At 72.4% G+C, this 56,415-nt stretch carries 55 protein-coding genes (2 of these 55 cut by a window edge); 15 read left to right on the top strand and 40 right to left on the bottom strand.

Annotated elements, in window-relative coordinates; translation table 11 throughout:
* The 3 genes from ACZ6ZT_RS27995 to ACZ6ZT_RS28005 all read right to left on the bottom strand — a co-directional run.
* Positions 1–2,623: the 5' portion of a protein kinase family protein gene (locus tag ACZ6ZT_RS27995; RefSeq protein ID WP_469722794.1), read on the bottom strand. The gene continues 437 nt to the left of window position 1, outside the view; only the first 2,623 of its 3,060 coding nucleotides appear in the window; its start codon is at positions 2,621–2,623; its stop codon lies off the left edge, out of view.
* Positions 2,624–2,712: 89 nt separating this feature from the next.
* Positions 2,713–5,217 (bottom strand): serine/threonine-protein kinase, encoded by a 2,505-nt coding sequence (locus ACZ6ZT_RS28000; protein WP_469722796.1) that lies wholly within the window; start codon positions 5,215–5,217, stop codon positions 2,713–2,715.
* A 150-nt stretch (positions 5,218–5,367) separates the two neighbouring features.
* Positions 5,368–7,074 carry a glycerol-3-phosphate dehydrogenase/oxidase gene (locus tag ACZ6ZT_RS28005; protein WP_469722797.1) on the bottom strand — a complete coding sequence of 569 codons (1,707 nt, stop codon included), beginning with the start codon at positions 7,072–7,074 and terminating at the stop codon, positions 5,368–5,370.
* 277 nt (positions 7,075–7,351) lie between these two features.
* Here ACZ6ZT_RS28005 and ACZ6ZT_RS28010 point away from each other — a divergent pair, with 277 nt between their 5' ends.
* Together ACZ6ZT_RS28010 and ACZ6ZT_RS28015 are read left to right on the top strand one after the other, a co-directional pair.
* Positions 7,352–8,581, top strand: a complete 1,230-nt coding sequence (locus ACZ6ZT_RS28010) for a nucleotide sugar dehydrogenase (protein ID WP_469722799.1) — start codon at positions 7,352–7,354, stop codon at positions 8,579–8,581.
* 238 nt (positions 8,582–8,819) lie between these two features.
* Positions 8,820–9,173, top strand: coding sequence for a hypothetical protein (locus tag ACZ6ZT_RS28015; RefSeq protein WP_469722800.1), 354 nt, complete (start codon positions 8,820–8,822; stop codon positions 9,171–9,173).
* A 148-nt stretch (positions 9,174–9,321) separates the two neighbouring features.
* Here the strand turns inward: ACZ6ZT_RS28015 and ACZ6ZT_RS28020 are convergent, their stop codons facing one another.
* The 4 genes from ACZ6ZT_RS28020 to ACZ6ZT_RS28035 form a co-directional block, all read right to left on the bottom strand.
* On the bottom strand, positions 9,322–10,446 hold the full coding sequence (locus tag ACZ6ZT_RS28020; protein ID WP_469722801.1) for a GuaB3 family IMP dehydrogenase-related protein: 1,125 nt from the start codon (positions 10,444–10,446) through the stop codon (positions 9,322–9,324).
* 177 nt (positions 10,447–10,623) lie between these two features.
* Entirely contained in the window at positions 10,624–12,123 is a 1,500-nt protein-coding gene (gene guaB / locus ACZ6ZT_RS28025) for an IMP dehydrogenase (protein WP_469722803.1), read from the bottom strand.
* Between the two features lie 156 nt (positions 12,124–12,279).
* Positions 12,280–12,909, bottom strand: coding sequence for a sigma-70 family RNA polymerase sigma factor (locus ACZ6ZT_RS28030; protein WP_469722805.1), 630 nt, complete (start codon positions 12,907–12,909; stop codon positions 12,280–12,282).
* 412 nt (positions 12,910–13,321) lie between these two features.
* Entirely contained in the window at positions 13,322–13,933 is a 612-nt protein-coding gene (locus ACZ6ZT_RS28035; protein ID WP_003948568.1) for a response regulator transcription factor, read from the bottom strand.
* Positions 13,934–14,313: 380 nt separating this feature from the next.
* Between ACZ6ZT_RS28035 and ACZ6ZT_RS28040 the strand changes: the two genes are divergently transcribed.
* The gene (locus ACZ6ZT_RS28040) at positions 14,314–14,640 is read left to right on the top strand and encodes a WhiB family transcriptional regulator (protein WP_469722806.1); all 327 of its coding nucleotides are present in this window, start codon (positions 14,314–14,316) and stop codon (positions 14,638–14,640) included.
* 179 nt (positions 14,641–14,819) lie between these two features.
* Here the strand turns inward: ACZ6ZT_RS28040 and ACZ6ZT_RS28045 are convergent, their stop codons facing one another.
* On the bottom strand, positions 14,820–15,719 hold the full coding sequence (locus ACZ6ZT_RS28045; protein ID WP_469722808.1) for a LysR family transcriptional regulator: 900 nt from the start codon (positions 15,717–15,719) through the stop codon (positions 14,820–14,822).
* A 140-nt stretch (positions 15,720–15,859) separates the two neighbouring features.
* Between ACZ6ZT_RS28045 and ACZ6ZT_RS28050 the strand changes: the two genes are divergently transcribed.
* Positions 15,860–16,633, top strand: a complete 774-nt coding sequence (locus tag ACZ6ZT_RS28050; protein WP_469722810.1) for an SDR family NAD(P)-dependent oxidoreductase — start codon at positions 15,860–15,862, stop codon at positions 16,631–16,633.
* Positions 16,634–16,698: 65 nt separating this feature from the next.
* The gene (locus ACZ6ZT_RS28055) at positions 16,699–17,400 is read left to right on the top strand and encodes an ester cyclase (protein WP_469722811.1); all 702 of its coding nucleotides are present in this window, start codon (positions 16,699–16,701) and stop codon (positions 17,398–17,400) included.
* 143 nt (positions 17,401–17,543) lie between these two features.
* Here the strand turns inward: ACZ6ZT_RS28055 and groL are convergent, their stop codons facing one another.
* The gene (groL, locus tag ACZ6ZT_RS28060; protein WP_469722813.1) at positions 17,544–19,172 is read right to left on the bottom strand and encodes a chaperonin GroEL; all 1,629 of its coding nucleotides are present in this window, start codon (positions 19,170–19,172) and stop codon (positions 17,544–17,546) included.
* Positions 19,173–19,304: 132 nt separating this feature from the next.
* The gene (gene groES / locus ACZ6ZT_RS28065) at positions 19,305–19,613 is read right to left on the bottom strand and encodes a co-chaperone GroES (protein ID WP_030230757.1); all 309 of its coding nucleotides are present in this window, start codon (positions 19,611–19,613) and stop codon (positions 19,305–19,307) included.
* Between the two features lie 276 nt (positions 19,614–19,889).
* On the opposite strand from groES, the gene ACZ6ZT_RS28070 reads away from it, so the two are divergent.
* The 5 genes from ACZ6ZT_RS28070 to ACZ6ZT_RS28090 all read left to right on the top strand — a co-directional run bounded on the left by ACZ6ZT_RS28070 (position 19,890) and on the right by ACZ6ZT_RS28090 (position 25,175).
* Positions 19,890–20,381, top strand: a complete 492-nt coding sequence (locus ACZ6ZT_RS28070) for a DUF6234 family protein (protein WP_469722815.1) — start codon at positions 19,890–19,892, stop codon at positions 20,379–20,381.
* Between the two features lie 78 nt (positions 20,382–20,459).
* Complete coding sequence (locus ACZ6ZT_RS28075) at positions 20,460–21,143, top strand: response regulator transcription factor (protein WP_469722816.1); 684 nt, start codon at positions 20,460–20,462, stop codon at positions 21,141–21,143.
* Positions 21,133–22,494, top strand: coding sequence for a sensor histidine kinase (locus tag ACZ6ZT_RS28080; protein ID WP_469722818.1), 1,362 nt, complete (start codon positions 21,133–21,135; stop codon positions 22,492–22,494). Before ACZ6ZT_RS28075 ends, ACZ6ZT_RS28080 begins: the two co-directional genes overlap by 11 nt.
* Positions 22,495–22,581: 87 nt before the next feature.
* Positions 22,582–23,790, top strand: a complete 1,209-nt coding sequence (locus tag ACZ6ZT_RS28085; protein WP_469722819.1) for an LCP family protein — start codon at positions 22,582–22,584, stop codon at positions 23,788–23,790.
* Positions 23,778–25,175: an FtsW/RodA/SpoVE family cell cycle protein gene (locus ACZ6ZT_RS28090; RefSeq protein ID WP_469722821.1), complete on the top strand. Its 1,398-nt coding sequence runs from the start codon at positions 23,778–23,780 to the stop codon at positions 25,173–25,175. Before ACZ6ZT_RS28085 ends, ACZ6ZT_RS28090 begins: the two co-directional genes overlap by 13 nt.
* 331 nt (positions 25,176–25,506) lie before the next feature.
* Here ACZ6ZT_RS28090 and ACZ6ZT_RS28095 read toward each other — a convergent pair whose 3' ends face one another.
* Entirely contained in the window at positions 25,507–26,175 is a 669-nt protein-coding gene (locus ACZ6ZT_RS28095) for a YdcF family protein (RefSeq protein WP_469722822.1), read from the bottom strand.
* A gap of 15 nt (positions 26,176–26,190) precedes the next feature.
* Positions 26,191–27,282, bottom strand: coding sequence for a helix-turn-helix domain-containing protein (locus tag ACZ6ZT_RS28100; protein WP_469722823.1), 1,092 nt, complete (start codon positions 27,280–27,282; stop codon positions 26,191–26,193).
* A gap of 202 nt (positions 27,283–27,484) precedes the next feature.
* Between ACZ6ZT_RS28100 and ACZ6ZT_RS28105 the strand changes: the two genes are divergently transcribed.
* Positions 27,485–27,742 carry a hypothetical protein gene (locus tag ACZ6ZT_RS28105; RefSeq protein WP_469722824.1) on the top strand — a complete coding sequence of 86 codons (258 nt, stop codon included), beginning with the start codon at positions 27,485–27,487 and terminating at the stop codon, positions 27,740–27,742.
* Positions 27,743–27,762: 20 nt separating this feature from the next.
* Here the strand turns inward: ACZ6ZT_RS28105 and ACZ6ZT_RS28110 are convergent, their stop codons facing one another.
* Both ACZ6ZT_RS28110 and ACZ6ZT_RS28115 read right to left on the bottom strand, forming a co-directional pair.
* Complete coding sequence (locus ACZ6ZT_RS28110; RefSeq protein ID WP_469722825.1) at positions 27,763–28,656, bottom strand: polysaccharide deacetylase family protein; 894 nt, start codon at positions 28,654–28,656, stop codon at positions 27,763–27,765.
* Entirely contained in the window at positions 28,653–29,597 is a 945-nt protein-coding gene (locus tag ACZ6ZT_RS28115; RefSeq protein ID WP_469722827.1) for a polysaccharide deacetylase family protein, read from the bottom strand. Before ACZ6ZT_RS28115 ends, ACZ6ZT_RS28110 begins: the two co-directional genes overlap by 4 nt.
* Positions 29,598–29,708: 111 nt before the next feature.
* Here ACZ6ZT_RS28115 and ACZ6ZT_RS28120 point away from each other — a divergent pair, with 111 nt between their 5' ends.
* Positions 29,709–30,878 carry a THUMP-like domain-containing protein gene (locus ACZ6ZT_RS28120; protein WP_469722828.1) on the top strand — a complete coding sequence of 390 codons (1,170 nt, stop codon included), beginning with the start codon at positions 29,709–29,711 and terminating at the stop codon, positions 30,876–30,878.
* Between the two features lie 131 nt (positions 30,879–31,009).
* Here ACZ6ZT_RS28120 and ACZ6ZT_RS28125 read toward each other — a convergent pair whose 3' ends face one another.
* From ACZ6ZT_RS28125 to tsaB, 5 genes are read right to left on the bottom strand one after another with little or no spacing between them, the layout of a single operon-like run.
* Positions 31,010–31,678: a hypothetical protein gene (locus tag ACZ6ZT_RS28125; RefSeq protein ID WP_469722830.1), complete on the bottom strand. Its 669-nt coding sequence runs from the start codon at positions 31,676–31,678 to the stop codon at positions 31,010–31,012.
* A gap of 58 nt (positions 31,679–31,736) precedes the next feature.
* Positions 31,737–32,009, bottom strand: coding sequence for a hypothetical protein (locus ACZ6ZT_RS28130; RefSeq protein WP_469722831.1), 273 nt, complete (start codon positions 32,007–32,009; stop codon positions 31,737–31,739).
* Positions 32,006–33,133, bottom strand: a complete 1,128-nt coding sequence (tsaD, locus tag ACZ6ZT_RS28135; protein ID WP_469722833.1) for a tRNA (adenosine(37)-N6)-threonylcarbamoyltransferase complex transferase subunit TsaD — start codon at positions 33,131–33,133, stop codon at positions 32,006–32,008. Before tsaD ends, ACZ6ZT_RS28130 begins: the two co-directional genes overlap by 4 nt.
* Complete coding sequence (rimI, locus tag ACZ6ZT_RS28140) at positions 33,126–33,644, bottom strand: ribosomal protein S18-alanine N-acetyltransferase (RefSeq protein WP_469722834.1); 519 nt, start codon at positions 33,642–33,644, stop codon at positions 33,126–33,128. The genes tsaD and rimI overlap by 8 nt, the downstream gene beginning before the upstream one ends.
* Positions 33,641–34,303 (bottom strand): tRNA (adenosine(37)-N6)-threonylcarbamoyltransferase complex dimerization subunit type 1 TsaB, encoded by a 663-nt coding sequence (gene tsaB / locus ACZ6ZT_RS28145; RefSeq protein ID WP_469722835.1) that lies wholly within the window; start codon positions 34,301–34,303, stop codon positions 33,641–33,643. The genes rimI and tsaB overlap by 4 nt, the downstream gene beginning before the upstream one ends.
* A gap of 167 nt (positions 34,304–34,470) precedes the next feature.
* On the opposite strand from tsaB, the gene ACZ6ZT_RS28150 reads away from it, so the two are divergent.
* Positions 34,471–35,028 carry a hypothetical protein gene (locus ACZ6ZT_RS28150; RefSeq protein ID WP_469722837.1) on the top strand — a complete coding sequence of 186 codons (558 nt, stop codon included), beginning with the start codon at positions 34,471–34,473 and terminating at the stop codon, positions 35,026–35,028.
* A 78-nt stretch (positions 35,029–35,106) separates the two neighbouring features.
* Here the strand turns inward: ACZ6ZT_RS28150 and ACZ6ZT_RS28155 are convergent, their stop codons facing one another.
* The 8 genes from ACZ6ZT_RS28155 to ACZ6ZT_RS28190 form a co-directional block, all read right to left on the bottom strand.
* Positions 35,107–35,292 carry a hypothetical protein gene (locus ACZ6ZT_RS28155; protein ID WP_469722838.1) on the bottom strand — a complete coding sequence of 62 codons (186 nt, stop codon included), beginning with the start codon at positions 35,290–35,292 and terminating at the stop codon, positions 35,107–35,109.
* 165 nt (positions 35,293–35,457) lie between these two features.
* On the bottom strand, positions 35,458–36,021 hold the full coding sequence (gene tsaE, locus ACZ6ZT_RS28160; protein WP_469722839.1) for a tRNA (adenosine(37)-N6)-threonylcarbamoyltransferase complex ATPase subunit type 1 TsaE: 564 nt from the start codon (positions 36,019–36,021) through the stop codon (positions 35,458–35,460).
* A complete protein-coding gene (locus ACZ6ZT_RS28165; RefSeq protein WP_469722900.1) occupies positions 35,978–37,180 on the bottom strand; it encodes an alpha/beta fold hydrolase in 1,203 nt (400 codons plus the stop codon). The genes tsaE and ACZ6ZT_RS28165 overlap by 44 nt, the downstream gene beginning before the upstream one ends.
* Entirely contained in the window at positions 37,177–38,313 is a 1,137-nt protein-coding gene (gene alr, locus ACZ6ZT_RS28170) for an alanine racemase (RefSeq protein WP_469722840.1), read from the bottom strand. Before alr ends, ACZ6ZT_RS28165 begins: the two co-directional genes overlap by 4 nt.
* A gap of 651 nt (positions 38,314–38,964) precedes the next feature.
* Positions 38,965–40,365 carry an NAD(P)H-hydrate dehydratase gene (locus ACZ6ZT_RS28175; protein ID WP_469722841.1) on the bottom strand — a complete coding sequence of 467 codons (1,401 nt, stop codon included), beginning with the start codon at positions 40,363–40,365 and terminating at the stop codon, positions 38,965–38,967.
* 51 nt (positions 40,366–40,416) lie between these two features.
* Positions 40,417–40,785, bottom strand: a complete 369-nt coding sequence (locus ACZ6ZT_RS28180; protein ID WP_469722843.1) for a holo-ACP synthase — start codon at positions 40,783–40,785, stop codon at positions 40,417–40,419.
* A gap of 16 nt (positions 40,786–40,801) precedes the next feature.
* Positions 40,802–42,676 (bottom strand): glutamine--fructose-6-phosphate transaminase (isomerizing), encoded by a 1,875-nt coding sequence (glmS, locus tag ACZ6ZT_RS28185; RefSeq protein ID WP_469722844.1) that lies wholly within the window; start codon positions 42,674–42,676, stop codon positions 40,802–40,804.
* A 123-nt stretch (positions 42,677–42,799) separates the two neighbouring features.
* Positions 42,800–43,582 carry a hypothetical protein gene (locus ACZ6ZT_RS28190; protein ID WP_469722846.1) on the bottom strand — a complete coding sequence of 261 codons (783 nt, stop codon included), beginning with the start codon at positions 43,580–43,582 and terminating at the stop codon, positions 42,800–42,802.
* 280 nt (positions 43,583–43,862) lie between these two features.
* Here ACZ6ZT_RS28190 and coaA point away from each other — a divergent pair, with 280 nt between their 5' ends.
* Together coaA and ACZ6ZT_RS28200 are read left to right on the top strand one after the other, a co-directional pair.
* On the top strand, positions 43,863–44,882 hold the full coding sequence (gene coaA / locus ACZ6ZT_RS28195; protein WP_469722847.1) for a type I pantothenate kinase: 1,020 nt from the start codon (positions 43,863–43,865) through the stop codon (positions 44,880–44,882).
* 63 nt (positions 44,883–44,945) lie between these two features.
* Entirely contained in the window at positions 44,946–45,911 is a 966-nt protein-coding gene (locus ACZ6ZT_RS28200) for a DUF389 domain-containing protein (RefSeq protein ID WP_469722848.1), read from the top strand.
* Positions 45,912–45,924: 13 nt separating this feature from the next.
* On the opposite strand, the gene glmM is transcribed toward ACZ6ZT_RS28200, so the two are convergent.
* The 13 genes from glmM to map all read right to left on the bottom strand — a co-directional run.
* Positions 45,925–47,283: a phosphoglucosamine mutase gene (gene glmM, locus ACZ6ZT_RS28205; protein WP_469722850.1), complete on the bottom strand. Its 1,359-nt coding sequence runs from the start codon at positions 47,281–47,283 to the stop codon at positions 45,925–45,927.
* A gap of 136 nt (positions 47,284–47,419) precedes the next feature.
* Positions 47,420–47,935 (bottom strand): 30S ribosomal protein S9, encoded by a 516-nt coding sequence (gene rpsI, locus ACZ6ZT_RS28210; protein WP_469722851.1) that lies wholly within the window; start codon positions 47,933–47,935, stop codon positions 47,420–47,422.
* Positions 47,936–47,977: 42 nt separating this feature from the next.
* Entirely contained in the window at positions 47,978–48,421 is a 444-nt protein-coding gene (gene rplM, locus ACZ6ZT_RS28215) for a 50S ribosomal protein L13 (RefSeq protein ID WP_393746931.1), read from the bottom strand.
* A 236-nt stretch (positions 48,422–48,657) separates the two neighbouring features.
* Positions 48,658–49,911: a glycosyltransferase family 87 protein gene (locus tag ACZ6ZT_RS28220; RefSeq protein WP_469722853.1), complete on the bottom strand. Its 1,254-nt coding sequence runs from the start codon at positions 49,909–49,911 to the stop codon at positions 48,658–48,660.
* 63 nt (positions 49,912–49,974) lie between these two features.
* Positions 49,975–51,594, bottom strand: coding sequence for an ABC-F family ATP-binding cassette domain-containing protein (locus ACZ6ZT_RS28225; RefSeq protein ID WP_469722854.1), 1,620 nt, complete (start codon positions 51,592–51,594; stop codon positions 49,975–49,977).
* A gap of 53 nt (positions 51,595–51,647) precedes the next feature.
* Positions 51,648–52,499 carry a tRNA pseudouridine(38-40) synthase TruA gene (truA, locus tag ACZ6ZT_RS28230; protein WP_469722855.1) on the bottom strand — a complete coding sequence of 284 codons (852 nt, stop codon included), beginning with the start codon at positions 52,497–52,499 and terminating at the stop codon, positions 51,648–51,650.
* A 97-nt stretch (positions 52,500–52,596) separates the two neighbouring features.
* A complete protein-coding gene (rplQ, locus tag ACZ6ZT_RS28235) occupies positions 52,597–53,088 on the bottom strand; it encodes a 50S ribosomal protein L17 (protein ID WP_469722856.1) in 492 nt (163 codons plus the stop codon).
* A 98-nt stretch (positions 53,089–53,186) separates the two neighbouring features.
* A complete protein-coding gene (locus ACZ6ZT_RS28240) occupies positions 53,187–54,209 on the bottom strand; it encodes a DNA-directed RNA polymerase subunit alpha (protein ID WP_008739666.1) in 1,023 nt (340 codons plus the stop codon).
* Positions 54,210–54,451: 242 nt separating this feature from the next.
* Positions 54,452–54,856 carry a 30S ribosomal protein S11 gene (rpsK, locus tag ACZ6ZT_RS28245; protein ID WP_003956432.1) on the bottom strand — a complete coding sequence of 135 codons (405 nt, stop codon included), beginning with the start codon at positions 54,854–54,856 and terminating at the stop codon, positions 54,452–54,454.
* A 54-nt stretch (positions 54,857–54,910) separates the two neighbouring features.
* Positions 54,911–55,291: a 30S ribosomal protein S13 gene (gene rpsM / locus ACZ6ZT_RS28250; RefSeq protein ID WP_469722858.1), complete on the bottom strand. Its 381-nt coding sequence runs from the start codon at positions 55,289–55,291 to the stop codon at positions 54,911–54,913.
* A 200-nt stretch (positions 55,292–55,491) separates the two neighbouring features.
* Complete coding sequence (gene rpmJ, locus ACZ6ZT_RS28255) at positions 55,492–55,605, bottom strand: 50S ribosomal protein L36 (protein ID WP_003956441.1); 114 nt, start codon at positions 55,603–55,605, stop codon at positions 55,492–55,494.
* Between the two features lie 74 nt (positions 55,606–55,679).
* Positions 55,680–55,901, bottom strand: a complete 222-nt coding sequence (infA, locus tag ACZ6ZT_RS28260; protein ID WP_003956442.1) for a translation initiation factor IF-1 — start codon at positions 55,899–55,901, stop codon at positions 55,680–55,682.
* Between the two features lie 138 nt (positions 55,902–56,039).
* Positions 56,040–56,415 carry the final stretch of a type I methionyl aminopeptidase gene (gene map / locus ACZ6ZT_RS28265; protein WP_469722860.1) on the bottom strand. 476 nt of this gene lie beyond the right edge of the window, so only the last 376 of its 852 coding nucleotides appear in the window; its start codon lies off the right edge, out of view; the stop codon is at positions 56,040–56,042.

Genomic DNA, 56,415 nt, shown 5'->3' on the forward strand with positions numbered 1-56,415 from the left:
TGTACCCGTCGGGGGCGGAACCGGGGGGCTGGGGCGGGGCGGGGGGCTGGGAGGGGGCCTGGGACGGGGTGCGGGCGGGCGGTGCGCTCGGCGCGGGGGCCGAACCCGCCGGGCTCTGCGCGGCCGTGGGCTGCTGCGCCTGCCCGCCGCCGCTCTCCGCGGAACGCGGCATGAACAGGATCGCGTACGCCACGGCGGCGGCCAGCAGACCCAGTACGCCGACCAGCAGGGTCCGGCCGAGGGAGCGCGGCTTGCGGGGGGCGGCGGGGTTGCGGTGGCGGCCGTGCAGGTCGCCGCGCCGGCGGACGACGGGCAGCCGGGCCGGGTCCGGCTCCGGCATCGGCAGCGCGGCGAAGTCCCCGTCGGGCTCCGGCGCGGAGCGCACGAGGGAGCGCAGCCAGCCGCGGAGCTCCTCGAAGTCGGGCCGCTCGGTGGGGTCCTGGCGCAGCAGGGACTCCACGACGGGCCGCAGCGGGCCGCACTCCTCGGCGAAGGCGGGGGGCTCGGCGCAGACCATCTCGACCAGTTCGGCGACGCTGTCCTCGGGGTAGGGGGCGTGGCCCTGGACGGCCCGGTACAGCAGGGCGCCGAGCGCCCAGAGGTCGGTGGCGGGGCCGACGGGCGCGGCGAGCTGCCAGTGGCCGAGGACGGGCCCGGCCTGCTCGGGCGCCCACCGCTCGGTGACGGCCCCGACCACGGCCATCCGCGTCTGCCGCGCCCGCTCCGCGTCGAGCCCGCTCCGCGGACCGCCCCAGGCCCCGCCACCACCGTGGCCACCGTTCGGGCCCGGGCCGGGGGCGCCGGGATGGGCTCGGCCGGGGCCGCCGGGGGGCGGCGCGGCGGGCGTCGGGTTACGGGTGCCGGGAACGGCCGGGTCCGCGTACGGAACGGGCGCGGCCGGCGAGGGGGTACGGCTGCCGGGAACCGCCGGGGCGTCCGCGTACGGAACGGGCGCGGCCGGCTCGGCCTCGCGGTACCCCTGCGGCAGCGCCAGCCGCGCGGGCAGCGCGGACCGGTACGCCTCGGCCCCCTCCGGGCGCGCCGCGCGCTCCCCGTCCGCCCCCGGGCCCGCCCCACGCTCCCGCTCCTCTTCGCGGCCCGGCGCGGAGCCGGCCGCGGCCTCCCACCCCGCCTCCTGGCCGGCCCCGGGCGCCCACTCCGGCTCACGGTCGGGCCCGGCCCCGGACTCGGGAGCCCACATCTGCCCTTGGCCGGGCCCGGGGCCGGTCCCGGGCGCCCACTCCAGCTCGTAACCGGGCGCGGGGCCGCGCTCCGGAGCCCACTCCCGCGCCGGCTCCGGGCCGGCCCCGGGCGCCCACGGCCCCTCGGGTTGCACCTCGGGTACGCGTCCCGGCGCGGGGCCGGCTTCGGCGGCCCGCCCGCCTTCCCCACCCTGGCCGGGCGTGCCCGGCTGTTCCCGCTCATCGCCGGGGGCCGGGGCCTGCGGGCGGCGCGGGGCGGCTCCGTGCCAGGGCGTGGGGGCGGTGGTGTCCGGGCCGCCGTACGGGTACGCGTACTCCTGCGGCAGGTTGGCCCCGGTCGGCGGCAGCCGCGGGACCACCACCGGCCCGCGTTCCCCGCGCTCGCGCGCCACCTCGGCGGCGGCGGCCCGGCTTCCGGTCCGGTAGGCGGCGATGATGTCGGCCCGGGCGGTGGCCTGCCGCTCGGCGGCCGGGTCCGCCGGGGGGCGTACCTCCTCCGGCACGATGTGGTCGGAGTAGACGGGCCCCACCCGCTCCTCCGGGCGCGGAGCAGCGGCGGGCTCCGGGCTGATGAGGTCGGAATAACGCGGCCCGGTGTCGTACCCCGGCGCCACGAGCGGCGCGTACACGGGCCCGTCGCCCTGCTGCGCAACCCCGACGCCACCAGTCCCCTCGGGGTCCGGCACGACACGACCCGGCGCATCAGGACCCGCGGCGAAGCCACCCGGAGCAAGCCCGCCCGGGGCATCGGGATCCGGCGGCGGGGCCGGAGCCGGAGGCAGCGGCTTCGGGGGCGGCGGGCCCCACCCCAACGGAGCAGGGGCCGGGTCCGGAGCCGTCGGCGGGTCGGGATCGGTCTCCGGGACGGGGTCGTAGCCGCAGAGGGCCTCCTCGGCGGCGCCCGCCGCGAGCCCGGTCAGGACGACCCGCCCGTCGTCGCATATCAGCACGGTCCGCACCGTGATGTTGCGGTGGGTCCAGCCGTGCGCGTGCAGCACCCGCAGCGCGGTGAGCACGTCCGAGGCGACCTCCGCCGCCCGGTAGGGGCTCAGCGGTTCATCGGCGATCAGTGCGGCGAGTGGCCTGGCGGGGACGAGTTCGCTCACTATCCACAGCGAGTCCCCCTCCGCGAACACGTCGAAGACCTGGTCCAGCCGGGGGTGGTCCGGTACGGACGCGGCGGCCTGCGCGGCGGCGATCGCCCGCCGCACCGCGGGAAGTTCCGCCGACGCGCCGCCCTGCGTACGGGTCCCGTCGAGCAGCTCCGCGTCCACGACCTCGGGTAACGGCACCTGCCGTACGAGCACTTCCTGCCCGCTGCGCGTATCGAAGGCCCGGGTCTCTATCAGCTCGTACTCGTCGGACGGCGGCAGCGGCAGACGGTAGCGCTCGGCCAGGATCCGGCCCGCGTACTCCTCCACATCGCCTCCCCCGAGTGCGGCTGGTCCCCATGGCCCCGCTGACACGATACGTCGCCCAGGGCATGTGCGTCCCGGGCTTGCGCGGGCCGTCAGCCCAACGACTGGAAGGTCTGGAACGCCGTGTCGCGCATCTGCGCGCACTCGGGGGCGTCCCACTGGTCGGCGGCGCAGCTGATCATGATGGCGTAGCCGTGCTTCGCGTCCATCCGGAAGCCGCGGTCGAGGACCCGGACCCGGACGCCCTTCTGCTCCCGCTCGAACTCCCAGTCGGCGACGGTCGGATAGCCCCGGTAGTCCACCGACTCCAGGCGTATGAGGTGGTATCCGCTGCTGCTGGACGCGACGGCCGGGGCCAGCTCCAGCCAGGCGGCGCGGGCGTCGGAGCCCGGACTGGAGGTGTGGTCGATCTGGATCCGGGGGAAGCCGCCGTCGCGGCTGTAGATCGCGCCGGAGTCCTGGCCCGCGGTGTCCGTCTGGTGGAAACCCTGGGGCATCGCCATGGAGAAGTGGAACCGGGGGTCGCTCACCGTGGCGTACCCGGCGGGGAGCGCACCGCCGGGGGCACCGGGGCTGGCGCCCTGCCCCTGGCTGCCCTGTCCCTGCTCCTGGCCCTGTCCCTGTCCCTGGCCGGAGTCGCCGCCCGGGGTGGCTGATCCGGCTCCGCTCGGGGTGGCGCCCTGCGAGGAACCGGCCGATGCGGCCGGGGTGTTGCCGGGAGAGGCCGCGGGGGCCTGGCCGCCCGGGGACTTCGCGCCGGACGCGGCGGGGGTGGGGCCGCCCTTGCCCTCGTTCTTGCGCGCGCCGCCTTCGTCATCACCGCTGACCAGGTACACGATCAGCGAGCCGAGCACCGCCAGCACCACGAGGACGCCGGCTATGGCGAGCGCGATGGTGCGGCGCGACATCACGTCGGTGAGCGGGGCCGGCACCGGTGAGGGCCGGGACGGAGCGGCCTCGGCGGCGGTGGCGGTGGCGGCCACGGCTGCCGCGGCCTTGCGGGCCGACTTCAGCGCGGCGCGGGCCCGCTCCCGCTGCTCGCGCTCACGCCGCTCCCGCTCCTTCTTCACCGCCTTCTCGGCGGCCTTGTCGGCTTCGGCCTCGGCCTTGGTGAGCGATATCGGCCGGGTCTCCTCCACGGCCGGTATGGGCGGCGGCTCGGGCGGGGCCACCGGCTCGGGGGCGTTGAGCACGGCCGTGAGCATGGCCCGGGCGCCGTTGTCGTCGAGCCGCCCGGCGGGGTCCTTGACGAGGAGTCCGTAGATGACCTCGGTGAGCGGACCGGCGTTCTTCGGCGGGTCGACCGGTTCGGTCATCACCGCGGTGAGGGTGGCGAGCGCGGAGCCCTTGTCGTACGGGGGCGTGCCCTCGACGGCCGCGTACAGGAGCCCGCCGAGGGACCACATGTCGGCGGGCGGGCCGGGCTTCTGGCCCCGGGCGCGCTCGGGGGAGATGTACGAGGGGGCGCCGACGAGCATGCCGGTGGAGGTGATCGAGGGGTCGCCCTCGACCTGCGCGATGCCGAAGTCGGTGAGGACGACGCGGCCGTTGGCGGCGATGAGCACGTTGGACGGCTTCACGTCGCGGTGCAGGATCCCCTGGCGGTGCGCGGCGCGGAGCACGTCGAGGACCGCGAGGCCGACCTCGGCGGCGCGGCGCGGGGTCAGGGGGCCGTGCTCCCGGATGAACTCGGCGAGGGACGCGCCCTCGACGAGCTCCATGACGATCCAGGGGCGGCCGTCCTCGTCGACGACGTCGAAGACGGTGACGGCGCCGGTGCTCCGGATGCGGGCGATGGCCTTGGCCTCGCGGAGGGTGCGGGTGATGAGGCGGCGCTTCTCGTCCTCGTCGACGCCGCTACTGAAGCGGAGTTCCTTGACGGCGACGGTCCGGCCGAGCACCTCGTCCTCGGCCCGCCAGACGGTGCCCATGCCGCCCTTGCCGAGCACGGCTCCGAGCCGGTACCGCCCGGCGAGCAACCGCCCCTTGTCCTGGCCGTCCCCGCTCTCGCCCTCCTCCGCGGCGGCGCCCCCCTCCCCGACGGCCTCGCCACCGACGACGGCCCCGGACCCCCCTCCGACGGACCCGGCCTTCCCCCGCCCGGCCTTCACTCCGTCGGCGGCCTTCACATCAGCAGGCTTTACGTCAGCGGGCTTGGCGTCAGCCGGCTTCGCGTCAGCGGGCTTGCCATCGGAAGGCTTCGCATCAGCCGACTCCGCCTCCACCGACCCGTCACCGTCACCGTCACCGGACGCCTCCACCCGCTCGGCGGGCTTCACACCGTCAGCGGCGGCCTTACCGGAAGCGGAACCACCGGAAGCCCCCGAGTCGGCGGCCTCCGCACCGTCCTCGTCGGCATCGGCGCGGGTCTTCGCATCGGCATCGGAGCCGGTCTTCGCGTCCGCGGCAGCGGACCCGGCGTCCACCGCCGGAGCGCCGCGCCCCGCGCCGGACCGCGCCTTCGGGACCCTCGCGGCCCCGGAGGCGGCGTCCTGCCCGGCCGCGGCCGGGCAGGACGCCGCGTCACCGTCCAGCTCCGCCGCAGGCGACCCGGCAGGCGCCCCGGCAGGCGATTCGGTGTGCTCCGGCTTCGACATGCGTCCCCTCTGCGTTCGTGCAGCGTGCCCCGGCTGCCCCGGCAGCCGCCGGGGGGCACGGTAACCCACCCCGGCAGAAACCTCATTGTTGCTCACTCCGCGTCCGACGGAAGCCCCGGGGCCGACGGTTCCCCCGCCCGGGTCGCGGAGTTACAACGGAACGATGTCAGGCGCTCCCAGCCGTGCAGCGTCCGCCGTCTGGTCGTCGGGCTGGCGCTGCGATTCGCGTTCCGCCTGCACCCTCTTCTCGTAGTGCTCGACTTCCTTCTCGATCTGCTGCTTGTCCCACCCCAGCACCGGAGCCATCAATTCCGCGCACTCGCGGGCCGATCGGGTCCCGCGGTCGAACGTCTCGATGGAGATCCGGGTCCGCCGCGTCAGCACGTCGTCCAGGTGCCGCGCGCCCTCGTGCGAGGCGGCGTAGACGACCTCGGCCCGCAGGTAGTCGTCGGCGGCGCTCAGCGGTTCGCCCAGCGACGGGTCGGCCACGATCAGGTCGAGGAGCTCCTCCGTCAGGCTGCCGTAGCGGTTCAGCAGGTGCTCCACCCGCGCCACGTGCAGTCCGGTCCGCGCCGCCGTCCCGGCCCGGCCGTTCCACAGGGCCCGGTACCCCTCGGCCCCCACCAGCGGCACGTCCTCCGTGACGCACGGCGCCACCCGCTGGTCCAGCCCGTGCACCGCCTCGTCGACGGCGTCCTTCGCCATGACCCGGTACGTCGTGTACTTGCCGCCGGCCACCACCACGAGCCCCGGCACCGGGTGGGCCACCGTGTGCTCGCGCGAGAGCTTGCTCGTCGCGTCCGACTCGCCCGCGAGCAGCGGCCGCAGCCCCGCGTAGACCCCCTGGACGTCGTCCCGGGTCAGCGGCACCGCCAGGACGGAGTTCACGTGCTCCAGCAGGTAGTCGATGTCGGCGCTGGACGCCGCCGGGTGCGCCTTGTCCAGGTCCCAGTCGGTGTCCGTCGTGCCGACGATCCAGTGCCGGCCCCACGGGATCACGAACAGCACGGACTTCTCGGTGCGCAGGATCAGCCCGGTGTTCGAGTGGATGCGGTCCTTGGGGACGACCAGGTGGATGCCCTTGGAGGCCCGGACGTGGAACTGCCCGCGCTCCCCGATCAGCGCCTGGGTGTCGTCCGTCCACACCCCGGTCGCGTTGACCACCTGCTTGGCGCGGATCTCGTACTCCCCGCCGCCCTCCACGTCGCGCACCCGCGCGCCGACCACCCGTTCGCCCTCGCGCAGGAAGCCGATCACCCTCGCCCGGTTGGCGCAGTCCGCCCCGTACGCCGCGGCCGTGCGCACCAGCGTGGTGACGTAGCGCGCGTCGTCCATCTGGGCGTCGTAGTACTGCAGGGCGCCCACCAGCGCGTCCTTGCGCAGGGCCGGGGCGATCCGCAGCGCTCTGCGCCGCGAGAGGTGCCGGTGGGTGGGCAGGCCGCGCCCGTGGCCGCTGGAGACGGACATCGCGTCGTAGAGGGCCACGCCCGAGCCCGCGTAGAGCCGCTCCCAGCCCTTGTGCTGGAGCGGATACAGGAACGGGACCGGCTTGACCAGGTGGGGGGCGAGCCGCTCCAGCAGCAGACCGCGCTCCTTCAGGGCCTCGCGTACGAGGGCGAAGTCGAGCATCTCCAGATACCGCAGCCCGCCGTGGATCAGCTTGCTCGACCGGCTCGACGTGCCCGACGCCCAGTCGCGGGCCTCCACCAGCCCCGTCGAGAGGCCTCTGGTCACGGCGTCGAGCGCGGTGCCGGCGCCGACCACCCCCGCGCCGACCACCAGCACGTCCAGCTCGCGCTCGGCCATCCGGGCGAGCGCCTCGGCGCGCTGCTCCGGCCCCAGTGTCGCTGTCCTCACGGCTGCCTCCCGTTGGTGCGGGCCGAAACCCGTTCGATGCGGGTGATCCCGCTCACATCTCCCGTTTCACGATTCTGACCGGCCGCACCGACATCGGCCACCGCCTGTGGACAACACAGCGGTAGCCACCACCCCACAATGCGACATTTCTGTCATATATACGCCTAGTCTGACATTGCGCCAGCTCCCGGGGGCGTGCGGACCCCTCCGGTCCCCCTGCCCCGGGATCGGCCGCGCACCGCCCCCTCATGCCAGGGAAGGGAAGGGACGGCCCCCCATGCCCGCAGATCTCGCCGTCATCGGACTCGGCCACCTCGGCCTCCCCCTCGCCCAGGCGGCCGTCGCCGCCGGAATCGAGACCGTCGGCTACGACAGCGGCCCCACCACGGACAGCACCCTCACGGCCGCCGAGGTCCGCCGCATGTCGGCGGCCGGCTTCCGGGTGACCACCAACCCCGCGGAACTCGGCCGGGTCCGCACCGCCGTCATCTGCGCCCCCACCCGGCTCGGCGCCGACCGCGCGCTCGACCTGAGCGCCGTCGGCGAGGCGGGCCGCGCGCTCGCCGCCCGGCTGCGCCCGCACACCACCGTGATCCTCGAATCCGCCGTCCACCCGGGCGTCACCGAGGACTACCTGCGCCCCGTCCTGGAGAGCGGCTCGGGACTGCGCGCCGGGCGGGACTTCCACCTGGCCTACTCCCCCAGCCGCCACGACCCCGGCAACCGCACCCACGGCATCGCCAACACCCCCAAGGTCATCGGCGGCCTCACCCCGGCCTGCACCGAGTCCGCGCACGCCTTCTACGCCCGCCTCACCGAGAAGGTGGTGCGGGCCCGCGGCCTGCGCGAGGCGGAGACGGTCCAGCTGCTGGAGACCAACTACCGGCACGTGAACATCGCCCTCATGAACGAGATGGCGGTCCTCTGCCACGACCTCGGCGTCGACCTCTGGGACGTCGTCCGCTGCGCCGAGACGAAGCCGTACGGGTTCCAGGCATTCCGCCCCGGCCCGGGCGTGGGCGGCCACGGCGTCCCACTGGACCCCAACTACCTCCCCCACACCACCCGCACCCCCGGCCACCCGCTGCGCATGGTCGGCCTGGCACAGGAGATCAACGACCGGATGCCGCAGTACGTGATCCAGCGCTCGGCCACCCTGCTGAACGAGCACGGCAAATCCGCCCGCGGCGCCCGGGTGCTGCTGCTGGGGGTCACGTACAAGCAGGACCTCGCCGACCAGGAGGGCTCCCCGGCGCGCGAGATCGCCAGCCGGCTGCTCGACCTCGGCGCCCTGATCAGCTACCACGACCCGTACATCACGGGCTGGCGGGTGCGCGACCAGCCCGTGCCGCGCGCCGAGTCGCTCTACGAGGCCGCCGCCAACGCCGACCTGACGATCCTGCTCCAGCACCACCGTACGTACGACCTGCAAGGGCTCGCGGTGAAGGCGCAGCTGCTGCTCGACACCCGGGGCGCCAGCCCGGCCGGCGCGGCCCACCGGCTCTGACGCAGGCGCCACCCCGCCTCCCTCCCAGGTCACGGCCGGGTCCCGGTCCGATCACGGCCTGCACCGCCCCGAGCCCATCCGCCCGAAATCCCCCCTTGGGATGTCCGAACCCCCTGCTAGCCTGCGGCGTCACTTATCTCGCGCTTACGCTCGACCGGCGGACGTGCGTCCTGATCCCTGGGGGGGGATTTCCGATGAGCCAGAACTTCCAGCCGCCCGCGCCTCGTCGTACACCAAGGTGCCCGCGCCGGCTCCCGCCGCGTCCGGCCACCTCGGCCTCGGCATCCTCGCCGCCGTCGTGGCGGCGGTCGTCGCCGCGGGCGTCTACGGCGGGATCATCGGCGGCACGAAGCACGAGATCGGCTGGGCCGCCGTCGGCGTCGGCGCCCTGATCGGCTTCGCCGCGGGCAAGACCGGCGGCCGCAACCCCGCCCTGTCCGCCGTCGCCGCGCTGCTCTCGCTGGCCGCCGTCTTCGCCGGCCAGATGTTCGGCATCGTCCTGATCGCCGCCGACGAGCTCCAGGTCAGCGCCTTCGACATCCTCGACGGCGGCTTCTCGGCGTTCCAGATCTCCCGCAAGACCGCCCACTAGGAACCGAACGGGCCCGCCCGCGAGGAATCCGACGCGCACTGCGCCGGACGGGTGGCCACGGCCAGACCGCCGCCGCCCGGGCCGCTGCACGCCGGAGGGCCGGCACCCCGCTCGGGGTGCCGGCCCTCCGGCGTACGTACGCGGCCGGTCAGCGGCTGTGCTGCGAGTCCGCGACGGTGACCTCGACCCGCTGGAACTCCTTGAGCTCGCTGTAGCCGGTGGTCGCCATCGAGCGGCGCAGCGCGCCGAAGATGTTCATCGAGCCGTCGGGGCTGTGCGACGGGCCGGTGAGGATCTCCTCGGTGGTGCCGACCGTGCCGAGGTCGACCTTCTTGCCGCGCGGCACGTCCTCGTGGACGGCCTCCATGCCCCAGTGGTTGCCCTTGCCGGGCGCGTCGGTGGCGCGGGCCAGCGGGGAGCCCATCATCACGGCGTCGGCACCGCAGGCCACGGCCTTCGGGATGTCGCCGGACCAGCCCACGCCGCCGTCGGCGATGACGTGCACGTAACGGCCGCCGGACTCGTCCATGTAGTCGCGGCGGGCCGCGGCCACGTCCGCGACGGCGGTGGCCATCGGGACCTGGATGCCGAGCACGTTGCGCGTGGTGTGCGCGGCGCCGCCGCCGAAGCCCACCAGCACGCCCGCGGCGCCGGTGCGCATCAGGTGCAGGGCCGCGGTGTAGGTGGCGCAGCCGCCGACGATGACCGGGACGTCGAGCTCGTAGATGAACTGCTTGAGGTTCAGCGGCTCGGCGGCGCCGGAGACGTGCTCCGCCGACACGGTGGTGCCGCGGATCACGAAGATGTCCACGCCCGCCTCGACGACGGCCTTGGAGAACTCGGCCGTGCGCTGCGGGGAGAGCGCGGCGGCGGTCACGACGCCCGAGTCGCGCACCTCCTTGATCCGCTGACGGATCAGGTCCGCCTGGATCGGCGCGGCGTAGATCTCCTGGAGGCGGCGGGTCGCGGACGCCTCGTCCAGCTCCGCGATCTCGTCGAGCAGCGGCTGCGGGTCCTCGTAGCGGGTCCACAGGCCTTCGAGGTTCAGCACGCCGAGGCCGCCGAGCTCGCCGATGCGGATCGCGGTCTGCGGGGAGACCACCGAGTCCATGGGGGCGGCCAGGAAGGGAAGCTCGAAGCGGTACGCGTCGATCTGCCAGGCGATCGAGACCTCCTTCGGGTCCCGCGTACGCCGGCTCGGGACGATGGCGATGTCGTCGAAGGCGTACGCCCGGCGGCCGCGCTTGCCGCGCCCGATCTCGATCTCAGTCACGTGTGGTGGCCTTTCCTGTGGGTCTGCCCGTCCAGTATCCCCGACGGGCGGAGGACTGCGTTTCGGTGACCGCTGTACGGACGGCCGCCGCGCGCGGCCGTCGCACGGACGGCCGCCGCACGGCGAAGGGGCGGACCCGGCGCCTGCGCCCCGGGTCCGCCCCTCACCTCACGCGTTTCAGCCCTTGCGGGAGTAGTTCGGCGCCTCGACCGTCATCTGGATGTCGTGCGGGTGGCTCTCCTTGAGGCCCGCCGAGGTGATCCGGACGAAGCGGCCCCGGTCCTGCAGCTCGGGCACCGTACGGCCGCCGACGTAGAACATCGACTGGCGCAGGCCGCCGACGAGCTGGTGCACCACCGCGGAGAGCGGGCCGCGGTAGGGCACCTGGCCCTCGATGCCCTCGGGGATGAGCTTGTCGTCGCCGCCCACGCCCTCCTGGAAGTAGCGGTCCTTGGAGAAGGACTTGCGGTCGCCGCGGGTCTGCATCGCGCCGAGCGAGCCCATGCCGCGGTACGACTTGAACTGCTTGCCGTTGATGAAGAGCAGCTCGCCCGGGGACTCCTCGCAGCCCGCGAGCAGCGAGCCGAGCATCACCGTGTCGGCGCCCGCGACCAGGGCCTTCGCGATGTCGCCGGAGTACTGCAGGCCGCCGTCGCCGATGACCGGGACGCCCGCGGCCTTGGCGGCGAGCGAGGCCTCGTAGATCGCGGTGACCTGCGGGACGCCGATGCCGGCGACGACGCGGGTGGTGCAGATGGAGCCGGGGCCGACGCCGACCTTGATGCCGTCGCAGCCGGCGTCGATCAGGGCCTGGGCGCCGTCGCGGGTGGCGATGTTGCCGCCGATGACGTCCACGCCGGAGTTCGACTTGATCTTGGCGACCATGTCGCCGACCAGGCGGGAGTGGCCGTGGGCGGTGTCGACCACGATGAAGTCGGCGCCCGCCTCGATCAGCGCCTGGGCGCGCTCGTACGCGTCACCGGCGACGCCGACGGCCGCGCCGACGAGGAGGCGGCCGTCCTTGTCCTTGGCGGCGTTCGGGTACTTCTCGGCCTTGACGAAGTCCTTGACCGTGATGAGGCCCTTGAGGAGGCCCGCGTCGTCGACCAGCGGAAGCTTCTCGATCTTGTGGCGGCGCAGCAGCTCCATGGCGTCCACGCCGGAGATCCCGACCTTGCCCGTGACCAGCGGCATCGGGGTCATGACCTCGCGCACCTGGCGGCTGCGGTCCGACTCGAAGGCCATGTCGCGGTTGGTGACGATGCCGAGCAGCTTGCCGGCCGCGTCGGTCACCGGGACGCCGGAGATGCGGAACTTCGCGCACAGCTCGTCGGCCTCGCGCAGCGTCGCGTCCGGGTGCACCGTGATCGGGTCGGTGACCATGCCGGACTCGGAGCGCTTGACCAGGTCGACCTGGTTGGCCTGGTCGGCGATGGAGAGGTTGCGGTGCAGCACGCCGACGCCGCCCTGGCGGGCCATCGCGATGGCCATGCGGGCCTCGGTGACCTTGTCCATCGCGGCGGACAGCAGGGGAACGTTCACGCGGACGTTGCGCGAGATGAGGGAAGAGGTGTCGATCGCGTCAGGCGACATGTCCGACGCGCCCGGCAGCAGCAGCACGTCGTCATAGGTCAGTCCGAGCGTGGCGAATTTGTCGGGCACTCCGTCGGTGGTCATGACACCTTCCCAAATGGTCTTGCTCAGCGCGGATGTCCATGCTAACGGGATCCCGACGCGTCTCATTCCACGAGCAAGGTCACGTGGAAGTTTCGTCATTTCCTACGAGGACTAGGGGGATTACGAGGATGACGAGCATTTCCCCGCATGGCGGTCCTACTGCTCCGCGAGGGCCCGCAGCCGGCTCAGCGCCCGGTGCTGCGCGACCCGCACCGCCCCCGGAGACATGCCGAGCATCTGCCCGGTCTCCTCCGCCGTCAGCCCGACGGCCACCCGCAGGACGAGCAGCTCGCGCTGGTTCTCCGGCAGGTTGGCCAGCAGTTTCTTGGCCCAGGCGGCGTCACTGCTGAGCAGCGCCCGCTCCTCGGGGCCGAGCGAGTCGTCCGGCCGCTCCGGCATCTCGTCGGACGGCACGGCCGTGCTCCCCGGATGCCGCATGGCGGCCCGCTGGAGATCGGCGACCTTGTGGGCGGCGATGGCGAAGACGAAGGCCTCGAAGGGGCGCCCGGTGTCCCGGTAGCGGGGCAGCGCCATCAGGACGGCGACGCAGACCTCCTGTGCCAGGTCCTCCACGAAGTGACGAGCGTCACCCGGGAGGCGGGACAGCCGGGTCCGGCAGTAGCGGATGGCGAGGGGGTGCACGAAGGCCAGCAGATCGTGCGTGGCCTGCTCGTCGCCGTCCACCGCACGGCGTACGAGCGCGCTGACGGCCCCGGCGTGCCCGCCTTTGGCGGCGCCGGTGGGGCCTGTGGCCGCGGGTGAGCCCAGGGCCTCGTCGTCGCGCATCAATCCATGGTGCCTTGGCGCCGGAGCATTCGCGGCACCGTGGTCCGTGTTGTGCATCGAAGCGTTATGAGCGGGTGCGCCGGAACCCATCATGTGCACCCTCCCCTCCGCTCGGCCCGAATCGTCGCCCCCGGGGACCCGGGGACTCGACCTCTCCAAGAATGCGGCACACCACCAAGGATGCGGCATCGCGCCCGAAGCGACACGTCCCCCGGATTGTGCCCTGCCAACCCCCGGCGGGTCACCGGGTACGACAGGACGTTCGACGAGGCGCACGACAGGCCGTACGACAGGCCGTACGAGGCGTACGGCGGGCGGTACGGGCCGTACGACGGCGGCCGGAGGAAGTACCGCCCCGCCCGCCGACGGCGGACGGGAGCGCTCCGGACGGCCGTCCGACGGCTGCCGCGGATCAGCGGACGAGGCCCCAGCGGAAGCCGAGCGCCACGGCGTGCGCCCGGTCCGAGGCGCCGAGCTTCTTGAAGAGCCTGCGGGCGTGGGTCTTGACCGTGTCCTCGGAGAGGAAGAGCTCGCGCCCGATCTCCGCGTTGGACCGGCCGTGGCTCATGCCCTCCAGCACCTGGATCTCGCGCGCGGTGAGGGTGGGCGCGGCGCCCATCTCGGCCGAGCGGAGCCGGCGCGGGGCCAGTCGCCAGGTGGGGTCGGCGAGCGCCTGGGTGACCGTGGCCCGCAGTTCGGCGCGCGAGGCGTCCTTGTGCAGGTAGCCGCGGGCGCCGGCGGCGACCGCGAGGGCCACCCCGTCCAGGTCCTCGGCGACCGTCAGCATGATGATGCGGGCGCCCGGGTCGGCGGACAGGAGCCGGCGGACCGTCTCGACACCGCCCAGCCCCGGCATCCGTACATCCATCAGAATCAGGTCGGAGCGGTCGGCACCCCAGCGGCGGAGGACTTCCTCGCCGTTGGCAGCCGTCGTCACACGCTCGACGCCGGGCACGGTGGCAACCGCGCGACGGAGCGCCTCTCGGGCAAGCGGGGAGTCGTCGCAGACGAGGACGGATGTCATGACCGCCCTCCGCAGCTGCTGATGCGCGTCACCTTGAGCCTCCAGGCTGGTACGTATCGTCACCTGTGCGATCGATGCCCTCGGACACCTGTCCGGGAACTTCTCGGTTCAACCGCACTCGCTCTCTCAACGACGGTCACTCGAAAGAGTTACGGGTCGGACGGACACCTTCGGCACTCTACGTGAGGACGCGATCACGGCTCGGGAGGCGCAGGCCATCCGTCCTCCATCTGGAGCTATGCCCTATTTGGCGGCTTTTCTTCCGTTTGCCATGTGTCTGAGGCTAGATTCCCAATGAGTCATATTTACATCTACTCAGACAGTAGGTGTGGAGACATGGACCGTATCCGCCTCAGTACCGGCACCAAGAGGGACTACCCATGGCAGATTTCTCCCGCCTCCCCGGACCGAACGCCGACCTCTGGGACTGGCAGCTGCTGGCTGCCTGCCGCGGAGTCGACAGCTCCCTCTTCTTCCACCCGGAAGGCGAGCGGGGCGCGGCCAGGAGTGCGCGCGAGGCCTCGGCTAAAGAGGTCTGCATGAGATGCCCGGTGCGCTCGGAATGCGCCGCGCACGCACTCGCCGTCCGCGAGCCCTACGGGGTGTGGGGCGGCCTGACCGAAGACGAACGCGAGGAGCTGATGGGCCGCGCGCGACACCGCCTGATCCCCGCCTCCACCACGAGCGGACCCATCGCCCCGCACTGAGCGGCCCCGCCGCAACCACCCGAAGGAACGTTTCCTCAACTCCGGTACGCCCCGCCGCGACCCCTCGGTACGCGGGCCGGGCGCAGCGCACCCGCCGGGCCCGCAGGCCGGGCCGCCCCCCCGTTCGGCCGCACCGCCTCCCCCGGATTCCACCCGGACTCCGCCGGGGGGGGACCGGGTCAGCGCGTGGCGGCCCGCGCCAGCTCGCCCAGGGTCGCCGCCACCGCCGGTACGCGGGCCAGGTCGGGCAGCGTCAGCGCCACGACCTCCCGCTCCACGGCGGGCTCCACGGCGAGCGTGCTCACGCCCTTGGCCCGGACGGACTCCACCGCCAGCTCCGGCAGCACCGCGACCCCGAGCCCGGCCCCGACCAGGCCGACCACGGCGGGATAGTCGTCGGTGGCGAAGTCGATGCGCGGGGTGAAGCCCGCGTCCTCGCACACCTCCACCAGATGGCGGCGGCAGCGCGGACAGCCCGCGATCCACGGCTCCCGGGCCAGCTCCGCCATGCCGACCCGCCCGGCCCCGGCCAGCCGGTGCCCCTCGGGGACCAGCCCGACGAGCCGGTCGGTGAGCAGCGGGGTGACCACCAGGTCCTCCCATTCCGCGGCGGCCCCGGCCGCGCCCCCGTAGCGGAAGGCCAGCGCCACGTCGCAGTCGCCCTCGCGCAGCATCTCCACCGACCGCGGCGGCTCCGCCTCGACCAGGGAGATCCGGGTGCCGGGGTGCGCGGCCCGCATGGCGGCGAGGGCGGTGGGCACCAGGGTCGAGCTGCCGCTCGGGAAGGAGACGAGGCGCACCCGCCCGGCGCGCAGCCCGGCGATGGCCGCGACCTCCTCCTCGGCGGCGGTCAGCCCGGCCAGGATCCCGGCGGCGTGCCGCACCAGCGCCTCGCCGGCCTGGGTGAGCCGCATCTCGCGGCCGGTGCGGATCAGCAGCGGGGTGCCGGCCGACTGTTCGAGCGCCTTCATCTGCTGGGAGACGGCGGGCTGGGTGCAGCCGAGCTCGCGGGCGGCGGCGGAGAAGGACCCGGTCCCGGCGACGGCGCGCAGGACCCGGAGATGGCGTGCTTCGATCACCCTTCGAGCATAAGCCAGGCTTTGAGCGCGGCGCCCATCTCCGGCCGCCCCTTTGAGCAGCGCCAGTCAGGCCCGCCCGGGCCATACCCGTGTACCCGGCAGCTACATACGGCCGCCGTGGCGGCGGCTAGGTTGCGCACATGACGACTGCGTTGATTACGGGATCCACGGCGGGCATCGGCGCCGCCTTCGCCCGGCGGCTGGCCGCCCAGGGACACAACCTCGTGCTGGTGGCCCGCGACACCAAGCGGCTGGCCGAGCAGGCCACCGAACTGCACGACCGGCACGGCATCGAGGCGGAGGTGCTGGCCGCGGACCTCTCCACGGAGCAGGGCATCACGGCGGTCGAGAGCCGCCTCGGCGACCGTACGCACCCGGTCGACCTGCTGGTCAACAACGCGGGCTTCGGCAACAAGGGCCGCTACCTCGAAGTGTCCATGGCCGACGAGCTGACCATGATCAAGGTGCACATCGAGGCGGTGCTGCGGCTGACCTCGGCCGCGACCGCGTCGATGCGCTCGCGCGGGCGCGGCGGCGTCGTCAACGTGGCCTCGGTGGCCGCCTTCGTCCCGCGCGGCACCTACGGCGCGAGCAAGGCCTGGGTGGTGCAGTTCACCCAGGGCGCCGCGAAGGACCTCGCGGGTTCGGGCGTGCGGCTGATGGCGCTGTGCCCGGGCTTCGTGCGGACCGAGTTCCACGAGCGGGCGGGCATGGGGACCGACAACATCCCCGGCTGGATGTGGCTGGACGCCGACAAGCTGGTGGCCGCGGCCCTGGCCGACCTGGCGCGCGGCAAGACGGTGTCGATCCCGGACCCGCGGTACAAGGCGCTGATGAGCGTGGTGAAACTGACGCCGCGTGCGCTGCTCGGCGGCGTGTCCTCCCGTACGGGCCGCAAGTACGGGCCCCAGTAACCCCGCCGATCGGGTGAAACCTCCCTAAACTGGATGCGTCCCATCCACCCGCGGGAGGCGACGCGATGACATTCGTACAGGTGATCGATTACGAGACGACGCGGTTCGAGGAGATGAACGCGCTCATCGACCGGTACGCGGAACAGACCAGCGGCCGGCGCACCGTCACGCACACCATGATCGGCCGGGACCGGGACGCGCGCACGCACTTCCTCGACCTCGTCGAATTCCCCTCCTACGAGGAGGCCATGAGGAACTCTCAGCTGCCGGAGACGGACCGGATGTCCCAGGAGATGGTCGCCCTCTGCGAGGGGATGCCCACCTTCATGAACCTGGACGTGGTCCGGGACGAGTACCTCAACAAGCTGGTCGCGAACCGTTTCTTCGAGGACATCGCGGTCAAGGGCGACTTCGACGTCATCGAGGAGTGCGTCGCGTCCGGCTACGTCAGCCACGACATGATGGACACGGAGGGCCGCGGCAACGGCCGGGACGGGCTGCGGCGGACCATCTCGATGTGGCGCGACGCGTTCGACTTCACCTTCTCCACGACCCTCCAGCTCGCCGAAGGGGACTGCGTCACCACGCTGTGGGACTTCCGCGGCACCCACCGGGGCGAGTTCATGGGCCTGGCGCCGACCGGCCGGGAGGTCACCATGTCGGGCTCCACGACCTGCCGGATCGAGAACGGCCAGATCGCGGAGGACTGGTGGTACTACGACGCCCCCGGGCTGATGCGGCAGCTGGGCACGACCACCCCCGGCTGACCCCGGGATACGGTCGCGCCGGATACGCGAGAGGCCCTGGTCACCACCGCTCGGCAGCGGTGACCAGGGCCTTCTCACACGTCAGACGTCGTCGGACGGGTCAGACGGGTCGGACGGGTCAGACAGGTCGGACGGCGTCAGCCTCAGTGGCTGTGGCCGTGACCGTGGCCGTGACCGGCGTCGGCCTCGTCCTCGGCCGGCTTCTCGACGACCAGGGTCTCGGTCGTGAGCAGCAGGGAGGCGATGGACGCGGCGTTCTCCAGCGCGGAGCGGGTGACCTTGACCGGGTCGATGACGCCGGCCTTGACCAGGTCGCCGTACTCGCCGGTGGCGGCGTTGAAGCCCTGGCCCTTGTCGAGCTCGGCGACCTTGGAGGTGATGACGTAACCCTCCAGGCCGGCGTTCTCGGCGATCCAGCGCAGCGGCTCGACGGCGGCGCGGCGGACGACGGAGACGCCGGTGCCCTCGTCGCCGGCCAGGCCGAGGTTGCCCTCCAGGACCTTGACGGCGTGGACGAGCGCGGAGCCACCGCCGGAGACGATGCCCTCCTCGACCGCGGCGCGGGTCGCCGAGATGGCGTCCTCAAGGCGGTGCTTCTTCTCCTTGAGCTCCACCTCGGTGGCGGCGCCGACCTTGATGACGCAGACGCCGCCGGCGAGCTTCGCCAGGCGCTCCTGCAGCTTCTCGCGGTCCCAGTCGGAGTCCGTGGACTCGATCTCGGCCTTGATCTGGTTGACGCGGCCCGCGACGTCAGCGCTGTTGCCGCCGCCGTCGACGATGGTCGTGTCGTCCTTGGAGATGGTCACGCGGCGCGCTGAACCGAGGACGTCCAGACCGGCCTGGTCGAGCTTGAGGCCGACCTCCTCGGCGATGACGGTGGCACCCGTGAGGGTGGCCATGTCCTGGAGCATCGCCTTGCGACGGTCGCCGAAGCCGGGGGCCTTGACGGCGACCGCGTTGAAGGTGCCGCGGATCTTGTTGACGACGAGGGTGGAGAGCGCCTCGCCCTCGACGTCCTCGGCGATGATCAGCAGCGGGCGGGAGCCGCCGGCCTGGATGACCTTCTCCAGCAGGGGCAGCAGGTCCTGGATCGAGGAGATCTTGCCCTGGTTGATCAGGATGTACGGGTCGTCGAGGACGGCCTCCATACGCTCCTGGTCGGTGACCATGTACGGGGAGAGGTAGCCCTTGTCGAAGGCCATGCCCTCGGTGAACTCCAGCTCCAGGCCGAAGGCGTTGGACTCCTCGACGGTGATGACACCGTCCTTGCCGACCTTGTCCATCGCCTCGGCGATGAGCTCGCCGACCTGCGAGTCCTGCGCGGAGAGCGCGGCAACGGCGGCGATGTCGGACTTGTCCTCGATCGGGCGGGCGGTCGCGAGGAGCTCCTCGGACACGGCCTTGACCGCGGCGTCGATGCCCTTCTTCAGGGCGGCCGGGGAGGCACCCGCGGCGACGTTGCGCAGACCCTCGCGGACCAGCGCCTGGGCCAGCACGGTGGCGGTGGTGGTGCCGTCACCCGCGATGTCGTTGGTCTTGGTCGCCACCTCCTTCACCAGCTGGGCGCCCAGGTTCTCGTACGGGTCGTCCAGCTCGACCTCGCGGGCGATGGTGACACCGTCGTTGGTGATGGTGGGAGCGCCGAACTTCTTGTCGATGACGACGTTGCGGCCCTTGGGGCCGATCGTCACCTTGACCGTGTCGGCAAGCTTGTTGACGCCGCGCTCGAGGGCGCGACGGGCGTCCTCGTCGAACTTGAGAATCTTCGGCATGGGAGCGGTTCAGCCCTCTCGTTGCGATCCCCGGCCGCTCACCGCGACCGCCTGGAACGAACTACGCCCCTCGCCGCCCGGCATCAGCAGGGGTGACCAGGGGCGTAGCTCAAACAAAACTGAAGAAGTGTCTTACTTCTCGACGATCGCGAGCACGTCGCGGGCCGAGAGGACGAGGTATTCCTCGCCGCTGTACTTCACTTCGGTGCCGCCGTACTTGCTGTACAGCACGATGTCGCCGACGCTGACGTCCAGCGGGAGACGCTGGCCGTCCTCGAAGCGACCCGGACCGACCGCGAGGACGACGCCCTCCTGGGGCTTCTCCTTCGCGGTGTCCGGGATGACCAGGCCGGAGGCCGTGGTCTGCTCGGCGTCGAGCGGCTGGACCACGATGCGGTCCTCAAGCGGCTTGATGGCAACCTTGGAGCTGGCGGTCGTCACGATCCGACCTCCCCCTTCGGAGATCCGGGGTTAACTGTCTGGGGTGGCGACCAGGTCGATCCGTCGTCGCGGGTGCCGAACCTACCTGTCGCTGCGTTGGCACTCACCAGTGGCGAGTGCCAGGTGCGACACTATTCCGGTGATTAGCACTCGGTCAAGCGGAGTGCCAATTCAGCTCGGCGCGGCGTCGCGTTCCAGCCGCGCGGCGAGGGTGCGGGGCCGGTGTGAGTACCCGTACTCAGGCGGTGGCGGGCGCACCGGGACGACACTGCGGGCATGACGACGACGGGGACATCCGGGGGGACCTCGGGCGAGCCGCCCGGGGGGACGCCCGGCGAGACACCCGGCCGGACACCCGGCGGGCGCGGCGGGAGCGACTGGGCCGCGGACATCGCCGGCGCCCTGCTGCTGACACTGCTGGAGGCGGGCGCCCTCGCCCTCGGCCTCTTCTACGCGGTCTTCGCCGCCTGGGACGCCTCCGGCGACGGGCCCGGCAGCGGGCGCGGAGCCGTGCTCTGGGTCCTGGGCGGGCTCGTACTGGCGGCCCTGATCGCCGCCGTCCTCTCCGGCCGCGCCTTCCGCCGCCGCGCGCCCGTCACCGGATGCGTGCAGGCCCTGGTGTGCGCGGCGATCCTGGCGGGCACCGCGGCCATCGCCGTCCAGTCCCGCGACCAGCCGCGGCCGGAACCCGCGCCGACGTCGACGTACCGGGGGACGTACGGGCAGTGCTTCAGCGGCGGGGACACCCACGAATGCCGGGGCGGGTGATCCGGCGGGCGACCGGCCTACCGCCCGGCGGGCAGTTCGGCCGGATGTGATCGTTGGGCGGTATGTGACAGTTGAGCCGTGCGCATCCTCGTGGTCGAAGACGAAGAGAACCTGGCCGAGTCCCTCCGCCAGGGCCTGTCCGCCGACGGCCACCGCGTCGAGGTCGCCCACGACGGCCACCGCGGCCTGGAACTGGCCCTCACCGGCGGCCCGTACGACGCGGTGCTCCTGGACCTGATGCTCCCCGGCCTCGGCGGCGCCGAGATCTGCGCCCGGATGCGGGCCCACGGCGACCCCACCCCCGTCCTGATCCTGACCGCCAAGGACGGCGAGTACGACGAGGCCGAGGGCCTGGACGCGGGCGCCGACGACTACCTCACCAAACCGTTCTCCTTCGTCGTGCTCGGCGCCCGCCTGCGCGCCCTCGCCCGCCGCGCCGCCGCCCCCGAACCCACCGTGCTGCGCGCCGGCGACCTGGTCCTCGACCCGCAGGACCGCCGCTGCCGGCGCGGCGACCAGGACATCGAGCTCACCGCGCGCGAGCTCGGCGTACTCGCCTGCCTGATGGAGCGCCCCGGCCGGGCGGTCGCCAAACAGGACATCCTCGACGAGGTCTGGGAGGCGCCCCACGGCATCGACCCCAACATCGTCGAGGTCTACGTCTCCTCCCTGCGCAAGAAGATCGACGTCCCCTTCGGCCGCCGTTCCATCCTCACCGTGCACGGCACCGGCTACCGGATGGCACCCGACGGTGGTCGGTAGCGTCCGCGCCCGGGCCGCCCTGGCCGCCGCGCTCGCGATGGGCGCCGTCCTGGCCACCGGCGGGCTCTGGCTGTTCACCCTCATGCGCTCCAACCTCCTCGACAACACCACCGGCCGCACCGAGCTGGCCGCCCGGAAGGCGGCCGCCCAGATCGACACCCGGACCCTCCCGCCCGGCGGCCGACTGCCCGCGCCCGAGAGCGGGGTCGACCTGGTCCTCGTACGGGACGCGGCCGGGCGGACGGTGGCCACCAGCGGCGGCCCGCAGGACGTCCCCGGCCTCACCACGCTGCTCCCCGCGCCCGGCCAGGACTCCCGCACGACCGTGCTGCCGCCCGCGCGCCCCGGCGCGGAACGGCGCGCGGCCGTGGTGGTCACCACCCCGGGTCCGCCCGGCGCGCACGACCCGCGCGCCCCCTACGCCGTGTACGCGATGACCGTGCTCGGCGACGTCGACGACGCCACCCGCGCCACCGCCCTCGGGCTCCTCGGCGGCGCGCCCCCGCTGATCGCCTTCTCGGCGGCCCTGGCCTGGTGGGTGACCGGGCACGCGCTGCGCCCGGTCACCGCGATCCGCACCGAGCTGGCCGCCGTCACCGCGAGCGAACTGGACCGGCGCGTCCCCGACCCGGGCGGCGCCGACGAGATCGCCCGGCTGGCCCGGACCGTCAACGACACCCTCGACCGGCTGGAGCGCTCCGACGCCCGGCAGCGCCAGTTCACCGCCGACGCCTCGCACGAACTGCGCAACCCCCTGGCCGCCGTCCGCGCCCGGCTGGAAGTCGCCCTCGCCCGGGAGCGCCCCGACCGGGAGTCGGTGGCCGCCGCGCTGACCGACACCGAGCGGCTCCAGCGGATCGCCGCCGACCTGCTGCTGCTGGCCCGGCTCGACGGGGGACCCGCGCCGCGCCCCGCCGAACCCGTCGACCTGGCGCTGCTCGCGGCGGAGGACGCGGCCCGGCGGCCCGCGCCCCGGGTGCCGCTACGGGTGGACGCGCGGGTTCCGGTACCGGCGCACGGGGATCCGGCGCGGCTGGAGCGGGCCCTGGCCAACCTGGTCGACAACGCCCTGCGGCACGCCCGTACCGGGGTCGTGGTCCGGGCCGCCGCCGAGGACGGCTGGGCGGTGCTGGAGGTGACCGACGACGGACCGGGCATCCCGGAGGCGGACCGGGACCGGGTCTTCGAGCGGTTCGTACGCCTCGACGCCGACCGGGGCCGCGCCGGCGGCGGCACCGGGCTGGGCCTGGCCATCACCCGGGAGATCGCGCGGGCCCACGGGGGCGACGTACGCGCCCTGGCGGCGGACGGGGAGGGGGGCGCGCGGGTGCGGCTGCGGATCCCGGGGTGAGGGGACGGCGGGGGCCGGGGTGGCGGGGTGCCGGGGTGCCGCCGTGCTCAGGATTCCTTCAGGGGGGTTGCGCCAGCATCGACTGGCATGAGCGCGCATCGCAGGAAGACCAGCCGCCGCAGGCCCTCGCCGCGGCGGACCGGCCGGACGCTGCTGATCACGGGCTGCGCCCTGACGGTGATGGCGGGCGGTGGCGCCTGGTACCTCTACCGGGACCTGGCGTCGAGCATCGGCAGCTCCCGGGCCCTGGACGGCGCCGAGAAGTCGGCGCACGGGGACGTGAACATCCTGCTCATCGGCCTGGACAGCCGCCGCGACCAGAACGGCGACCCGCTGCCGAAGGAGGTCCTCGACCAGCTGCACGCGGGCAGTTCCGACATCGGCGGTTACAACGCGAACACCATGATCCTGCTCCACGTACCGGGTGACGGCGGCCAGGCCAAGGCCTTCTCGATCCCGCGCGACGACTTCGTGGACATACCCGGCCACGGCAAGGACAAGATCAAGAAGGCGTACGGGCTGGCGAAGGCGGCGACGGAGGACCGGCTGTCGGTGCGGGGCGTGACGGACCACCGGCAGCTGGAGCGGGAGGGGCGCGAGGCGGGCCGGAAGGCGCAGATCGACACCGTACGGAGTTTCCTCGGCGTCCCGGTCGACCACTTCGCCGAGCTGAACCTGGCCGGTTTCTATCACCTCGCCGATGCGCTGGGCGGCGTACCGGTGTGTCTGAAGCACCCCGTGAAGGACAAGTACTCGGGCGCCGACTTCCCGGCGGGCCGGCAGGAGCTGAACGGCAGGGAGTCCCTGGCCTTCGTACGGCAGCGGCACGGCCTGGACGGGGGCGACCTCGACCGGACGAAGCGGCAGCAGGCCTTCCTGGCGGGCGCGACGCAGAAGCTGAATTCGGCCGGGACCTTCACGGATCCGGTGAAGCTGCTGAAGCTGATCGACACCGCGAAACAGGACGTCGTGACGGACGCGGGCTGGGACCTGCTGGGGTTCGTGAAGCAGGCGAAGAACCTGTCCGGCGGGAAAGTGCGGTTCACGACACTTCCCGTGGAGGGGTTCGGAAGGAACCATGGGGAGGACATCAACGTCGTAGATGATATGAAGATAAAGCGCCTCATTGCAGAGCAGATCGGGCCCCAGACCGCTGCCACCCCCAGTGCACCGGGCGCCTCGTCTCCCTCACCTGCTTCACCTGCTTCACCTGCTTCACCTGCGGCGTCACCGCCCTCACCCGGGGAACCACGGCCCGGCAGCATCGACGGCGGCGGCATCCCGTGCGTGGACTGAGGCCCCTGACGGTGTCGGGCGCCCGCCGCCGCACCGAAGCCCTGCTGCTCCTCTTCGTCGTCGGCATAGCGGTTTTCGGCCATGTGAGCGCCGGGCTGGCGATGAACGGGGAGCTGCCGCAGCACCTCACCAGCTTCGTCATCAGCATGACGCTGCTGTCGCTGGTGGGGCATCTGGGCATCCGCCGGTTCGCCCCGTACGCGGACCCGCTGATCTTCCCGTTGGCCATGCTGCTGACCGGGCTCGGCCTGGTGCTGATCCACCGCCTCGACCAGGGGTACATCGAGCGGTTCGGATCCGACGCGAACGCGCCCGGCCAGCTGATGTGGACGGTGGTCGGGGTCGCCGCCTGCATCCTGGTGGTGGCGCTGCTGCGCGACCACCGGCTGCTCCAGCGGTTCATCTACATCACCATGGCCGTCGCGCTGGTGCTGCTGATCGCGCCGGCGTTCTTCGGCGCGGACACGTACGGGGCGAAGCGCTGGATCATCCTGTTCGGCTTCTCGGTCCAGCCCGGCGAGTTCGTGAAGATCATGATCGCGATCTTCTTCGCGGGCTACCTGGTCGTCCACCGCGATTCCCTGGCCCTGACCGGCCGGAAGTTCCTGGGCATGCGGCTGCCGCCGATGCGGCAGCTCGGGCCGATCGTCACGGTGTGGATCGTGTCCATGCTGGTGCTGGTCTTCGAGCGCGACCTGGGTACGTCGCTGATCTTCTTCGGCGTCTTCGTGGTGATGCTGTACGTGGCCACCGAGCGCACCAGCTGGATCGTGTGCGGGCTGCTCATGGCGGCGGTGGGCGCCTTCGCCGTCGGGTCGACCGAACCGCACGTGAAGGCCCGCGTGGCGGCCTGGCTGGAGCCGCTCTCGTACTACTGGGAGAACCGTCCGCCGGGGGTCACCTCCGACCAGTCGGCGCAGGCCCTGTTCAGCTTCGGCACCGGCGGCGTCTCGGGCACCGGGCTGGGCATGGGCCACCCGGAACTGATCAAGTTCGCGGGCCGCAGCGACTTCATCCTCACGACGGTCGGCGAGGAACTGGGCCTGGCCGGCGTCATGGCCGTCCTGCTCCTCTACGCCCTCCTCGTGCAGCGGGGCCTGCGGATGGCGCTGGCCGCGCGCGACCCCTTCGGCAAGCTGCTGGCGGTCGGCCTGGCCTCCGCGCTGGCGCTCCAGGTCTTCGTGGTGGCGGGCGGCGTGACGGGCCTGATCCCCCTGACCGGCAAGGCGCTCCCCTTCCTGGCGAAGGGCGGCTCTTCCCTCCTGGCCAACTGGATCATGATCGCCCTCCTCCTCCGCATCAGCGACAGCGCCGAACGCCAACGCGAAGCCGACACCAGAGGCCCAGCGGAAACCACGATCACCCCCTTGGCAACGGCGAGCTGAGGGGTGGCTCCGGGTCGGCAGCGTCCAGCCGACCCGCGTCAGAGACGGTTTGGGGGTTTCCCGTCCGTCTCATCGTCCTTCCGTGGCGGGCCGGTCCCTCAAGGGCGCTCCCTTCGGTCGCGTCGCTTCGCGATGGCCTTCGGCCACCCTTGACCGACCGCCCCGCCACGAAAAGCCGAAGACTCCCGGGAAACCCCCAAAAGAACGGTGACCGGGCAGAGACGGGAGGAGCGGGTATCTCAGTGCCGCGCGAGCGCTCTCCGCCCGGGCTCACCGGGCACCGGCCCATCACCACGTGCCGGGCAGAGCCCAGGTCGCCGCGAGCTTCGGGTCACGGGACGATGAGTCGGCTGGTGAAGCCGTCACGGATGAGGGATTCGTACGCCACGTATACGTCCTCCGGCACGTCCTGCTCGATGGCGAAGCCGAGCCTCGGGTACTCGATCACCCGCTGAAGGTCGCCCACGAGCATGTCTACGACGAGCTTCTCGTCTCCGATGCTCTTGAGGTAGTCGTCGAGCTCCAGCGGCTCCGACGCGCACCGCACCTCGACCTCGGGCCACAGTTTGCGAGCGGTGGCGAAGGAGCGCCGCTCCATGTAGGGCTTCGAGACCAGCAGCACCGTTTGGGGCGTGATGCCTTCGGACGCCAGGAGTGCGCGGGTGAGCGTGATGTTCTGGCCGGTATTGGCGGCACTGGGCTCGACGAGGATCGCACGGTCCGGGACCCCCAGCTCAAGGGCGTGCTCGCGGAAGTGGACGGCCTCTCCGCGTGGGAAGCGGGCCCGGGTGGTGGGGCTGTTGCCACCGGTGAACACGAGCGTCGGGAACAGGCCGGCCCGGTACAGGTCTGCCGCCGCCGTGGCCACTCCGAGGTCGTGACTGCCCAGGCCGATCGCGACATCGGCGGGTCCGAGTGCGTGGCCCATCTGATGGTGGTCCCAGATCAGCTTGGCCTGGCGCCACTGCTCTTCGGTGATCGTCTGCTGCATGTCCCTCATGCGATCTCTCCCTCGTCACCGCCGCCGGCGGCCGGCGTCGCTCATGGCCTTGATGCCTTCGATGCTGGCCAGTTGATGGCTGAGGCCGAACTTCCCGGCTGTCTTGGCCGCCTCATCGAGCACGTTCAGCCCATCATCCCGGGTGGCGGGGTCGGAGAGCAGGATGTGGCCGTGGGCGGTCTCCAGGCGGACCCGTTGCATCGGGCCGTCGGTGCCGGCAGTCTTGCGGGCGATGGAAATGAGGTGCAGCGCCGAGTCCAGGTCGCCTGCGCCGCGGTGTGCCAGGGCGAGTTTCTGGTGAGCCACCGACCAGTCCTCTGGCTCCGCGAGGTCCTCGAATTCCCTGGTGGCGGCAAGCATGACGCGGGAGGCATACCCGTGGTTGCCGTCCTTGCTCAGAGCCGTTCCCACCCACAGTCTGGCCCTGGCACGGTCACGACGGGACAGGCGGTCGTCAACCGTCAGGGATTCGTACTGCCGGGCAGCTATCTCCAGACTCCCTGACATTTCCGCGACGACGGCGAGGGAGAGGTCGAGCTGAGCGACTCGGCGGGGAATGCCGAGCTGGCCGAACAAGGATTTCGCCACGGCATAGGAACGGCAGGCCGACAGCGGACCAACGACAGCGCCCTGGTCTCGCTGGAGGTCTCCGAGAAGCGTGGTCGAACGGGCCAAGAGGTACAAACCCTTGTCATCGAGTCCGTTCGGCTTGAACCGCCCGAGCCAGCGCCGGATCAGGCTGCCGGCGAATACGAAGTCCTGTCGGGACAGGGCCACGGCCGTACGGTCAAGGTCGTCGGTCCACGATTCGTATTCCCAGGCCGGCGGACCGCTGGACATCACCCTGTGCCTGCCGGCGGGAGGGTCGGACCGTTCGGACAGGAACGTCTCGAAGCGAAGGTGGGCAGCCGCATCCGCGCGCGCCAACGCCGTGTCCAAGATGGCCTGGGTGTCCTGACGCGGCTCAGTCGCCGTAAGGAGTTTTTCCCACTTGGAGACCGTCCGCATCGCGACACCAAGGTGCCCGGCGAACGAACGGACGCTCAGCCGCAGCGCAAAACGCAGCGCTCTGGCCTCCAGACCGGTCCAGTGGTGCACGGTCGCCACGCCTCGCCCCCTTCCTGCCGCCATCGAAGCACGGTGTGCGCGGACAGGGGACACAAGTGCAACGGAAGTACAACAGGCGGTCATTTCGCGACTCTTCAGACAGGGGCAGAGTGAGTGGCGGTGAGGTCATCCGCCACCGGCGGCCCCGACCACCTGTCGATGAGGAGTCCGACGATGTCTTCTTCTTTCGAGGAGCCGTTCCATGGCTGAGCAGTACGCGTACGTGCGGCACCGTCTGCTGGGCCGCCGCGTGCGGGACATCGCGTCCGGGACGGAGGGCGAGCTGATGGCCGTGGTCAACGAGAACGTCTCGGACAGCGGGGCCGAGCGATGGGTGCGGCTCGCCTACATCCGTGACGCGACCGGCCTCGAATTCACCACCGCGGTCGGCAACATCGTTCCCGCCGATTACGTCGACGATCTGGAGAGCTGCTTCGACCAGCGGTGGCCACCGCGTTGACTCGCCCGTCCGGATGGCGGTTATACGTAGTCCTCCAGGCGGCCTATGCGGTAGCCCTGTTCCTGGATGTGCTGGAGCATGCGGGTCGTCATCTGGATTTCCGTCGCGCCCTTGAGTTCCGAGGGGCCGCGGAAGTGGGCCAGGATGATGTCGCCCGGTTTGAGGGCGGAGCCCTCGGCGTACTGGAAGTTGTTGATCTGCATCGACGCGCGCCACAGGACGACCGAGGAGATCCCGCACTCGGAGGCGGCCTTCAGGGTGTCGTCGTTGTAGTTGCCGTACGGCGGGCGGAACAGCGTGGGGCGCTTGCCGAAGCGCTTCTCCAGGCGTTCCTGCTGGCCGCATATCTCCTTCTTCTGCGCCGCGAAGGACAGCGTGCGCAGGTTCGGGTGGGTCAGCGTGTGGTTGTTTATCGTGCTGCCCGAGCCGTTGTCGCGGAGCTTCTCGAAGTGCGAGTAGTCCGCCGACGCGATGTTGTCGGTCAGGAACATGCTGATCGGCAGCTTCAGATCGGCCGCCATCTTCAGGAACTCGGGGTCCTTCTCCGCGCCGTCGTCGAAGGTCAGGAAGACGACCTTCTCGGTGGCCGGCACGGGTATTCGGTCCACCACGGCCGGCTTGCCCGGGGCCGCCTTGGGCAGGGCAGGCTTCTGCGCCGGCTTGGGGGCGTACTGGAGGGGGGCGGTCAGGCCCCATTTGCGGTACGCCTCGTCCCCCGGCGTCCCCGCCGGCGCGGACGCCGACGCCGAGGCCGAGGCCCGCGCGGACGGGGAGGCGGACGCCGTCCCCGTCTCCTGCGCGGTCTTGCGGCCGAGCCTTTCGATGGGATCCACGCTGTTCCCGCACCCCGTCAGGGACAGCGCGAGCGCGCCGGCCGTCAGCGTCCCGGCCACCAGCCGGCGCGCGTACCTCACAAGTAGTCCTCCAGGCGGGCCACGGCGTATCCCTTGTCCGTGATGGTCTTCATGACATGACGGATCATGTCAGGCATCGTGCCCTTCCAGTCCTCCCGGCCGCGGAAATGCGTCAGGATGATGTCGCCGGGGTGGAGGTCGCGGTCCCACTCGCGGTAGTCCATCCGGTTCACGAACGCCTCCGCGTTCCACAGCGGTACGGCCTTGATGCCGCAGGACTTCGCCGCGCGCAGCGTGTCCTGGTTGTAGTTGCCGTACGGCGGCCGGAAGAGCGTGGGCCGCTTGCCGAACTGCTTCTGGAGGGTGTCCTGCTGGCCGCAGATCTCCTCGCGCTGCTGCTCGTACGAGAGCCCGGGCATGTAGCGGTGGTTCAGCGTGTGGTTGTTCAGGGTGACGCCGGCGTCCTGCATCCGCTTGAAGTACGGGTAGTTGTCGCGGATGAGGTAGTCGCTGAGGAACGCCGTGTACGGGATCTTCAGCTCCTGCATCATCTTGATGAGCTCGGGGTCCTTCTCCGCGCCGTCGTCGATGGTCAGGAAGACGACCTTGTCCTCCGTCGGGACGGTGGTGAAGACCGGGGGCAGTTCGTCCTGGCCCTCGACCTCGAAGCCCTCGCGGGTGGTGATCTCCGGCTTCGCCTTGGGGGCGGCCGGGGCCAGGAGCGGCGTCTTGAGCAGACCCCACTTCTTCGCGGCGGCGATCCGGGCCTGCTGGGCGGCCTTGGCCCGTTCGGCGGCGTTGGCGACGGCGCCGGCCGCTCCCGGGCCCGCTTCGCCGGCCGCCTTCGTCTTGGCCGGCGACGCCTGGTTCCCGGCCCCGCACCCCGTGCCCAGGGCGGCGACCAGCAGTGCGGCCAGTGCCACCGCGTACCGGCCGCGCGGGCGCGCCGCGAGCCGGTGACCATACTGCGCAGTATTTCCCTTTTGTCGTACTAGCTGCATAGCAGCGGATCCTTACACCGCGCAGCGCCCCGGCGCGGACGACACCACGACCGGAGCCCGCCCTTCCACCGACTGGCCGACAGCCGACGGCGCGCAGCCGACAATGGAACGGTGACCCCCGAAGACTTCGCCGCGCTCCTCACCCCCGAGGGCCGCACCCTCCTCGACTCCCTCCGCGACCACGACCCCGGCCAGGAGCTCGCCCTCGCCACCCGGCTGCGCCGCGACCACCCCGCCCCGCTGGTGTCGGCGGCCCTCGGCCAGGCGCGCCTGCGCCAGCGGGCGGTGGCGAAGTTCGGGGCCGAGGACGCGTTCCGGATGTTCTTCACCCCCGGCGGCGGGGAGATGGCCACCCGCGCGTCGGTGGCCTCGTACCGCGCCGGGCGGCTCGCGGCGCTGGGCGTACGGAGCGTCGCGGACCTGTGCTGCGGCATCGGCGGGGACGCCCTGGCGCTGGCCCGGCTCGGGATCCGGGTGCTGGCGGTGGACGTCGACCCGCTGACGGTGGCGGTCGCGCGGGCCAACGCCGAAGCACTGGGGCTGGCGGAGCTGATCGAGGTCCGCGAAGCCGATGTGACGCGGGTCGACGTGTCCGCGTACGAGGCCGTCTTCATCGACCCGGCGCGCCGTGGCGGGCGCGGCCGGATCTTCGACCCGGAGTCGTACTCGCCGCCGCTGTCCTGGGCGGTGGAGACCGCCCGGGCGGCCCGGCACGCCGCCATCAAGATCGCCCCCGGGATCCCGCACGAGGCGGTCCCGGCGCAGGCCGAGGCCGAGTGGATCTCCGACCACGGGGACGTGAAGGAGGCCGTGCTGTGGTTCGGCACCGCTCCCGGGACGGTCCGCGCCACCCTGCTGCCCGGCCCGCGCGAACTGCTGACCACCGCCCCGCTGCCGGACCCGGAGGCGGGCCCGGTGGGGCGCTACCTGTACGAGCCCGACGGGGCGGTGATCCGCGCCCACCTCGTCGCCGAGGTGGCCGAGCACCTGGACGGCCGGCTGATCGACCCGACCATCGCCTACATCACCGCCGACGAGCTGCGCGCGACGCCGTACGCGACGGCGTACGAGATCACCGACGTGCTGCCGTTCGGGCTGAAGAAGCTGAAGGCGCTGCTGCGCGAGCGCGAGGTCGGGATCCTGACGGTGAAGAAGCGCGGCTCCGCGATCGAGCCGGAGGAGCTGCGCCGCAAGGTCAAGCCGCAGGGCCCGAACGCGGCGACCGTCTTCCTGACCCGGGTCGCGGGCGCCCCCTCGATGCTGATCGGATCTCCGGCGTAGCGGCCGACGCCGCCGGGGCCACCGGCCCGGCAGCCGGGGCCACGCGGGTCACCGGCCCACCGCCCGGGTCACCGGCCCGGCAACCGACGCCGCCCGGGTCACCGGCCCGGCAACCAGCCCACCGCCCCGCCTCAGCGCCCCAGCAGCGGCGCGCCCATCCCGCCCCGGGCCGGCGCCGGCGCGGGCGCCGGTCGTGTGGCGCGGGCCGTCCAGCGGTGGTGGGTGGCCGCCTTGGCCGCGCCCAGCAGCCCGGTGATCCACAGGATCATGCCGAGCCCCACGAAGCCCACCACCTCTCCGTACGCCGTCCCGCCCGGGCCCGCTCCGGCCGCCGCCGCGAAGGCCACCCACAGCCCGCAGGCCCCGAGCGCCAGGGAGGCCGCCAGCCACACCAGGCTGCGTACGGGTGCCTTCAGCGCGGGGTCCTCGACGGGTTCCGGCGCGGCTTCGACCCAGCCGCACAGCAGCTCGTGCTCGCGCCGCTCCCGCCGGACACCCCGCGCGAACCAGGCCCCGGCGGGTACCAGCACACCCGCCCCGAAGGCGGCGTACACCATCCCGAACAGGCCCTCCACGGCGTCACCGGTCCCGAAGGAGGTCACGGCCAGGCCGACGAAGCCCCAGCCGAGCGCGAAGGCGGCGGCCACCGCCCAGAGCTGCGCCAGCCGCACCGGGCCCAGGCCGCGCCGGCCCAGCTCGACGAGGAAGCGCGCGCGGTCGGCCCGTACGGCGGACGCGTCCAGCCACTCGCGCAGGTGCGCGGGCGGCGGCGGGGGCGGGAGTTCACGGCTGGGCGGCATGCGCACGACAGTAGAACCCGGCCCCTAAGCCCCGCCGCAGCCCCGCTCGACGCGCGCTTCAGCCGCCCGTGACCTCGACCGATTCGAACCGCCAGCGGTGCACCGCCCGGGTGATCAGGTCCGCCGCCGGCTCGGGCAGCTCGGGCAGCTCCGCCGAGACCCCCTCGGGAGCCTCCCACCAGGTGATCACGAGGATCCGGTCCTGCGCGGCCCGCAGCACCTCGCGGCGCACCGGATCCCGGGCCAGGATCTGCGCGCGGGCCCACTCCAGCAGCTCCGTGCCCCGGCCGTCGGCGGCCCGGGCCTCCCACATCAGCGCGACGGTGCTCACGAGTACAGGTTGTCCTTGCTCAGCTCGTGCACGTGATCGTGGTCGTGCCCATGGGAATGCCCATGCCCATGGCTGCCACCGCTCCCCGGCACGTGCGGGTCCGTCACCGGCAGCGAGGAGTCCGCGGACAGGTCCCAGTCGGAGGCCGGCCGGTTGCGCCGGACCATCTCCGCCCCCAACGCAGCGACCATCGCCCCGTTGTCCGTGCACAGCTTCGGCCGCGGCACCCGCAGCACGATCCCGGCGTCGTCGCAGCGCTCCTGCGCGAGCGAGCGCAGCCGCGAGTTGGCCGCCACGCCGCCGCCGATCATCAGGTGGTCGACGCCCTCGTCCTTGCACGCGCGGATCGCCTTGCGCGTCAGCACGTCCACCACCGCCTCCTGGAAGGACGCCGCCACATCGCGCACCGGCACCTCCTCGCCCGCCTTCCGCTTGGCCTCGATCCAGCGGGCCACCGACGTCTTCAGCCCGGAGAAGGAGAAGTCGTACGCCGCGTCGCGCGGCCCCGTCAGCCCGCGCGGGAAGTTGATGGCCTTGGGGTCGCCCTCGCGCGCGAGCCGGTCGATGACCGGTCCGCCGGGGAAGCCCAGCTGCAGCACGCGCGCGATCTTGTCGAAGGCCTCGCCCGCCGCGTCGTCGATGGTCGCACCGAGCGGACGGACGTCGCTGGTGATGTCGGGGGCCAGCAGCAGCGAGGAGTGCCCGCCCGACACCAGCAGCGCCATGGTCGGCTCCGGCAGCGGCCCGTGCTCCAGTTGGTCGACGCAGATGTGCGAGGCCAGGTGGTTGACGCCGTAGAGCGGCTTGCCCAGCGCGTACGCGTACGCCTTGGCCGCCGAGACGCCGACGAGCAGCGCGCCCGCGAGACCGGGACCGGCGGTGACCGCGATGCCGTCGAGGTCGCGGGCGCTGACCCCGGCCTCCTTCAGCGCGCGTTCGATGGTCGGGACCATCGCCTCCAGGTGGGCGCGGGAGGCCACCTCGGGGACGACGCCGCCGAAGCGGGCGTGCTCGTCGACGCTCGACGCGATGGCGTCCGCGAGCAGGGTGGTGCCGCGGACGACGCCGACGCCGGTCTCGTCGCAGGAGGTCTCGATACCGAGGACGAGCGGTTCGTCAGCCATGGGTCTCACCTTGTACGGGTACGGGTACGGAGCTTGCAGGATCGGAAAGGCGCATCACGAGCGCGTCGACGTTGCCCGGCTGGTAGTAGCCGCGCCGGAAGCCGATCGGCTCGAAGCCGAAGCGCTCGTACAGCTTCTGGGCGCGCGTGTTGTCCACCCGCACCTCCAGCAGCACCTCGGCGCATTCGAACGCCGTGGCGGCCCGCAGCAGTTCGGTGAGCAGCCGGGCACCGAGCCCGGTGCCCCACTGCTCGCGCGCGACCGCGATGGTCTGTACGTCGCCCAGGTCGCCGGCGGCGGCCAGCCCGGCGTAGCCGACGACGCGGCCGGTGGCCGGGTCCTCGGCGACGAGGTAGCGGCGGGTGGCCCGCGGTCCGCGCGCGTGGGTGAGCTCGGACCAGAACATGCCGGCCGACCAGGCGTCGTCGGGGAACAGCTCGTGCTCCAGCTCCAGCACCGGCTCGATGTCCCACCAGCGCATCTCGCGGAGCACCGCGGTCGCGGCCGTCACTTGGGGGTGACCACCTTGTAGTTCTTCGGTACCTGCGCGTCGGGCCGCCGCAGGTACAGGGGGGTCGGCGGCAGGAAGTCCGCGCCGGCCGCGAGCCGCTCCGCGGCCAGGGCGGCGAGGGCCGCCGCCGACTGGTGGACGGGGCCGCGGGCGTCCGGGAACACCTCGGGGTAGAGCCGGGCGCCCTCGCCGACGGCGGGCAGGCCCGCGACGCGCTCGGCGATGTCGGCGGGCCGGTCCACGGCGGGCTCGCCGGTCCGGGTGCGGGGGTCCTCGTACCGCGCCCAGTAGACCTCCTTGCGCCGCGCGTCGGTGGCGACGGTGAAGGGGCCTTCGATCCCGGCGGCACCGGCGGCGTACGCGAGGCCGTCGAGGGTGCACAGGCCGTGCACGGGGACACCGAGGACGGAGGCGAAGGTGGAGGCGGTGACGAGGCCGACGCGCAGCCCCGTGTACGGGCCGGGCCCGACGCCGACGACGACGCCGGTGAGGGCTTCGAGCTTCACCCCGGCCTCGGCGAGGACCGCGTCGACGGAGGGCAGCAGCAGCTCCCCGTGGCGGCGGGCGTCGACCTGGTTCGACTCGGCGAGGACGGTCTCCCCGTCGTGCAGGGCGACGGTGACGGCGGGCGTGGCGGTATCTACGGCGAGCAAGAGCACGCGAACAGCCTACGACTCCCCGGGCCCGGGGCTTTGCGGCCGGTCGGACGGGGGCCCGGCTGCTACCTTTCGACCCGGGGACACGACCGGGACTCGACCCGGTGTGCGAACCGGCTCGCGCCGGGCGTCCCCGGGTCGGCGACGCAGGCGCGGAGAGGTGGAGCAAGGTGGCACGCAGCAGCTCGGGAATCGTGGCCGGGCTCACCGTGGTGGCGATCGCCGCCATCGGCTTCCTCGGCTGGCAGGCCTCCGCGACGGCGCCCGCGCACCCGGTGAAGACGGCCCCGCAGGCCCCGCAGGCGCACCAGAACCAGGCCCCCGCCAAGCAGGACCCGGCGAAGGCGACGGCCCTGCCGGCCGACTCCGGGACCGGGATGCGGGTCGTGTACTCGGTCTCCCAGAAGCGGGTGTGGCTGGTGCCGGAGGACGGCCGGGACCCGAAGTCCTTCCCGGTGACTCCGAGCACGGTGCATCCGCTGCCCGGCACCTACGTGGTCGGCTCGCGCTCGGGCACGGTCACCGGCACGGACGGGGTGCCGATCGAGCACGTCGTACGGTTCGCCACCACGGACGGCATCACCGTCGGCTTCAGCGCCCGCGTGGACGGCACGATGCCGGCGCCGGACCCGGCGAAGAAGGCCGGCGGCATCCGGATGTCGCGGGCCGACGGCGACGCGATGTGGGCCTTCGCCACGATCAACTCGAAGGTCGTCGTCGTCCTCTGACGCGCCGTACCCCTGAGGCGCCGTTCCTCTGACGCGCCGTCTTCTCACACGCCGCACCCGCTTCACCCGAACGGGTGATCAGGCCGCCTCCGACTCCGGGGCGGCCTGTTCCGCGTCGGGCCCTTCGCGGCCGCTCTCCCCCTCCGGCCGCGGCCGGAGGTCCGCCCGCGCGGGCGGCGTCGAGACGGCCGTGGCCGCCGCACCGGCCGCGAGCAGGGCCCGCATGGACACGACGGGCGCGCGCTCCGCACCTGCTGCCGACATGGCTGCCTCCTGACACCCGGGAGACCGGCTCCGGCCCGAACTTAGGCAGACCTAACCGGCGCTGGATACCATGTCACCACGGGTGCCCGCGCGAGCGCAATGTTTTCCCGACGCCTTGTCGGTACGTTGTCGGTACGTACGAGAGCGGCCGTACGCGCAAAGCCCCTACCGCGCGGCCGCCCGCGCCAGTTCCGCCAGCTCCGCCCCGGCCCAGCGCGCCCCGACCCCGCGCAGCGCGACCTCGCGTACGTCGTCCAGGACCTCCTCGTGGCCGACGGCCCGCCCGATCACCACGTGCAGCCGGTCCTCGGAGAGCTCCTCCACCTTGCCGTCGCCCCACTCCACGACGATCACGGACTCGGGCAGCGAGACGTCGAGGTCGAGGTCCTCCATCTCGTCCAGCCCGCCGCCGAGGCGGTACGCGTCCACGTGCACCAGCGCCGGTCCGCCGCTCAGGGACGGGTGGACCCGGGCGATCACGAAGGTGGGCGAGGTCACGGCCCCGCGCACGCCCAGCCCTTCCCCCAGCCCCCGGGTCAGGGTGGTCTTGCCCGCGCCGAGCTCGCCGGTCAGCAGGACGAGGTCGCCGGGGCGCAGCAGCCCCGCGATCCGGCGCCCGAGGTCCTGCATGGAGGCGGGCGAGTCGACGGTGATCAGGGTTTCGGCGGCGGCCTCGGCGAGGGCCTCAGCCGCCGGGCTGCGCGGTGCTTCCCGCGGTACTTCTTCCATGCGTCCCAACGTTAGCCGCTGCCGGGACGGCCCCGGTGCGCGCCAGCAGGTCCGTCAGCAGCCCGGTCACGATGTCCGGGCGTTCCAGCATCATCAGGTGCCCGGTGTGCTCCAGCACGACCAGCTCGGCGGCCGGCAGCTCCTCCTTGATCGCCACGCTGTGCGCCGCCGGGGTGATCATGTCCCGGTCCCCGGCGACGACCGTCACGGCAATGTCCGCGAACCGCTGGAGCGCGGCGCTCTTGTCGTGGCTCTGGAAGGCCGGATAGAACTCCGCGACCACGTCGATCGGGGTCGCCTCGATCAGCCGCTCCGCGAAGCGGGCGACCCCGGGGTCCACGTCCCGGGACCCGAACGAGTACAGCTTGATCATCCCGGCGAACAGGTCGGCGGTGGCCCGCCGCCCCTTCTCCACCAGCTCCACCTGCGAGCCGAGCGCCTTCAGCACCCCCGGCAGCAGCCGGCGCACCGCGCCCATGCCGACCGAGGGCAGCCCGTACGTGACCTCGTCCAGCCGGCCGCTGGAGGTGCCGACCAGCGCCACCCCGACCACGCGCTCGCGCACCAGCTCCGGGAACTGCTCGGCGAAGGCCATCACGGTCATGCCGCCCATGGAGTGGCCGACGAGGACGAGCGGGCCCTCGGGGGCGGTGGCGTCGATGACGGCCTTCAGGTCGCGGCCGAGCTGGTCGATGCTCACCGGCCCGCCGTCGGCCGGGGCCGGGCCGCGCTCGCTGAGGCCGTGGCTGCGCTGGTCCCAGTACACGGCCCGGACCACGCCGCGCAGGGCGGCGCGCTGGAAGTGCCAGGCGTCCTGGGAGAGGCAGTAGCCGTGGCAGAAGACGATGGTGGCGCTCTCGGCGGGGGACTTGGGGCGCAGCCGCCGCTTCTTGCCCTCGTCGGGCTCGGGCAGTTCGTCGGTCTCGTAGTAGAGGCCGGTGCCGTCCTCGGCGCGGCAGACGCCCTCGGTGCCGCGCAGCGAGCCGTACTCGCCGGCGGCGTCGAGCGCGAGGCGCGCCTTCCTGCGCAGGCCGCGGCCCACGGTGATGCGTTCGACCGCGACACCGGCCGCGGCACCCGCCGCTATGACACCGATGGCGGCGCCGGCCCAGCCGGCCTTGCGCCAGTTCTCGCTCACGATGTCGCCGTCCTCACTCAGCCGCCCAGATACACCCGGGGCACCCGACCTCCGATACGGGTGACGATCTCATACGCGATCGTGTGCGCCGCTTGAGCCCAGTCCTCGGCCGTGGGCTCGCCGCGCTCGCCGTCACCGAGGATGACGGCCTCGTCACCCACGGCGGCGAGGTCCTCGCCGAGGTCGACCACGAACTGGTCCATGGCGATCCGCCCGGCGGCCCGCCGGATCCGGCCGCCGACGAGGACCGGGCCGCGGCCGGAGGCGGCGCGCGGCAGTCCGTCGGCGTAGCCGGCCGGGACGAGGGCCAGGTGGGTGTCCGTTTCGGTGACGTAGTGGTGGCCGTAGCTCACGCCGTGCCCGGCGGGGACGGGCTTGACCAGGGCCAGGGAGGCCTTGAGCCGCATGGCGGGGCGCAGGCCGAGCTGGGCGGGGGTGCCGAGCTCGGGCGCGGGCGAGACGCCGTAGACGGCCAGGCCGGTACGGACGAGGTCGTAGTGGCTCTCGGGGAGGGTGAGGGTCGCCGGGGAGTTGGCGATGTGCCGGACCTCGGGGTCGACGCCCTCCTTCTCCGCGTACGCGAGCATGTCGGCGAACGCGTCGAGCTGGAGCCGGATCGAGGGGTGGCCGGGCTCGTCGGCGCAGGCGAGGTGCGACCAGACGCCGGTGACCTGGACGGTGCCCTCCGCCTGGGCGGCGACGGCCGCGCCGACGAGTTCGGCCCAGTCGGCGGGCTGGCAGCCGTTGCGGCCGAGGCCGGTGTCGGCCTTGAGCTGGATCCTGGCGGTCCGGCCGGCCGCGCGGGCGGCCTCCCGTACCTCGTCCAGGGCCCACAGGCCGCTCACCGACACGTCGATGTCGGCCTCGACGGCCTCCCGCCAGGGCCCGCCGGGGGTCCAGAGCCAGCACAGCAGACGCCCCTCGATCCCGGCGGCCCGCAGCGCGAGCGCCTCCTCGGGGGTGGCGGTACCGAGCCAGGTGGCCCCGGCCTCCTGGGCGGCGCGGGCGCACGGCACGGCCCCGTGCCCGTAGGCGTTCGCCTTGACGACGGCCATCAGCTGGGCCCGGGGCGCCCGTGCGCGCAGCGCGCGTACGTTCTCCCGTACTGCGTCAAGATCGATCTCGGCGTACACGCGCGGCGCTCTCTCGTTCATCGCCCCCAGTCTCTCAGAACCCCCACCCCACCTCCTCTCCACGGCCCCCGCCTCCCGGCGCCGAAGGCACGGGGCCCGAGGGCCGACCCCCGGCAACGTTGCCGGGACCGAACACGGAGGTCGGCACGAGCAGCCCGGCCGCCAAAGACGCGGGTCCGGAGACCCGCCCCCGACAACAGCGCCTCAGCCGAACGCCACTCAGCCACCGCCAGCCCGGCTCCCGGCCGCCCGCCCCCGGCAACGGCGCCGCAGCCGCGTACGTCGCCCAGCCAAATACAGCCCCGCCGGCGTTTGAGGCGCGGGGTGCGGGGCGGAGCCCCGGGACGGCCCGCCGGGCCAGGCCCTCACGCCGCGCCTCGCGCCCGGTACCGCGGCCGCCGCCGACGGCCAGCCGCCCCGCCACACCCAGCCCCGCCGGCGTTTGAGGCGCGGGGTCCGGGGCCCGCCCGGGCAACGGTGCCAGGCCGAACGCGCCACCTAGCCACCTCCCGCCCGGTGCCCGACGCCCGGCCCCACCGGTGTTCCAGACCCGGGCCCGGCACCCCGCCCCCGGCAACGGCGCCGTAGCCGAGGGCGGCGCCCAGCCACATACAGCCCCGCCGGCGTTTGAGGCGCGGGGTGCGGGGCGGAGCCCCGGGGGCCCCGTCCGGGTCAGGCCCGCACGTCGCGCCAGGCGGCCGGTACGGCGGCCGCCACCTCGTGCGCCACCACCGGCGCGCCACCGGCCGCCAGCCGCCCCGCCAGGCCGTGCAGGTACGCGCCCACCGACCCCGCGTCCACCCCCGACAGGCCGCCCGCCAGCAGCGCCCCCGCCAGCCCCGACAGGACGTCCCCGCTCCCGGCGGTGGCCAGCCACGCCGTCCCCGTCGGGTTCACCCGGACCGGCGATCCGGACCCGGCGGCGGCGACCAGCGTCGTGGACCCCTTCAGCAGGGCCGTCGCCCCGTACCGCCCGGCCAGCTCCCGTACGGCGGCCAGCCGCCCGGCCTCCACCGACTCCCTCGGCACCCCCAGCAGCGCCGCCGCCTCCCCCGCGTGCGGGGTCAGCAGGGTCGCGGCCCGCCGCCCCCGCACCACCTCGGGGTCCAGTTCCCGCAGCCCGTCCGCGTCCACCAGCACCGGCACGTCCCGGTCGGCCAGCGCCTCGGCGACCTCCGCGGCCCGCCCGGCCCCGATGCCCGGCCCGACCACCCACGCCTGCACCCGGCCCCGCCCGACCAGCACCTCCGGGTACCGCGCGAGCACGGCGTCCGCCGCCGGGCCCACGTACCGCACCGCCCCCGCACCACCCCGCAGCGCCCCCGACACGGCCAGCACCGCCGCCCCCGGGTACTGCTCCGACCCGGCGATGACCCCGACCACGCCCCGCCGGTACTTGTCGCTCGACGCCCCCGGCACCGGCAGCAACCGCGCCACATCCGCGTGCTGGAGGGCCTCCAGCTCCGGTTCCGGCAGCTCCAGCCCGATCCCGACCAGCCGCACCGCCCCCACCCGCGAAGCCCCGGGGTCGATCAGCAGCCCCGGCTTGTACGCCCCGAAGGTCACCGTCACGTCGGCCGACACCGCCGGGCCCGTCACCTCCCCGGTGTCCGCGTCGACCCCGCTCGGCAGGTCCACGGCGACCACCAGGGCGCCCTCGGGGACCGCCTCCGCCAGCGCGGCCGCCGCCGGCCGCAGCCCGCCCCGGCCGCCGATGCCGACCAGCCCGTCCAGGACGAGGTCCGCCCGCCGCGGCACCGACTCCTCGACCCGGCCCCCGGCGGCCCGCAGCGCGGCCAGCCCGCCCGGATGCAGCCGCTGCGGATCCATCGGCACCGCCGACACCCGGGCCCCGCGCCGCGCCAGCCGCGCCCCCGCGTACAGGGCGTCACCGCCGTTGTCCCCGGGCCCGGCCAGCACCACCACCCGGGCCCCGTACACCCGCCCCAGCAACCCGGCGCACACGGCGGCCAGTCCCGCCGCGGCCCGCGCCATCAGGGCGCCCTCCGGCAGCCGCGCCATCAGCTCGCGCTCGGCGGCCCGTACGGTCTCCACGCTGTAAGCAGTACGCATGCCCCCCAGCCTGCCCGAAGCCCGCTCCCCCAACGGGCTCCGGCACCGCCCTCACCGCTCCGCGATCACCACCGCCGAGGCCACACCGGCGTCATGACTCAGCGAGATGTGCCACGCCGTCACCCCCAGCTCCCGCGCCCGCGCCTCCACCGTCCCCGACACCCGCAGCCGCGGCTGCCCGGACTCCTCCACGTACACCTCGGCGTCCGTCCACAGCAGCCCGCCGGGCGCGCCCAGCGCCTTGGCCAGGGCCTCCTTGGCCGCGAACCGGGCGGCGAGCGAGGCGGTTCCGCGCCGCTCGCCGCTCGGCAGCGTCAACTCGGCGTCGAGGAACAGCCGTCGCGCCAGGTTCGGCGTCCGCTCCAGCGCGGCGCCGAACCGCTCGATCTCGGCCACGTCAATCCCCACACCGACAATCACGACAACAACAACCCCACTACTCCACGGTCACCGACTTGGCGAGGTTACGCGGCTGGTCCACCTCGTTCCCCCGCGCCGTCGCCAGCTCGCACGCGAACACCTGCAACGGCACCGTCGCCACCAGCGGCTGGAGCAGCGTCGGCGTCGCCGGGATGCGGATCAGGTGGTCGGCGTACGGGACCACCGCCTCGTCCCCCTCCTCCGCGATCACGATGGTCCGCGCCCCGCGCGCCCGGATCTCCTGGATGTTCGAGACGATCTTGTCGTGCAGCACCGAGCGCCCGCGCGGCGACGGTACGACGACCACCACCGGCACGTCCTGCTCGATCAGCGCGATCGGCCCGTGCTTGAGTTCGCCCGCCGCGAAGCCCTCGGCGTGCATGTACGCCAGCTCCTTCAGCTTGAGCGCGCCCTCCAGCGCCACCGGGTAGCCCACGTGCCGCCCCAGGAACAGCACGGTGTTCTTGTCGGCCAGCGACCGCGCGAGCCGCCGTACCGGCTCCATCGTCTCCAGCACCCGTTCCACGGCCCCGGCGATCCGCGACAGCTCCCGGATCACCGAGTCGATCTCGTCGCCCCACTTCGTGCCCCGTACCTGCCCCAGGTACAGCGCGACGAGGTAGCAGGCGACGAGCTGCGTCAGGAACGCCTTGGTCGAGGCGACGGCCACCTCCGGACCGGCGTGCGTGTACAGCACGGCGTCCGACTCGCGCGGAATGGTGGACCCGTTGGTGTTGCAGACGGCCAGCACCCTCGCGCCCTGCTCGCGCGCGTGGCGCAGCGCCATCAGGGTGTCCATGGTCTCGCCGGACTGGGAGATCGCGATCACCAGCGTCCGCTGGTCCAGGATCGGGTCGCGGTAGCGGAACTCGCTGGCCAGCTCGGTCTCGCAGGGGATACGGGTCCAGTGCTCGATGGCCAGCTTCGCGATCATGCCCGCGTGGTACGCCGTACCGCACGCCACGATCACGACCTTGTCGACCTCGCGGAGCACCGAGGCGGGGATGCGCACCTCGTCGAGGCTCAGCTGCCCGCCCGCGTCGATCCGGCCGAGGAGGGTGTCGGCGACGGCCTTCGGCTGCTCGGCGATCTCCTTGAGCATGAAGTAGTCGTAGCCGCCCTTCTCGGCCGCCGAGGCGTCCCAGTCCACGTGGTACGCCCGCACCTGCGCGGGCGAACCGTCGAAGCCGGTCACCGTGACCCCGTCGCGGCGCAGTTCGACGACCTGGTCCTGGCCCAGCTCGATCGCCGAGCGGGTATGGGCGATGAACGCGGACACGTCCGAGGCGAGGAAGTTCTCCCCCTCCCCGACACCCACCACCAGCGGGGAGTTGCGGCGCGCCCCGACCACCACGTCCGGCTCGTCGGCGTGCACCGCCACCAGCGTGAAGGCTCCCTCCAGCCGCCGGCACACCTGCCGCATGGCCTCCGCGAGCACCCCGGGCGCGCCCGCCCCGGCGGCCGGGGCGGCGGCGGCGAAGTGCTCGGCGAGCAGGTGCGCCACGACCTCGGTGTCGGTCTCGGACTCCAGCCGGTGCCCGCGCTCGGCGAGTTCGGCGCGCAGCGCGGCGAAGTTCTCGATGATGCCGTTGTGTACGACGGCCACCCGGCCGGAGTTGTCCAGGTGCGGGTGGGCGTTGACGTCGGTGGGCGCCCCGTGGGTGGCCCAGCGGGTGTGTCCGAGCCCGGTGCAGCCGGCCGGCAGCGGCCGCTGGACGAGCTCCTTCTCCAGGTTGACCAGCTTCCCGGCCTTCTTGACGCTGGCGAGCCGCCCGTCGGCGAGCACCGCGATGCCGGCCGAGTCGTAGCCCCGGTACTCCAGCCGCTTCAGTCCGGCGATGACCACATCGAGCGCCGACTGCGCTCCCACATAACCCACAATTCCGCACATAGGCCGCAGCGTACGCCGTAGTCGTCCCCCTACCCGGCACCCCGGCAAGACGAAACCCCGCCCGGCGAAAAGCCGGAGCGGGGTTGACGTCGGGGCCCGATCGGGGCGGCCCGGAGGTTGGGATCAGCCGAGCTTCTTGACCTGCGCGTCGATCAGGGTCTTCGGGGACTCCGCCGTGCCGAGGAGGCTGACCGAGCTGAAGGAGGCCACCGTGGAGCCCTTGCGCACCATCACGAGGAGCACGGTGCTCTTGTCGCCGTCGCCCAGGTCCGCGGTCAGGGTGAGGCTGACGGCCTCGTCACCGCCGGTGACGGCCGGGCCCGCGGCGACGCTCTCGTACTTGGTGGTCTCGCCCTCGGCGGTGGAGGAGAAGCCGCCCGCGCACATCTGCCCGGCGGTCTTGAAGGCCGCCAGGGTCTCCTGGGCGCCCTGGCCGTCGTACGAGGAGAGGCCGGTCATCGTCGCGGTGGTGCCGATCGCGTTCTTGACGGCTTCGAGCTTCTGCTCCTCCGTGGCACCGGCCGCCGGCTCCTTCGGCTTGGCGCCCATCCCGGTCCGGGCGACGCCGGTCGGCGTGCCGACCTTCTGCAGGGCCTGGGTCTGCACCAGGACCTTGCAGGCGGGCTTGTCGGTGGCGAGCTGCGTCCGGTCGGACTGGGCGAGCTTGGCGCCCGCGTCGGCCTTGACCAGGTAGTCCGGGACGTCGGCCTGCGTGACCAGCAGGGAGGTCAGCTCCGCGTCGGTCTTGCCCTTGGCCGCCGGGGCGCCCGACGGCGCGGACGGCCGCGCGTCCGGCTTGGCGTCGTCCTTCGTGTCGGCCTTGTCGGATCCGCAGGCGGTGGCGAGCAGGGCCAGGGACAGCGCGGAGGCGGTCAGGACGGTACGACGGACGAGCGCGGTACGCACGAAGGTTCTCCCCCAGGAAAAATGAACGCCGCCAGGACGCGGATCGGCGTGGCGGTGATCACCAACCTACGGCCTGTGACCCGTCCGGCCCCCCGCCCCCGGTCGGCCCGGGCGAATCGTGATCCGCATGAGACGGGACGGCCTCCCGATCGATACCCACTCCCGTACAACCTTCGCGACCTGCGCCTTCCACCGCGCCCGCCCGCTCCCCCGCCGCACGTGACCGACCACACGACGCGCGCGCGACCCACGCGCGACGCCCAGACCCGACAATGGGCCTGTGATCACATCGCCGACGCGTTGCACGCCGGACCCCGGGCCGGAGCGCTCCGGCCCCCGACGGGTGCCCGACGCCTCCCCCTACGTCGATCTCACGCGGGCCGAGTGGAGCGCCCTGCGCGAGCGGACGCCGCTGCCCCTGACGGCGGAGGAGGTCGAGCGGCTGCGCGGCCTCGGCGACGTCATCGACCTCGACGAGGTACGGGACGTCTACCTGCCGCTCTCCCGCCTGCTCAACCTGTACGTCGGCGCCACCAGCAACCTGCGCGGCACCCTGAACACCTTCCTCGGCGACGCGGGCAACGGGCACGGCGCCCAGCAGGGCACCCCCTTCGTCATAGGGGTCGCCGGCTCGGTCGCGGTCGGCAAGTCCACGGTGGCCCGTCTGCTCCAGGCCCTGCTGGCCCGCTGGCCGGAGCACCCGCGGGTGGAGCTGGTCACCACGGACGGGTTCCTGTACCCGATGAAGGAGCTCCAGCGGCGCGGCCTGACCTCCCGCAAGGGCTTCCCGGAGTCCTACGACCGCCGTGCGCTGACCCGTTTCGTCGCGGACATCAAGGCCGGCAAGGACGAGGTCTCGGCCCCGGTGTACTCGCACCTGATCTACGACATCGTCCCGGACGAGCGGCTCGTGGTCCGCCGCCCGGACATCCTGATCGTCGAGGGGCTGAACGTCCTCCAGCCGGCCCTGCCCGGCAAGGACGGCCGCACCCGCGTCGGCCTCGCCGACTACTTCGACTTCAGCGTGTACGTGGACGCCCGGCCCGAGGACATCGAGCGCTGGTACCTCAACCGGTTCCGCAAGCTCCGCGAGACCGCGTTCCAGAATCCTTTCTCCTACTTCCGCAAGTACACCCAGGTCTCCGAGGAGGAGGCGCTGGAGTACGCCCAGACGATGTGGCGGACCATCAACAAGCCCAACCTGCTGGAGAACGTGGCCCCCACCCGCGGCCGCGCCACGCTGGTCGTGCGCAAGGGCCCCGACCACAAGGTGCAGAAGCTGAGCCTGCGCAAGCTCTGACCACCGCGACTCCCACCGCCCCCACCGCCCCCGCGCCCCCCGCGACGCGGCTAGGGTGCGGCCATGCTGCACCTACGGATGATCATCCCGCCCGGGCGGACGGAGGAGGTGGTCGCCGTCGTCGAGCGGACGGTCGGCACCACGCACCTCGTCGTCCTGCCCGGAGCGGCCCGCGTCCCGGCGGGCGACCTCGTCCTGTGCGACGTCGCCCGCGAGGCCGGTGACGAGCTGCTGGGCGAGCTCCAGGGCCTGGGCATCGACAAGGACGGCTCGATCGCCGTCGAGAACATCGACCTGTCCCTGTCCGAGCGGGCCGATCAGGCGGAGGACGAGGCCCCGGGCGAGGCGGCCGACGCGGTGCTGTGGAAACAGCTCACCGAGGCCACCCACGAGGAGTCGACGCTCAGCATCACCTACTGCGCGTTCATGGTCCTCGCCACCATGATCGCCGCCTGCGGTGTGGTGCTCGACAACGCGGTCCTCATCGTGGGCGCGATGGCGGTCGGCCCGGAGTTCGGCCCGCTCGCCGGCGTGTGCGTCGGGGTCGTGCAGCGCGCGCCGCGCCTGGCCCTGCGCTCCCTGACCGCCCTGCTGGTCGGTTTCGCCGCCGCGATGGCCGGCACCACGCTCTTCACCCTCTGCATGGACGCGATCGGCCAGTTCCACGCGGGCATGCTGGAGCGGCCCCGCCCGAACACCGGCTTCATCTGGCAGCCGGACTCGTTCTCCTTCGCGGTCTCCGTCCTGGCCGGCATGGCCGGGGTGCTCTCCCTGACCTCCGCGAAGTCGGGGGCACTGGTCGGCGTGGCCATCTCGGTGACCACCGTCCCGGCCGCCGCGAACGCCGCCGTGGCGCTCGGCTACGGGGAGGTCGCCCAGATGTGGGGATCGGCGGAACAGTTGCTGCTGAACCTGGGCGGCATCATGCTGGCCGGCATCCTGACCCTGTACGCCCAGAAAGCACTGTGGCGGACCCAGCGAGGACGCTGGATCCGCCGGGCCGGGGGCCGCGGAGCCCCCGGCCGTTGAGCGGGCGGGGCGGTCAGCCCAGCGCCGACTTCACCACGTCCGCGAGCCGCCCCGCGACCGCGCGGGCCTGCTCGATGTCGGCGGCCTCCACCATCACCCGTACGAGCGGCTCCGTACCGGACGGACGCAGCAGCACCCGGCCGGTGGCGCCCAGCTCCCGCTCGGCGTCGACGACGGCCGCGGCCAGCTCGCCGGAGGTCGTGACCCGGGACTTGTCCACGTCCGGGACGTTGATCAGGATCTGCGGCAGCCGCGTCATGACCCCGGCCAGGTCGGCCAGGGAGCGCCCGGTCGCCGCGACCCGCGCCGCCAGCATCAGGCCGGTCAGCGTGCCGTCGCCGGTGGTCGCGTGGTCCAGGATGATCACGTGGCCGGACTGCTCGCCGCCGAGCGCGTACCCGTGCTCCTTCATCGACTCCAGCACGTAGCGGTCGCCGACCCCGGTCTGGACGACCTGGATGCCCTCGGCCTCCATGGCCAGCTTGAAGCCCAGGTTCGACATCACGGTGCCGACCACGGTGTTCTCGCGCAGCTGGCCGGCCTCGCGCAGGGCGAGCGCCAGCACCGCGAGGATCTGGTCGCCGTCGACCTCGGCGCCCGCGCCGTCCACGGCCAGGCAGCGGTCGGCGTCACCGTCGTGCGCGATGCCGAGGTCGGCGCCGTGCTCGACCACGGCCCGCTTGAGCAGGTCCAGGTGGGTGGAGCCGCAGCCGTCGTTGATGTTCAGGCCGTCGGGCTCGGCGCCGATCGTGACGATCTCCGCGCCCGCCCGGGTGAACGCCTCGGGCGAGACGTAGGCGGCCGCGCCGTGGGCCTCGTCGAGGACGACCTTGAGGCCGTCGAGACGGTTCGGGAGGACCGCGACGAGGTGGGCGACGTACTTGTCGAAGCCCTCGGTGTAGTCCGAGACGCGGCCGACGCCCGAGCCGGTGGGGCGGTCCCAGGGGGCGCCGGTGCGGTGCTCCTCGTAGACCGACTCGATGCGGTCCTCCAGGTCGTCGGCCAGCTTGTGGCCGCCGCGCGCGAAGAACTTGATGCCGTTGTCGGGCATGGCGTTGTGGCTCGCGGAGAGCATCACGCCGAGGTCGGCGCCCAGCGCACCGGTGAGATACGCCACCGCCGGGGTGGGCAGCACACCGACGCGCAGGACGTCCACGCCGGCGCTGGCGAGGCCCGCGACGACCGCGGCCTCCAGGAATTCGCCCGACGCGCGGGGGTCGCGGCCGACGACCGCGGTGGCCCGGTGGCCCGCGAAGGTGCCCGCCTCGGCCAGTACGTGTGCGGCCGCCACGGAGAGGCCGAGCGCGAGCTCGGCCGTCAGATCCGCGTTGGCGACGCCTCGTACACCGTCCGTCCCGAAGAGTCGTCCCACTGTTGTCCTCCCGAGTTCACGCTTCGCTTTGTGACCGCATGTGACAGGTATGTGCCGCTTGTGGCGGTAAACGAACCGCCCCGACAGCACAGAGAGTGCTGCCGGGGCGGTTTCGTTGCAGAACAGCAGGCGCAGATTAACGCTTGCTGTACTGCGGAGCCTTACGGGCCTTCTTGAGACCGGCCTTCTTGCGCTCGACCGCACGGTCGTCGCGGGAGAGGAAGCCGGCCTTCTTCAGCGCCGCGCGGTTGTTGTCCACGTCCGCCTCGTTCAGCGCACGGGCCACACCGAGGCGCAGGGCGCCGGCCTGACCGGAGACGCCGCCACCCGAGATGCGGGCGATGACGTCGTAGCGGTTGTCCAGCTCAAGGAGCTTGAACGGCTCGTTGACTTCCTGCTGGTGCACCTTGTTGGGGAAGTAGTCCTCAAGGGTGCGACCGTTGATCTTCCACTTGCCGGTGCCCGGAACGATCCGGACGCGGGCGATGGCGTTCTTGCGACGGCCCAGGCCGGCGGCCGGCTGGGGGTCGCCGAAGCGACCGGCAAGGGACTCAGAGGTGTAGTCGCCCTCGACGGGAACCTCAGACTCGGTGGTGTACTCCTCGACGCCCTCGAACTCTTCGACGGGGGTCTCGGCGGTGGTCTCGGCCACGATGCTCCTCAGAATTTTCTACGTCTTAGGGGGTGGCCGGAACTACTGCGCGACCTGGGTGATCTCGAACGGCACCGGCTGCTGGGCAGCGTGGGGGTGCTGGTCGCCCGAGTAGACCTTCAGCTTCGAGAGCATCTGACGGCCCAGGGTGTTCTTGGGGAGCATGCCCTTGACGGCCTTCTCGACGGCCTTCTCCGGGTTGTTCGCCAGGAGGTCGTCGTAGCGCACCGAGCGGAGACCGCCCGGGTAGCCGGAGTGGCGGTAGGCCATCTTCTGCGACGCCTTGTTGCCGGACAGGTGGACCTTGTCGGCGTTGACGATGATGACGAAGTCGCCCATGTCCATGTGGGGGGCGTAAGTCGGCTTGTGCTTGCCGCGCAGGAGGGCAGCGGCCTGGGTCGCCAGACGGCCGAGGACAACGTCCTGGGCGTCGATGACGAGCCACTGGCGCGAGATGTCGCCGGGCTTGGGGCTGAACGTACGCACGCGTATGCCTTCGCTTCTTCAGTGGTGGGTCATCCCATAGGGCACGAGCCCCGCGGGAAGGGTCCTGACAGGGTCACCACGGACGATCACGACAGCCGCTTGTCCACATCGGGGACGCAACCCGTGTGAACCGCTGGTCATCGGTCCGGTGGACCGGCGTAAGGCCCTTTCACGTGAGAATGAGAAAGCCAATACGCATAACAAACCAGCAGAGTACCCAAGAAGACCCGTACGGGTCAAAACGCGGTCCGCGATGCCGATGCTGCTGGCGTCGCGGCGCACTCCGGTTCGGTCCTGGGTGGGGACCCCGCAGTTGTTACTGGTCCCAGGGTAACCCGTTCGGAGCCCAGTGCTCGACGCGCCAGCAGAACCGCGAGCCCGCACAGGGTCGCCATGTCCCGGAACGCCCGCCTCTTGTGGGCCAGCTCCGAGGGCCACGGGATCAGGCCCGTCTGGGGCGCCAGGGCCAGCCAGAACCAGGGCGAACGCGGCATGGAGCCCTCCCGCGCCCCCGACGCCAGCAGCAGCGGCAGCACCACCAGCAGGTAGTGGTCGAAGGAGGGACGGGAGACCAGGAATGCGGCGAGCATCACCATGCAGGCCGTCTCCGCCAGCCGCAGCTCGCCCGCGTCCCCCTCGTCCGGGCGCCGCCAGCGCGACCGTACGCCCCACAGCCCGGCCGCCGCCCCGGCGAGCGCCACCGCCACCGCCACCGGCTCCGGCACCCCCAGCCGCGGCAGCACCGCGATCGGCGAGGCGTCCCAGGGCAGCGCGTACGCGTCCTGCCCATGGAAGAGGAACGGCAGCGTCTTGGTGAAGAACAGCGTCGGGCTCGGCATCAGCAGCGCCCCCACCAGCGACAACGCCACCGGCACCGCCACGGCCACCGCCAGCCCCCGCCACTGCCGGGCCAGCACGAAGACCAGCCCGGCCGGGACCAGCATCGGCTTGCAGGCGATCGCCAGGCCCACCACCAGCCCCGCCGCGGCCCACGACCGCCGGTGCGCCAGCAGCAGGGCCACCGGCAGGGCGGCCGCCGAGATCGCCGTCCAGTTGCCGATCAGCACGAGGTTCGCGTACGGCTTGTAGGCCAGGGCCAGCAGCCCGAGCCCGCCCACCGCGAAGCGCGAGCACAGCGGCACCGCGAACAGCCGCAGCGAGGCCCACCAGCCGACCCCCACGAGCCCCGACATCCCGGCCGGCAGCAGCCAGCGCAGCACCTCGCGCGGCAGCAGCGCCTCCGGCACCGCCATGAGCACGGCACTCGGCAGGTACAGGAAGCGCTTGTCCTCGTACGGGGAGGCACCGGCCAGCAGCGCGTCCGCCGCCTTGACCACGAAGGCGTTGTCGGAGCCCCAGTTCGCCCGCAGGCTCGACGAGACCGCCACGGTCAGCAGGACCACCAGCGAGAGCGCCCGCCAGGCCCGGGGGGCCGGCTCCATCAGCCAGGCCCCCCACCGGCCGACGGCGGGCGGGCGATACCGCTTCATGAGCCAGATGCTAGGCCGCAGCCCCACCACGCCTCCCCCTCGACCCGCAGGGGTGGACAGCCCCTAGCGCTTCCGATCGACCCTACGTTCGTCCCACACGGGTTCCTGAGTCTCTCGCACAACACCGTCCGAACCGAAGACCAGGTAACGGTCAAATGTGCGCGCGAACCAGCGGTCGTGGGTCACGCACAGGACCGTGCCGTCGTACGACTCCAGCCCGTCCTGCAGGGCCTCCGCCGACTCCAGGTCGAGGTTGTCCGTCGGCTCGTCCAGCAGCAGCGCCGTGGTGCCGGCCAGCTCCAGCAGCAGGATCTGGAAGCGGGCCTGCTGGCCGCCCGAGAGCTTCTCGAAGGCCTGGTCGCCCTGCCGCTCCAGCTCGTAGCGGCGCAGCGCGCCCATCGCCGCGCCCAGCGGCTTGGCCGCCTCCGTCCACAGGATGTCCACGAGGGTGCGGCCGAAGAGCTCCGGGTGCGCGTGCGTCTGCGCGAAGTGCCCGGGCAGCACCCGCGCGCCCAGCTTCCACGTACCCGTGTGCGCGACGTCCTCGCCCGCCAGCAGCCGCAGGAAGTGCGACTTGCCGGACCCGTTCGAGCCGAGCACCGCGACCCGCTCGCCGTAGAAGACCTCCAGCGAGAAGGGCTTCATCAGCCCGGTCAGCTCCAGGTTCTCCACGGTCAGCGCGCGCACCCCCGTACGCCCGCCCTTGAGCCGCATCCGGATGTCCTGCTCGCGCGGCGGCTCCGGCGGCGGGCCGGCCTCCTCGAACTTCTGGAACCGGGTCTGCATCGCCCGGTAGCGCGACGCCATGTCCGGGCTGCTCGCCGCCTGGTTGCGCAGCCGCAGCACCAGCGCCTTCAGCCGGGCGTGCTCCTCGTCCCAGCGCCGCTTGAGCTCCTCGAAGCGCGCGAAGCGCTCCTTGCGGGCCTCGTGGTAGGTGGCGAAACCCGCACCGTGCACCCACACGTCCGAGCCCGTCGGGCTCGCCTCCAGGCTGATGATCTTCTCGGCGGCCTGGGTGAGCAGCTCCCGGTCGTGGGAGACGAACAGCACCGTCTTGCGGGTGGCGGCGAGCTGCTCCTCCAGCCAGCGCTTGCCCGGGACGTCCAGGTAGTTGTCCGGCTCGTCGAGCAGCAGCACCTCGTCCGGCCCGCGCAGCAGCGCCTCCAGCACGAGCCGCTTCTGCTCACCGCCCGACAGCGTGCGCACCTCGCGGTACTGCGCGCTGTCGTACGGGATCGCCAGCGCGGCCGTGGTGCAGACGTCCCACAGCGTCTCCGCCTCGTACCCCTGGACGTCGGCCCAGTCGCTGAGCGCCTGCGCGTACGCCATCTGCGCGGCCTCGTCGTCCACCGTCAGGATCAGGTGCTCGGCCCGGTCCACGGCCTTCGCCGCCTCCCGGATCCGCGGCTGGGCCACCGACACCAGCAGGTCCCGTACGGTCGTCTCGTCCCGGACCGAGCCCACGAACTGCGACATCACGCCGAGCCCGCCGCTGATCGTTACCCCGCCGCCGTGCGGCTGGAGCTCGCCGGAGATCAGTTTGAGCAGGGTGGTCTTGCCGGCGCCGTTCGCCCCCACCAGGGCCACCACCGACCCCTCCCCCACGCGGAAGGAGACGTCGGGGAGCAGGACCCGCCCGTCGGGAAGGTAGTACTCCAGGTGGCTGGCTTCGAGATGTCCCATGCGGGGCATTCTCCCGGTCCCGCCGCGATCCACCCAACCGGATTACCCGGTGCTCAGCAGCAGCCCGCACCCGGAAGGGTGCGCAGGTTGCGGGCCTCCTTGCTGCGGGCGGCGAGCAGCTCGTCCGCCGGGTAGCCGACCTCCTCCAGGGTGAGCCCGTGCGGCTTCACCACGTGCACCGAGGAGTCCCGTACGGCGGCGGCCAGCACCTGCCCGGGCCACTCGACGGGCCGGTGCCCGTCGCCGACGTGCAGCAGGGCGCCGACGAGCGAGCGCACCATGTTGTGGCAGAAGGCGTCGGCCCGCACGGTCGCGGTGACGACGCCGTCCTCGCCGCGCTCCCAGCTGAGCTGCTGAAGCGTACGGATGGTCGTGGCGCCCTCGCGCTTCTTGCAGTACGCGGCGAAGTCGTGCTCGCCCAGCAGCGCGGCGGCGGCCTCGTTCATGGCGTCCACGTCGAGCGGCCACTGGTGCCACAGCACGTGCCCGCGGCGCAGCGGGTCCACGCCGGCCTGGTGGTCGCCGACGCGGTACGCGTAGCGGCGCCAGATGGCCGAGAAGCGCGCGTTGAAGCCCTCGGGGGCCTCGGCGGCCTTCCACACCCGTACGTCGTGCGGCAGCCGGCCGGCGAGGCGGCGCAGCAGCTTGTCGTGGTGCTCGGCCCACACCTCCTCGGCGAGGTCGAACTGCGCGACCTGCCCGCGCGCGTGCACCCCGGCGTCGGTCCGCCCGGCCACGGTCAGCTCGACCGGCTCCTTCAGCCGCATCACGGTCCGCAGGGCGCTCTCCAGCTCCCCCTGCACGGTCCGCAGCGTGCGCTGCTTCGCCCAGCCGGAGAAGTCCCTGCCGTCGTACGACAGGTCCAGCCGCACCCGGACGTGCCCGGGCTCCACCTCGTCACCCACGTGACAGATCCTCTCTCAGAGATGCAGAACGGGCCCGCCCCGGGAAGGGGGCGGGCCCGTTCAGAGCCGATCAAGCGAGCTCGATCCCGGAGCGGGATCAGGCCTCCTTGGTCTCCTCGGCGGCGGGCGCCTCGGCGGACTCGGTCTCGGTGGCCTCGGCCTTGGCCTCCGCCTCCTTGACCGCGCGCTTGGTGGCGGCCTCGGCCTCACCAGTGGCCTGCTGGGCGACCGTCAGGGCCTCGACCAGCTCGATGACCGCCATCGGGGCGTTGTCGCCACGACGGTTGCCGATCTTGGTGATGCGCGTGTAACCACCGGGGCGGTTCTCGTAGCGCGGGGCGATCTCGGTGAACAGCGTGTGCACGATGCTCTTGTCCGTGATCGTCTGCAGCACCAGGCGACGGTTGTGGATGTCGCCCTTCTTGGCCTTGGTGACCAGACGCTCGGCGTAGGGACGCAGGCGACGGGCCTTGGCCTCGGTGGTGGTGATGCGGCCGTGCTCGAAGAGCGCCTTCGCGAGGTTCGCGAGGAGGTGCTTCTCGTGCGCGGCGCTGCCGCCCAGGCGGGCACCCTTTGCGGGACGCGGCATGGTGTTACTCCTTCATATCTGCACCGGCCGTGTCAGGTACCGGTGTCAGTTCCCCCGAGGCGGACGCCACGGGAAAGTCCTGTCGTGCGAGCCGAGGCTCAGTACTGCTCGGTCTCGACGAAACCGGCGTCCGCGTCGTCGTCGGCGCCGAAGGCGTCGGCGGCGGCGGTCGGGTCGAATCCGGGCGGGCTGTCCTTGAGGGCCAGGCCCATGCCGGCGAGCTTCGCCTTGACCTCGTCGATCGACTTCGCACCGAAGTTGCGGATGTCGAGCAGGTCGGCCTCGGAACGCGCCACGAGCTCACCCACGGAGTGGATGCCCTCGCGCTTGAGGCAGTTGTACGAGCGGACCGTGAGCTCCAGCTCCTCGATCGGCAGCGCCAGGTCGGCGGCCAGGGCCGCGTCCGTCGGCGAGGGGCCCATGTCGATGCCCTCGGCGTCGATGTTGAGCTCGCGGGCCAGACCGAACAGCTCGACCAGGGTCTTGCCGGCGGACGCCATGGCGTCGCGCGGGCGCATGGCCTGCTTGGTCTCGACGTCGACGATCAGCTTGTCGAAGTCGGTGCGCTGCTCGACTCGGGTCGCCTCGACCTTGTAGGTGACCTTGAGGACCGGGCTGTAGATCGAGTCGATCGGGATGCGGCCGATCTCCTGGCCCAGCTGCTTGTTCTGGACGGCGGAGACGTAGCCGCGACCGCGCTCGACGGTCAGCTCCATCTCCAGCTTGCCCTTGCCGTTGAGCGTGGCGAGGACCAGGTCCGGGTTGTGCACCTCGACACCGGCCGGGGGCGCGATGTCGGCAGCGGTGACCAGGCCGGGACCCTGCTTGCGCAGGTACATCACGACCGGCTCGTCGTGCTCCGAGGAGACGACCAGCTGCTTGATGTTCAGGATGATGTCGGTGACGTCTTCCTTGACGCCCGGCACGGTGGTGAACTCGTGCAGGACGCCGTCCACGCGGATGCTGGTGACAGCGGCACCCGGGATGGAGGACAGGAGGGTACGACGCAGCGAGTTGCCGAGGGTGTAGCCGAAGCCCGGCTCCAGCGGCTCGATCACGAACCGCGAGCGGTACTCGTCGACGACCTCTTCGGTCAGCGAAGGACGCTGAGCGATAAGCATGTGTGTTCCTTCAGTCGTGGACGCCCACTATTTGACGCCCGACGGAAAAGCCAGGTACTGCAAGGGTACGGGCGGCACGTCCCCCCGAAGGGGTTCGTACCGCCCGGACACTCAAAGACGCACAGAGGCGTCCGCTGCGTCAGACGCGGCGGCGCTTCGGCGGGCGGCAACCGTACTGCGAATTCCCGGGGGATAACCCCCGGACCCCCAGCAGACCACCGGCCCACCGCCGACGCCACGCGTCAGACGCGGCGGCGCTTCGGCGGGCGGCAACCGTTGTGCGGGGTGGGGGTGACGTCCTGGATCGAACCGACCTCAAGGCCGGTGGCCTGGAGGGAGCGGATCGCAGTCTCACGGCCGGAGCCGGGACCCTTGACGAAGACGTCGACCTTGCGCATGCCGTGCTCCTGCGCGCGGCGGGCGGCCGACTCGGCGGCCATCTGCGCGGCGAAGGGGGTGGACTTGCGCGAGCCCTTGAAGCCGACGTGGCCGGCGGAGGCCCAGGAGATCACGTTGCCCGAGGGGTCCGTGATCGAGACGATGGTGTTGTTGAACGTGCTCTTGATGTGGGCGTGCCCGTGAGCGACGTTCTTCTTTTCCTTGCGGCGCACCTTCTTGGCAGCGCCCTGACGACCCTTGGGGGGCATCTAAATCTCCTACGGGAGGTGGTCGGTCCTACAGCGCAAGACCGCTGAACAGGACTACTTCTTGCCCGGCTTCTTCTTACCGGCGATCGCGCGACGCGGGCCCTTGCGGGTACGCGCGTTGGTGCTGGTGCGCTGACCGTGCACCGGCAGGCCACGACGGTGGCGGATGCCCTGGTAGCACTGGATCTCGATCTTGCGGCGGATGTCGCCCTGGATCTCGCGGCGGAGGTCACCCTCGGTACGGAGGTTGGCGTCCACGTACTCGCGGATCTTGACCAGGTCCTCTTCGGCCAGGTCGCGAACGCGGGTGTCCGGGTTCACGCCGGTGGCGGCGAGGATCTCCTTGGACCGGGTGCGCCCGATACCGAAGACGTAGGTGAGTGCGATCTCCACACGCTTTTCGCGCGGGATGTCAACACCGGAAACGCGTGCCATTCAATGGCTCCTGTGTGTTCGGGGGTCTTCCGCAGAACCGACCCCGACCGCCGACCACCCGAAAGTGGGTGATGGTACGCCCGGGTCCCCGGCCCCCGCCGGAGGTACCGCCGGCCCCGTACAGGGCTGGGCGGGTTCTGCGTATGTACGTTTTCTTACGTCGCGCGAAGAACTGCGGAAGGCAGGTCGGTCGGCGTGCGTCAGCCCTGGCGCTGCTTGTGGCGCAGGTTGTCGCAGATGACCATGACCCGACCGTGACGGCGGATCACCTTGCACTTGTCGCAGATCTTCTTGACGCTCGGCTTGACCTTCATGTTGGTGAGGTTCTCCGGGTCAGTGCCACCACCCGCGCCGGGACGAGACGTCCAGGCCGGCGTGAGGACAAGATCTACTTGTATCGGTAGACGATCCGGCCACGCGTCAGGTCGTACGGAGACAGCTCCACGACGACCCGGTCATCCGGGAGGATGCGGATGTAGTGCATGCGCATCTTGCCGCTGATGTGCGCGAGGACCTTGTGACCGTTCTGCAGTTCCACCTTGAACATCGCGTTCGGGAGGGACTCGATCACGGTGCCCTCGATTTCGATGGCACCTTGCTTCTTGGCCACGCTTCGCCCTTCGAATCGGCTACCTTGATCGGCCTCGTGCGCCATGCAGGCATGGAAGTGCACGAGAGCCGACGAGTCAGTCTACGTCAGGGCACCCAGAAAGACGAATCCGGAAAGTGTGCCCCAGAGTGTAGATCATTACGCCAGCGGGTCCGGAGCCGTGGTGACTCCGTACTCCGCCAGCTTCGCCTTGCCGCAGTCCGGGCTGGTCAGCACGATCGGACCGGCCTCCGTCAGGGCGATGGAGTGCTCCCAGTGCGAGGACCAGGTGCCGTCCGTGGTGATGACCGTCCAGTCGTCCGCCAGGACCTCCGTCTGGGCGGTGCCCAGGGACACCATGGGCTCGATCGCCAGGCAGACGCCCGGGACGAGCTTGATGCCCTTGCCGCGCTTCCGCGAGACGTAGTTCAGCAAGTGCGGGTCCATGTGCATCTCGGAGCCGATGCCGTGGCCGCCGTAGTCCTCGATGATCCCGAACTTGCCGAGGCTGTGCTCACCGGTGGACGGACGCGGC

The organism is Streptomyces sp. NPDC102258 (assembly GCF_055584685.1).

Coding starts and splice junctions, on each gene's coding strand:
- rplQ (WP_469722856.1), bottom strand. CDS start 53,088: ATGCCGCGTCCCGCAAAGGGTGCCCGCCTGGGCGGCAGCGCCGCGCAC.
- guaB (WP_469722803.1), bottom strand. CDS start 12,123: ATGACCACCGACGGAGTGCCCGACAAATTCGCCACGCTCGGACTGACC.
- ACZ6ZT_RS28070 (WP_469722815.1), top strand. CDS start 19,890: ATGACGACGACGGGGACATCCGGGGGGACCTCGGGCGAGCCGCCCGGG.
- ACZ6ZT_RS28155 (WP_469722838.1), bottom strand. CDS start 35,292: ATGTCGGCAGCAGGTGCGGAGCGCGCGCCCGTCGTGTCCATGCGGGCC.
- ACZ6ZT_RS28085 (WP_469722819.1), top strand. CDS start 22,582: ATGAGCGCGCATCGCAGGAAGACCAGCCGCCGCAGGCCCTCGCCGCGG.
- tsaD (WP_469722833.1), bottom strand. CDS start 33,133: ATGGCTGACGAACCGCTCGTCCTCGGTATCGAGACCTCCTGCGACGAG.
- groL (WP_469722813.1), bottom strand. CDS start 19,172: ATGCCGAAGATTCTCAAGTTCGACGAGGACGCCCGTCGCGCCCTCGAG.
- ACZ6ZT_RS28040 (WP_469722806.1), top strand. CDS start 14,314: ATGGCAGATTTCTCCCGCCTCCCCGGACCGAACGCCGACCTCTGGGAC.
- ACZ6ZT_RS28105 (WP_469722824.1), top strand. CDS start 27,485: ATGGCTGAGCAGTACGCGTACGTGCGGCACCGTCTGCTGGGCCGCCGC.
- ACZ6ZT_RS28035 (WP_003948568.1), bottom strand. CDS start 13,933: ATGACATCCGTCCTCGTCTGCGACGACTCCCCGCTTGCCCGAGAGGCG.
- rpsM (WP_469722858.1), bottom strand. CDS start 55,291: ATGGCACGCGTTTCCGGTGTTGACATCCCGCGCGAAAAGCGTGTGGAG.
- ACZ6ZT_RS28010 (WP_469722799.1), top strand. CDS start 7,352: ATGCCCGCAGATCTCGCCGTCATCGGACTCGGCCACCTCGGCCTCCCC.
- rpmJ (WP_003956441.1), bottom strand. CDS start 55,605: ATGAAGGTCAAGCCGAGCGTCAAGAAGATCTGCGACAAGTGCAAGGTG.
- alr (WP_469722840.1), bottom strand. CDS start 38,313: ATGAACGAGAGAGCGCCGCGCGTGTACGCCGAGATCGATCTTGACGCA.
- rpsK (WP_003956432.1), bottom strand. CDS start 54,856: ATGCCCCCCAAGGGTCGTCAGGGCGCTGCCAAGAAGGTGCGCCGCAAG.
- ACZ6ZT_RS28200 (WP_469722848.1), top strand. CDS start 44,946: ATGCTGCACCTACGGATGATCATCCCGCCCGGGCGGACGGAGGAGGTG.
- ACZ6ZT_RS28220 (WP_469722853.1), bottom strand. CDS start 49,911: ATGAAGCGGTATCGCCCGCCCGCCGTCGGCCGGTGGGGGGCCTGGCTG.
- ACZ6ZT_RS28055 (WP_469722811.1), top strand. CDS start 16,699: ATGACATTCGTACAGGTGATCGATTACGAGACGACGCGGTTCGAGGAG.
- ACZ6ZT_RS28125 (WP_469722830.1), bottom strand. CDS start 31,678: ATGCCGCCCAGCCGTGAACTCCCGCCCCCGCCGCCGCCCGCGCACCTG.
- ACZ6ZT_RS28095 (WP_469722822.1), bottom strand. CDS start 26,175: ATGAGGGACATGCAGCAGACGATCACCGAAGAGCAGTGGCGCCAGGCC.
- ACZ6ZT_RS28225 (WP_469722854.1), bottom strand. CDS start 51,594: ATGGGACATCTCGAAGCCAGCCACCTGGAGTACTACCTTCCCGACGGG.
- ACZ6ZT_RS28115 (WP_469722827.1), bottom strand. CDS start 29,597: ATGCAGCTAGTACGACAAAAGGGAAATACTGCGCAGTATGGTCACCGG.
- ACZ6ZT_RS28030 (WP_469722805.1), bottom strand. CDS start 12,909: ATGCGCGACGACGAGGCCCTGGGCTCACCCGCGGCCACAGGCCCCACC.
- tsaE (WP_469722839.1), bottom strand. CDS start 36,021: ATGGAAGAAGTACCGCGGGAAGCACCGCGCAGCCCGGCGGCTGAGGCC.
- ACZ6ZT_RS28175 (WP_469722841.1), bottom strand. CDS start 40,365: ATGCGTACTGCTTACAGCGTGGAGACCGTACGGGCCGCCGAGCGCGAG.
- glmS (WP_469722844.1), bottom strand. CDS start 42,676: ATGTGCGGAATTGTGGGTTATGTGGGAGCGCAGTCGGCGCTCGATGTG.
- ACZ6ZT_RS28240 (WP_008739666.1), bottom strand. CDS start 54,209: ATGCTTATCGCTCAGCGTCCTTCGCTGACCGAAGAGGTCGTCGACGAG.
- ACZ6ZT_RS28050 (WP_469722810.1), top strand. CDS start 15,860: ATGACGACTGCGTTGATTACGGGATCCACGGCGGGCATCGGCGCCGCC.
- ACZ6ZT_RS28000 (WP_469722796.1), bottom strand. CDS start 5,217: ATGTCGAAGCCGGAGCACACCGAATCGCCTGCCGGGGCGCCTGCCGGG.